The following is a 57,671-nucleotide window of genomic DNA, read 5'->3' as shown; positions in this document are numbered from 1 at the left end:
ATGAGAGCATTCTTGCCGATTACGATCTGCAGCGCCGGACGGTCACGATGCAGGCCATTCAGGGCGACACCATCCGCAACAAGAAGAACCTCGAAGCGAAAGACGAAGCCGATCGTGCGCGTTTCCGCGACGACATTCGCGCAGCAGCCGCCGATCCGGAAAAGGCACGAGCGCTATTGCGCCGGATCGCGATGCTCGACTCGCTTGAGCGGGCCGGTGCGTTGCATGTGGCTGAGCACCGCCCGGGGTGATCAGCAACTCTCTCTGAGACGATGTCGACGGCAACCGGTCACTCGGCTGGATAAGAACCGCGGCAGTGGAAGCGCCAGTAAGCCTGGAGGAGCCAACACCATGGTTCCCAAGATGTCATGCAGGAGTTTCAGAATGCCAAGCAAGGATTTACGGATGAAGTGGACGACGTTTCTTTTGGCGGCGCTGGTAGCGCCTGTCGCCTTGGGCGTGCCCGGCGCGGCAGCGGCCGGCTTTCCGGAAAAAATGATCACGATCGTGGTCCCTTATCCGGCTGGAAGCACGGCGGACGCGATTCCACGACTAGTGGCTCCGCTGATGTCGAAGTCGCTCGGCGTCACCGTGATCATCGAGAACCGCGGCGGCGCCAACGGCTCGATCGGGGCGGCTCGCGTCGCCGCTTCGCCGGCGGATGGCTATACGATTCTGCTCGCGACAACCGGCATGATGGCGATCAATCCGTGGATCTATGAAAAGCCCGCCTATAATTCCGAAAAGGATTTCGCGCCCATCACCAATGGCGCTTCGACGCCGAACATCCTGGTCGTCAATCCGTCGGTCAAGGCGAACTCGCTGAAGGAACTGGTGGCGCTGGCCAAGGCCGAGCCGGGCAAGCTGACATTTGCGTCAGCCGGTATCGGCAGCACGAGCCATCTGTGCGGCGAGACGCTGAAGGTGCTCGAAGGCATCGATGCCGTCCACATCCCGTATCAGGGCGCAGCTCCGGCACTTCAGGATGTCATCGGTGGTCAAGTGTCCATGATGTGCGATAATCTGTCGAACACGGTCCAGCAGGTACAAAGCGGAGCGCTGAGGCCCATCGTCGTGACCGCGCCTGAACCAAGCAAACAGCTGCCCAATGTGCCGACGTCACCGCAGGCAGGCTATCCCGATCTCCTCGCGGGCAACTGGTACGGCTTTGTCGCTCCATCGGCGACCCCCAAGGACGTGATTGAGAAGCTCAACACATCGATCGTGGAGGCGTTGCGAGATTCAACTGTTTCGGCTCGCCTGGAAGGCCTTGGTTTGACCGTGATCGCGGACAAGCCCGATCAGTTCGGAGCTGTTATCGCCAAGGATTCTGCGCGGATGGAAAATATCGTGAAGCGCTCGAAAGCGAAGATTTCCAACTAGGGATTTTTCGGCATCCCTCCGAGCTTAAACTGATCTTGACTTTAGTCCTACATTGAGTTATCTCGATTCCAGCCTGCTCGCTTGCTGCGTGCTCATGACACACAGCATCGATCAGACTGCAGCGGCGCCCGGGTCATCCGGGCAGCTGCTGGTGGAGCGCCGGGAGGCGCAGCGTTCGCTCGGCCGGCTTCGCACCCCCACCGATGTCGTAACGCGCGCGTCTTCCCTGCGGGACTCGCAATCCCGCCGGTGCTGACGTGCGGGCCGGCCCTCGCAAGGCCAGCCTCAAGGGGTCTCGCAAACCCCTGGCGCCTCCCGGCGCTCCATTCTCGCAATGGGAAACGGGATGAAGGGTCGTCCGCGCCCTCGCCGAAGCGGAGATCGGCGCGTGCCTTATGCGACCTGCGCGCGGACGGACAGTTCCGCATCCGGCGCAGCAATGGCCTGAGCGCGCAGCAGCTCGACAATCTCCTCATTCGGCCGCGCCCGGCTGAACAGGAAGCCCTGCCCTTCATGGCAGCCTTCGCTGCGCAGGCAGGCGAGTTCGGATTCTGTCTCGACGCCTTCCGCCGTGATGGTGACACCGAGGCCCATGCCGAGGCTGATGATCGAGCGCACGATGGCCTGCGCATCGCGATTGGAGCCGAGATCGCGCACGAAGGACTGGTCGATCTTGATCTTGTCGAACGGAAAGCTTCTGAGATAGCTCAGCGACGAATAGCCGGTTCCGAAATCGTCCATCGAGATGCGCACGCCGAGCGCGCGCAGCGCGTGCAGGGTCGCCAGCACCTGATTGCTCTTTTCCAGCAGCAGCGTCTCGGTGATCTCCAGTTCAAGCCGCCGCGGCGGCAGTCCCGAATGCTTCAGCGCATCCATCACCACCGAGAGCAGATTGCCAACGCGGAACTGCAGCGGCGACAGATTGACTGCGACGCGCACTTCATCGGGCCAGCGCGCAGCCTCGTTGCAGGCACGGCGCAGAATCTGCGTGCCGAGCGCATTGATCAGGCCGGTGTCTTCCGCAACGGGGATGAAATCCGCCGGCGAAATCATGCCGCGCTCCGCATGCGGCCAGCGCACCAGCGCCTCGCAGCCGGTGATGCGGCCGGTCTTGAGATCGATCAGCGGCTGGTAGAATGGCCGTAGCTGATCGTCCTGAATCGCGGAGCGCAGATCGATTTCGATCTTGCGACGGGCCTGCGCGCGAGCGTCCATGCCGGACTCGAAGAAGCTGAAGGTGCCGCGGGAGTCGTTCTTGGCGCGCGACAGCGCCATATCGGCGTTCTTCAACAGTCGCTCGGATTCGTCGCCGTCGCTCGGCGCCATCGCGATGCCGATGCTGGCGCCGATGACCACCGAATGACCGTCGAGCAGATAGGTCTCACCGACGGCGTCGAGCAGCCGGCGGGCCAGCAGCACGACATCCTCGGGACGGTTGATGCCGGTCTGGATGATGGCGAACTCGTCGGAGTTCAGCCGCGCCAACGCGTCTTCCTCGCGCAACGACGAGCGCAGCCGCCGCGCCACGCCGCGCAACAGCTTGTCGCCGATACCATGGCCGAGCGTGTCGTTGACGCCCTTGAAGTTGTCGAGGCCGAGAAACAGCACCGCGACCTTCTCGCCGGTGCGCCGCGTATGTGCGAGGACCTCGTCGAGACGCTGACGCAGCAGGTTGCGATTCGGCAGGCCGGTGAGGCCATCATGATGCGACATGAAAGCCAGCCGCATCTCGGCACGCTTGCGCTCCGTGATATCCATCAGCGCCAGCATCACGGCTGGCTCCTCGTTGTAGACGAGGTGCCGCGAATAGATCGCCAGATCGATCAGCGAGCCGTCGGCCTTGACGTGTTTCCAGGTTCGCGCGGCCTGCTCGTCATTGGCGTGATCGCCGACCCAGGGCGGGGCGGCCTCGAAGGCCTGCAACTGGCGGATGGTGAGCTTCTCGAATTCCGGACGCGTGTAACCGTAATGTTCGATCGCAGCGTCGTTGACGCTGAGGATGCGTTCGTCATCGAGTGCGCAGACGATCATCGGCACCGGATTGCTCTCGAACAGCAGGCGGAACGACGCCTCGCGCTGTTTCAGCTCGGTAATGTCGACGCGCAGACCGATGACACCGCCGTCTTCGGTGAGCCGCTCTTCGATCAGGATGACGCGACCATCAGCCAGAACCTGCTCGTGGCGCTCGCCGGGATGGAACAGTTTGGCGACGCGTTCTGCGATCCATTCGTCCTCGCGGCCGATGGCTTCAGGATAGTCGCCGCGCTCGACACCGACGCGGATCGTGTCCTGCAGACGCGCACCCGGCACGAACTGATCCGAGCTGCGGTTGTAGATTTCCGCGTACTTTTTGTTCCAGAGGATGTAGCGCCCGTCGGAATCGAGAAACACGATGCCTTGCGGCAGGATGTCGATCGCCTCGCGCAGACGCTCGTGGGATTTACGGGCTTCCGCGATCGCCGCCTCGGCCTGGGCACGCTGGCGCACGATCTCGCGAATGGGACCGCTGACAAGACCCTTTTTCGGCGCCAGTTTCGGCGCAGCCGCGATCGCCCGGCTCGGCCGGGTGATCCGAGACGCCAGTCCGGCTTTCGCTTTCTTTTTCGCTTCAGGCCGGAACTTCGGCATCAATGATCCACTCGCAACGCGCGTGTGACAATATGTGCAAGAAGTGTCTGAAAAAACGGTATCAATGCCGGTTCACAGCAACCGATTACCGTCTGAACTGCGCGCCTGTACACATCCCATGCCTTCACAACAGGCAAAAACCGTGGGCGTATGGTTACCCATGTCTGGACGTTACCGGGTCACGCGCGATCATCCCCGCCAAGTGAGAGACGCAAGCGGCTCGAAACGCTGATAAAACGACTGAGCCGGTGGCAGCAGGAGGACCGGCAAACCCAAACGCAAAAAAAAGCGCCAGCGTCAGACGTGGTTACCCACGCGTTAAAATCGTGCGTGCCGCAGGTCACTCACCTCATCGACAGCTTCAGCTATAGTCGCAGGATGAGCCTTCGCCTGATTCTCAGCCTCATAGTCCTGCCCGCCGTCATTGCTTCAACGCCGCTGGCGTTGGCGCAAACCAAAGGCAGCGTCGATCTGAAACCGCTGCCGCCGCTGGCCAATCCGAACGACCCGGCCATCGGCGCCAAAGAACTATTCGGCCGCAAGGTGCTGCCGACGAAATCGCCGGTGCGCGTGGTCGGCTTCTACGCCAAGGGCTGCATCGCAGGCGCCGAAGCGCTGCCGATCAACGGGCCGACCTGGCAGGTGATGCGGCTATCGCGCAATCGCAACTGGGCGCATCCGCAACTGGTCGAGCTGCTGGAGCGGCTATCGGTCAAGGCTAACAAGAACGCCGGCTGGCCGGGCATCCTGGTCGGCGACATGTCGCAGCCGCGCGGCGGCCCGATGATCACAGGCCATGCCAGCCATCAGGTCGGGCTTGATGCCGATATCTGGTTGACGCCGATGCCGAACCGCCAGCTCTCGCGCAACGAGCGCGAGGAGATGTCGGCGGTGATGATGGTGCGGCACGACCGGCTCGACATCGATCCGACCACCTGGACGCCGTCCCATCTGCCGGTGATCCGCGCCGCGGCGGTGGAGCCCAGTGTGGAGCGCATCTTCGTCAACGCCGCCATCAAGAAGGCGCTGTGCCGCGAGGCCAAAGGCGACCGCAGCTGGCTGTCGAAGGTGCGGCCGATGTACGGCCATGATTATCACTTCCATGTCCGCATCAAATGCCCGGTCGGCAGTGCCGAATGCGAATCCCAGCCACCGCCGACTGATTCCGAGGGCTGCAGCGCCGGCGATCTGGCTTACTGGTTCAGCGATGTCGTGCTGCATCCAAAACCGCCGCCGGTTCCGCCCAAGCCGAAGCCACCGATGACGCTCGCAGAAATGCCGGCTGCGTGCCGACAGGTTCTGACGGCACCGTGATCGGCCGATTGGCTATCGCATTGTCGTGAAACCGGGTTAGAACACGCCATCGTTGTGCCGTAAGCCGACGATCAACAACGGGCGCCCCTCCCGCACTCCTTCCATATCAGCCGCGGCTGTCAGCTGCCCGGCCCAATCGGCGAGATCCAACATGCGCATCAGTGCACGCAACCAGATCAAGGGTACTGTCCTCGAAGTCACCAAGGGCGCGACCACGTCGCATGTCCGCGTCGACATCGGCGGCGGCCAGGTAGTGACCTCGTCAATCACCAACGAAGCCGTTGACGATCTGGCGCTCAAGGCCGGCGGCAAATGCATCGTCGTGGTGAAAGCCTCCGACGTCATGATCGCGGTGGATTGATTATGTATGCGCGTCTGATTGTCGCGCTCACACTGCTCGGTTCGGCGCCTGCATGGGCTGCCGAGCCAAGCGGCTGTGACAAATTCAAGTGGCCGATCGACAAGGAGCGCGCTGCACTGACGGCGCAGGATCGCCTCAAGATTGCCTCTGGCGCCGACCTCGCAATTCCCGCCGCAGCGATCCTTGATTTGAAGACACCCGCTGAGGCGAAGCTGCCGACGTCCCCAGAGCGAAGGCCGAAAGACGGCACATTTGCAGGCTTTGCGCGCTTCCAGAAGGCGCCAAAGGCTGGCACATACACCATCAGCCTGTCGTCGGCGGCGTGGGTCGACGTGGTGCAGGATGGTGAGATCCTGAAGCCGATGGAGTTCAGCGGCGCGACCGACTGCACCGGCATCCGCAAGACCATAAAGTACGATCTTGCTGCAGGTCCGTTCGTGATCCAGGTCAGCGGCGTGACTGAAAACACCATCAGCTTGGCCGTGCTGCCGTCCGAGTGACGGCAGCCTTAGAGGCCTCCGCGCCCAAGGGCCTTTACCCCCTTGGCCAGCCTGATATTATTCCCCAGCGATATCCCCTGCGGACCGTAAGTCCTCGGGATTGCCGGAACGGCGCTTCCGCCTGTCGCATGTCCCACCCAACCAACGCCTGAGTTGCGCGCACTTTGCGCTGCGCTCACGCATGGAGCGCCACATGAACCGTTTTGCCGGACTTTTCGCTGCGTTCTCGATCCTGCTCGGATCGACCTTCACGCCTGCCCATGCGCAGGACAAAACCCTCACCGTGTTCGCCGCAGCGTCGATGAAGAACGCGCTCGACGAGCTCGATGCCGCCTACACTGCCAAGACCGGCGTGAAGATTACCGCCAGCTATGCTGCAAGCTCGGCGCTCGCCAAGCAGATCGAACAGGGCGCGCCGGCCGACGTCTTCGTCTCCGCCGACACCGACTGGATGGACTACGCCATCGGCAAAAAGAACATCAACGTCGCCACGCGCACCGACCTCCTCGGCAACAGCATCGTGCTGATCGCCGCAAAGGACGCCAAGCTCGACAACGTCACCATCGGTCAAGGCTTCGATCTCGCCAAGCTCGCCGGCGACGGCAAGATCGCCACCGGCGATGTGAAGTCGGTCCCGGTCGGCAAATACGCAAAGGCCGCGCTTGAGAAGCTCGGCAGCTGGACCGCCGCCGAGTCGAAATTCGCCATGGCCGAGAGCGTGCGCGCTGCGCTGACGCTGGTCTCACGCGGTGAAGCTCCGCTTGGCATCGTCTATGCGACCGATGCCAAGATCGATCCGGGCGTGAAGATCATTGGCACCTTCCCGTCGGACTCGCATCCTGCGATCATCTATCCGATAGCTGCGACCACCACCGCCAAGAGCGAAGCCGCCGACTACCTGACCTTCCTGAGGTCATCGACCGCAAAGACGGTTCTCGAGAAGTACGGCTTCACTTTCCTGGTCAAGCCGACGTCCTGACACGTGTCCGACATCTCTCCTGAAGAATGGACGGCGATCCTGCTTTCAGTCAGGGTCGCCGTGATCGCGACATTGATCTCGACGCCGATTGGAATCGGCGTCGCCTGGCTACTCGCGCGGCGTGACTTCTGGGGCAAGCCGATCATCGACGCCATAATCTATCTGCCGCTGGTGCTGCCGCCCGTCGTCACCGGCTATCTGCTGCTGCTGCTGCTCGGCAAACGCGGCCTTCTCGGCGCCTGGCTCGCCGAACATCTCGGCATCGTCTTCGCCTTTCGCTGGACGGGTGCCGCGCTTGCATGCGGCGTGATGTCGTTCCCTCTGCTGGTGCGGCCGATCCGGCTCTCGATTGAGGCGGTTGACCGGCGGCTCGAACAGGCATCGAGCACGCTCGGCGCATCGCCGTGGAAAGTATTTGCAACGGTGACCCTGCCGCTGGCGCTGCCCGGCGTCCTGGCCGGCATGGTCCTCGGCTTTGCCAAGGCCATCGGCGAATTCGGCGCCACCATTACTTTCGTCTCAAACATTCCCGGCGAGACCCAGACGATTTCCTCCGCGATCTACTCGTTGATCCAGACGCCCGACGGTGACGCGGCAGCTTCACGTCTGGTGATGATCTCCATCGGAATCGCCGTACTGGCGCTTATCGCTTCGGAATGGTTCGCGCGCCGCGCGACGCAACGGCTGCATGGAAACTGATCGTGCTGCGCGTTGACGTGTTCAAACAACTCGGCGAGTTTTCGGTCGACGTCGCCTTCACCAGCGAAGGCCGCGTGACGGGCCTGTTCGGCTCCTCAGGTGCGGGCAAGACCTCGCTGGTCAGCATGATCGCCGGCCTCGTGCAGCCGGATCGCGGCATCATCGCCGTGGATGGCGACGTGCTCTATGACGGCAGCGCGCGCGTCCACGTTCCGCCGCATCGGCGCCGAATCGGCTATGTGTTTCAGGATGCGCGACTGTTCCCGCATCTGAGCGTCGCGCAGAACCTCGACTACGGACGCCGGATGAACCGCCTGACACGCGATTCTGCTGAGGAAACGCGCATTACAGAGATGCTTGATATCGGACATCTGCTCGATCGTCGTCCCGGCGGCCTCTCGGGCGGTGAACGTCAACGCGTGGCGCTGGGACGTGCGCTGCTATCTCAACCGAGGCTGCTACTGCTCGACGAACCGATGGGGGCGCTCGACGAGGAGCGGAAGGCGGAGATCCTTCCCTACCTCAAGCGGCTGCGCGATGCAGGCGATGTGCCGATGGTCTTCGTCAGTCACGATGCCGACGAAATGCGGCAACTGGCGACGCAGGTAGTGATGCTGAAGCGCGGCCGTGTCGCGGCCTTCGGTGGCACCGAGATCCTGCCGCGTATCATCCCGGCAGCCTGAGCCAATCAGGCGCCGGACAGCGTGGTCCAGCCTCGCTTCAGTTTCGCCTTGAGGGCTTGCCTGCGTGTCAGCTTTGGCGGCGCGGGGTCTTCATCTTCGGGCAGACGCAGGCCAACCACATTGACGCGTCCGCCACCAAGACTGCGCGCGACAAGGTCGATGCTGTCGATCGGCAAGGCGGCGCCAACGGTCGGCGCATGATCGAGATGGATATCGAAATAATCCGCCAGCGTCAGCGATGCCTGGGCTGGATCGACGGCGATGCCGTAGATCGCCGCAAGATCGCCGAGAGTGATTTCGCCAGACACCATGAAATCACCAAGCAGATGCGGGTCCGGCGCCGTGCTCGGCGGCATGTCGACAAAGAAGCGATCCAGCGCCTCGGCCTTTTCCGGCGGCGCCAGCAGATAGATGTAATCGCCGGCCGTAACAGGCTCGGCCTCCGCCGGCGTCAGGATGCGCTCATCGCGAATGACCAGCGTCGGCTTCGACCACGACGGAATGAGATTGCGCTTCAGGTAGAGGCTCTTCGGGCGCACGGCATAGCCGACCAGTTGCTGTTCGAGCTGACCTGGCAAATCGAGTTCGATACGGCGCGGCCCCCTGTCGGTGCGCGGCAGAGCCACATGCAGCTTCCGGGCGGCAAAAGCCAGCGTCCATCCCTGAAACAACAGCGAGATGATCACGACCACGAAAGCGACGTCGAAATACAGCGACGCCTTGGGCAGACCAACCAGCATCGGGATCGAGGCAAGGAAGATTGCGACGGCACCGCGCAGGCCGACCCACGAAACGAACATCTTTTCACGCCAGTTGAAGCGGAAAGGCTGCAAACACAGGAAGACCGCGACCGGGCGCGCCACGAACATCAGAACCAGGGCAACGCCGACCGCCGGAATGATGCTGCCCACCAGCCGCTCCGGCGACACCAGAAGACCGAGCATGACGAACATCACGATCTGCGCCAGCCACGTCGCAGCGTCGAGGAACGTCACCACGGAATTATGCGCCCGCGTCGGACGATTGCCGATGATGATGCCGGCAAGATAGACCGCCAGAAAGCCTGAGGCGTGAGCGATCTGAGCCAGCCCGAAGATCACCAGAGCCGCGGTGCAGACGAAGGGCGCATGCAGCCCCTGCGGCAACGCCACGCGATTCATGGCCAGGACAACCAACCGGCCACCGACGACGCCGATCAGGGTGCCCAGCACGGCTTCCTGAACAAATTCCATTGCCACGTGACCGGCAGAGGCGTCGCCCAGCGACAGAAGCTTGACCAGCGTCAGGGTCAGAAAGACGGCGAACGGATCGTTCGTTCCGGACTCAACTTCGAGTGTCGCGCCAACCCGCGGTCTGAGGCGCAGGCCTTGCGCGTGGACCAGCAGAAAGACAGCCGCGGCGTCGGTGGAAGCCACTACCGCGCCGGTCAGCAGCGCCTGGGTCCAGTTCAGGTCGAGGGCATATTTGGCGACTGGCGCCGTGATCAACGCCGTCAACAACACGCCAATCGTGGCCAGCACCATCGACGGGGCCAGCACCGCGCGAATGGCCTGAAATCGTGTCTTCAACCCACCGTCGAACAGGATCAGCGCGAGTGCAACCGAGCCCACCACATAGGTTGTATGGACGTCGTCAAACCGCAGTCCGCCGGGGCCCGCTTCGCCGGCCACCATGCCGATAAACAGGAAGAACAGCAGCAATGGCGCGCCGAAGCGAAGCGCAAGCAGGCTGGACAGGATGCCGGCCATAACCAGAACTGCGCCGAGAAGGATGGCAATGCTGACGGAATCAAGTGACGCCATGAGGCTCCGAGGCCGGAAATACTTGTAAATCCATGCTTATCGTCGTCATCCCGAGACGCCAAACGTTTTCTGCGTGATACCTATTTGCAGGTATATTTCTCGGGAATTGCCCAAGGCAGAAGCTCCGCTCGATGGCGTCGACGTGGTGCTTGTGTGAATCTCTGCCCATCCGAATCAAATGCGCCGTCCAGCGATGATTCCACACCACACGATACATTCACGACAACGAGAGCTGCGCGATGCTTGACCTGACCGACACCCACGAATTCGTGCTGGCAACCGCACGATCGTTCGGCGCCGAGGTAACCTCGCCGTGGTTCTATTTGCAGCTCGGACTTATGATGGCCGGCGGCGGCATTGCCTTCGCCATCGGGGCCGCAATCCGCTCGCGGGTCGATATGACCTCGCTGGCGATGGGCTGGCCGGCGCCGCTGCGCATGTTCATGCGCATTCTCGTCGGCAGCGCGGCCACTGCGGCCTTTGCGATCCTGATGACCCTCGACCGCGTGATCATGCTGAGCGTGACATGGCCCAGCCGCAGCTATTTGCTGTCAGTGGCCGCGAAGCTTGCACTCGCGTGGCTAGTGATCCGGCTTGTCACCAGCGTGATCCGTAACGAATTCCTAGTCCGGCTGGTGTCGATCTCGGCCTGGTTCGTGGCGGCCCTCAGCATTGTCGGCCAGTTGCAGCCGACCATCACCATGCTGGATGCGAACGGGATCGACCTCGGCGGCCTCCGGTTGACCCCGCTACTCTTGATCAAGCTCGGCGTCTTGCTCGCGGTAGCGCTATGGCTCTCGAACATCGCCAGCAATTTTCTCGAAGGACGCATCAGGCAATCCCATGACCTCACGCCCTCGATCCAGGTCCTGCTGATCAAGCTAGTGCGTCTGCTCTTGATGGTGTTCGCCGTCGCTCTCGTCATGGGTGCGGTCGGCATCAACCTCTCGGCGCTCGCCGTGTTCTCCGGTGCAGTCGGTGTCGGTATCGGTTTCGGCCTGCAGAAAATCGTCGCCAATTTCATCAGCGGCGTGATCCTGCTGGCGGACAAATCGGTGAAACCCGGCGATCTCGTCACCATCGGGGACAGCTCCGGCCGCATCAGTGCGATGAATACGCGCTACATCTCGGTCGCCGCGGGCGACGGCCGCGAGTTCCTGATCCCCAACGAGGACCTCATTACCCAGAAGGTGGTGAACTGGACTTATACGGACAAGGACACGCTGGTGAAGGTCAATTTCAGCGCCAATTACGATGCGGATCCGCGCGTCGTCTGCAAGCTGGCTATCGACGTCGCAACGGCATCGCCACGGGCCAATACGGCCAAGACGCCGAACTGCATCCTCACTGAATTCGCCGAAGCCGGCATGAAATTCTCGCTGACCTTCTGGATCGACTCGCCCGACGGCATGGATGCCGTGAAGAGCGAGGTGATGCTGGGACTGTGGGATGCCTTCAAGCGTGAGGGCATCCGCGTGCCCTATCCGGTCCGCGAGCTGAAGATCCGTGGCGGTGCACTACCGGTCGAAACCATTGTCGAAGTCGCATCCGGTCCGGAGTAGTTCCGATGAAGCTACAGGCCGATCTGGTTCCGGCGACGCTGCTGCGGCGCTACAAGCGCTTCCTTGCCGATGTCGAGCTCGCCGATGGCAGCATGATCACCGCCCATGTCGCCAATCCCGGCGCGATGCTCGGCCTGCAGGCGCCGGGCGCGCGGGTCTGGCTGTCGAAGTCGCCGAGCAAGACCCGCAAGCTGCCTTTTTCATGGGAGCTGATCGAAGCCGATTTCGGCAATGGCCCGGAACTGGTCGGCGTCAATACAATGCACCCCAATGCCATTGTCGCGGAGGCCCTCGCCGCCAACGCGATCCCCGAACTCGCCGGCTACGACACCATCCGCCGTGAGGTGAAATACGGCGCTGCGTCGCGGGTGGATTTCCTGCTGGAACACCCGTCACGGTCGCCCTGCTATGTCGAGATCAAGAACGTCCACATGATGCGCCAGCCGGGATTGGCGGAATTCCCGGATTCCGTCACCGCGCGCGGCGCCCGCCATCTCGACGAACTGGCCGCCATGGTTGCCACAGGCGCCCGGGCCATGATGCTGTTCGTGGTCCAGATCGGCTCATCCACGGCTTTTGCGCTGGCGCGGGATATCGACCCGGCCTATGGCCGCGCCTTCGACAAAGCCTGCACCGCAGGCGTCGAAGCCATCGCCTATACATGCCAGATCGACCACGGCAGCATCGTTTTGGCCGGCCGAGTGCCGATTCAGCCATGAATATGGCTGGGGTGGGACCGAGCGATGAGGTCCTGGAGGGGCTGCTTTGGCTTGCGCTGACCGCCCCAGCCATTAAATTGGGGCCTCAAATCGCACATTCCCGTCGCATCCTGCCTGGCAAGATCACCTGATGAGCTACGTCGAAGCCTCCGAAACCTCCCAGCGCAAAACCGGTCAGATCAAGCTGCATGGTCCCGCCGCTTTTGCTGGCATGCGCAAGGCCGGCGCGCTGGTGTCGCAGTGTCTCGACGAGCTGACCGATCTGGTGAAGCCGGGCGTGCTGACCTCGGCGATCGACGACTTCGTCCGCGAATTCGCCTTCAGCCATGGCGCCTTTCCGGCCACGCTGATGTATCGCGGTTATCGCTATTCGACCTGCACGTCGATCAATCACGTGGTCTGCCACGGCATGCCCGGCGACCGCGCGCTGAAGGAAGGCGACATTGTCAATGTCGACGTCACCTTCATCGTCGAGGGCTGGTATGGCGATTCCAGCCGCATGTATGGCGTCGGCGAACTCGCCCGCAAGGCGGAGCGACTGGTCGAGGTCACCTATGAATCGCTGATGCGCGGCATCGCCGTGGTCAAGCCGGGCAATACCACCGGCGACATCGGCCATGCGATCCAGAGCTTCGTCGAACCGCAGCAGATGAGCGTGGTGCGCGATTTTTGCGGCCATGGCCTCGGCCGCATGTTCCATGACGAGCCGAATATCATCCATGTCGGCCGCCCCGGCGAAGGCGTGACCTTGCGCCCCGGCATGTTCTTCACCATCGAGCCGATGATTAATCTCGGCAAGCCACATGTGAAGGTTCTGTCCGACGGCTGGACCGCCGTGACCCGCGACCGGTCGCTGTCGGCGCAGTTCGAGCACACGGTCGGCGTGACGGCGACCGGCGTCGAGATTTTCACGCTGTCCAAGCGGCATATCGAACAGCCGCCGACGCCCGCCGCCTAAACTTCAAATCGCCACACGACATCGAACACTTTCTGGTTGCAAATGCAGCCGGGCACGGCATGCTCGCGGATAATGTCCATGCGAGCGTTTGCGCCACATGCCCGTCAGCCCCATCGATCCGACTGCGCCGCCGGGTCTTGCCGAAGCGCCGCATTATCATGGCCATCGGGAGCGACTGCGTGAGCGCTTTCGCAGCGTCGGCGCCGATGCGCTGAGCGACTACGAGCTGCTGGAAATGGTGCTGTTCCGTGCGCTGCCGCGCAGGGATGTGAAGCCGCTGGCGAAATCGCTGATCACCAAGTTCGGCTCCTTTGCCGAAACCGTGCATGCCCCGGACACGCGGCTGCGCGAAATCGGCGGCCTCGGCGAAGCCGCCATCACCGAGATCAAACTGATCGCTGCTGCCACCAGCCGCGTTGCCAAGGGGCAATTGAAACAGCGCACCGCATTGTCGTCATGGGCCACGGTGATCGACTATTGCCGCACGGCCATGGCCTTCGCCGACAAGGAGCAGTTCCGCATTCTGTTCCTGGACAAGCGCAACCAGTTGATCTCGGACGAGGTCCAGCAGGTCGGCACCGTCGATCACACACCGGTCTATCCGCGTGAGGTCGTGAAGCGCGCGCTCGAACTGTCAGCGACGGCCATCATCATGGTGCACAATCATCCTTCCGGCGACCCGACACCGTCGCAGGCCGATGTGCAGATGACCAAGGCGGTGATCGATGTCGCCGCGCCGCTCGGCATCGCGGTACATGATCACATCATCGTCGGCAAGCACGGCCATGCCAGCCTTAAGGGGCTGAAGCTGATCTAAGGCCAATCAGAACACTTAGTTTTTGATGGTTTTGACGTATTCTTCTGCTGCTCGAATGCCGCTCTTTGCCTTGAGTGTTAAAGCAGTTGTCCGCGGCTTCCATTCGGACACCAGTTTTTCTGCGTTCTTGAGTTCTTGTTCGGACAACAGTGCAGCCATCTCATTCACATTTTTCGCGGGCGCCAGCTTCGAAAGTTTGAAATACGCATATGACAAAGACAGATCCTTTGGCGCTCCTTTTCCGGCGGAATACAAACGGGACAAACCAAAGAGGGCACCGGGATATCCCTGATCACCCGCCCTCTTCCACCACTTGAGCGCTTCTTCCGAATTTCCTCGCTTGTCATACAGATTCGCGACATCGTGCTGGGCAAGCGCGTAGCCGGCTTCGGCAGAAACAAGCTTGTATTTTAAAGCTTGATCCGTGTCAGACTCCACGATGCCTGCGCCTTGCCCGTCATGGTAACAACCAAGCTTGTAGGCTCCCAACGGGTCGTTCGACGCAGCTGATTTTTGAAACCACTCAAAGGCCTGCCTACGATCCTGTTGCGTGCCAATGCCATTATTGTACATCATGCCCACATGGTATTGCGCCTCTGCATCTCCCTTTTTCGCCAATGCTACCATTACATTAAAGGTGTCTGCGTCATTTGCGTTGGCGGGCATTGAGAAGAATAAAAGGCACGAAAAAGCCAAGGCGAAAAATTTCATCTCACCCTCCAATCGGGTTTGAACCAATTCATCTTGGTAACGCGCAGCGGAAATAGGTTCGAAGAGGCTGATTTAGACCGGACGGATTGTTGCGCAGAGCGCTGTCCGGGCAGCCACCTCTCCTCGTCGTCCCCGCAAAAGCGGGGACCCATACACGCCTCGGCGTCATTTGGAGTGCTGTCGTCGTGGCTCGCCGTTACAATTGCGTATGCCGTGGTTATGGGTCCCCTGAGTTCTCAAACGAAGTGCAACACCAGATTAGGGTGTTGCGATGGACGGAACCTACGCCCAGCTATCGCTGGATGACCGCTACAGGATTGCCCAGCTTTACGCCGAAGGGCGCTCGATCCGGCAAATCGCGGCAGCTCTGGATCGCGCGCCATCGACTGTCTCCCGGGAGCTGAAGCGCAATGCCGGCGTGCAGGTCGGCTACAAACCCGCTTACGCGCAGGGCCAGACAACGGCGCGGCGCTGGAAGGGCGCTCGGTTGGACCGCGATGTTGGGCTCCGCACTCAGGTTCTGGACGGACTTCAGCGTGGCTGGTCCCCAGAACAGGTCTGCGGGGTGCTCGCCTTACAGCATGGCCGCAAGGTGATCTCGCCGGAGAGTATCTACCGCTTCATCCACGCTCAGATCGCGCGCACCAAGGATTACAGCTGGCGACGATATCTGCCGCGCGGCAAGAGCAAGCGAGGCTTCCGTGGTCGCAAGGGCGGGTCGTCAGCGCTGCATATAGAGGGCCGGGTGCCGATCGCCGACCGACCAAAGGAGGTCCTGGACCGCGCCACCGCCGGCCATTGGGAGGGTGATCTGATGATGTTCGCGCGCTACGGGCAGGCCATCCTCACCTTGCATGAGCGATTATCCCGTCTGATGATCGCCGTGCGTCTATCCGGCAAGGCCGCCCGTCCGGTCGTGCAAACGATTACCCGACTGCTGGCGCCGCTGCCGCCCGAACTGCGACAGAGCATTACCTTCGACAACGGCACCGAGTTCGCCTGCCACACAGACCTGCATGCACTCGGTATCCAGACGTTTTTCTGCGATCCCTACGCCCCTTGGCAGAAAGGTGGCGTCGAGAATGCCATCGGTCGCATGCGCCGCCGGATTCCGCGCAAGACAGATCTAGCTACGCTCACCTCCCAGGATCTTGCCGATGCCGTGCTGGCTTACAACAGCACACCCCGAAAGTGCCTTGACTGGCATACCCCCGCCGAGCTCTTTGCTCGACAGCTGTTGCACTTCGAGTGTGAATCCACCTCCCCGCCTTCGCGGGGACGACAAAAGCGGGCGCGGAGCGACCTCCTACTGCCGCAGCAGGATGAGCGGGTCGGCACTATCCGGCACGCGGCGCCACTGAGCGTTGTCGTCGGCTTCGAAATGCCAAGTCTCGCCCGATGCCGACATCATCAGCAATTCGCCCCGTTCGAGGCGCCACTGTTTGGGATTGAAATTCGCCACCAGGGGTTCACAGCGCGGCTTCAGGAAGACGGCGAAATTATCCTGGGTCGTCTCGGTATTGGTCAGCGTCAAACCGCAGACCACGCGGCCGCTGCCGCGCACCATGGACCAGTCGCCGATCATCTGGTCCATCGACTTGGTCAGCGAGCGGGCTGCAGCGAGATTCTGCAGGATATAGACGCCCTCGCCGGTACGAATGCCTTCGAAGATGCCGCTCTCGACTTCGGTGAAGTCGATCACCGTTTCGCCCGTCGGATTCTGCAGCCGGACGATATCGAGCCCCTTGATGTTCCAGGCTGCGATATCCTTGGTGAAAGGCAACGCCTTCGCGCAATCCGGTTCAAGTTCGAGCTTCAGCCCCTGTGGCGACGTGTCGTTCTTCAGCGTCACCACGCAGGTCTTGCTGCGTTCGGTGGTGGAGAGCTCCCACTGCCCGATCATGTTTTTTCGAAGGGTGGCAGCATCCTGCGCTCGCGCCGGTGCGCCGACAAGCATCACGCCGGCAACTGCCAGCGCAAAATATCGACAGCGCACCGACGCGAGTCTCACGATCAGCGTCCCTTTATCGGTGTTTCCGCAATCGGTGTCGTCGGCGCCTTGCCCGCGAACCAGAGCTTGAGGTTGTCGACCACAAGCTGATCCATCGCGTTGCGCGTCACCACCGACGCCGAGCCGACATGCGGCAGCAGCACGACGTTCTGCATCGACTTCAGCTCGTCCGGCACTTTCGGTTCCTGCGCGAACACGTCGAGGCCCGCGGCCAGAATGGTGCCCGATTTGAGCGCCGCAATCAGTGCAGGTTCATCGATGACCGAACCGCGCGCGATATTGATGATGATGCCGCGCGGACCGAGCGCCTGCATGACTTCCGCATTGACGAGATTAGCCGTCGACGGCCCGCCCGGCGTAATGACGATCAGCGTATCCACCGCCTTCGCCATCTCGATCAGGTTCGGATAGTGCTTGTGCGAGACGCCAGCCGCGGGGTTCCGCGAGTGATAGACCACCGGTACCAGCGAGGCGTCGAGACGGCGCGCGATGGCCTGACCGATGCGGCCCATGCCGACCATGCCGACCTTGCGGTCGCGCAGCGAGCCGACCGTGAGCGGATAAGGCTGTGTCAGCCACAGGCCCGAACGGACATATTTATCCGCTTTGATGAATTCGCGGGCAGTGGCGATGAACAGGCCGAGCGCCGTATCGGCGACTTCCTCGGTCAGCACATCCGGCGTGTTGGTAACGAGGATGTTGTTCTCGGCGGCATATTTCGCATCAATGTGATCGTAACCAACGCCGAACGAGGAGACGATCTCGACCTTGGGATATTTCGCCAGCACGGCGCTGTTGGTTGGCACCAGGCCAGTCACGGCGATACCGCGGATTTTCTCGGCGACACCCGCCGGCAGCCGTTCGAGATCGTGCTGGGTTTCATATTTATGCAATACGAACTGATCCGAGAAACCGTTATTGATCAGCGGCTTCGTCGGTCCGTAGATCAGCAGGTCGATCTTGTCCGAAGAGATTCCCGTCCCCATTATTTTTCCTTTCGCAGTGCACTCTCATGCCAGCGCCGCAACAATCCGTGGGATACCAGCGCGAGCAGCATATAAATCACAATCCCCGCAACGGACAGCAACAATAACGCAGCGAACATTCGGGGAATATTGAGGCGATAGCTGGATTCCGAAATGCGATAGGCGAGGCCTGAACCAGCACCCGCCGCACCTGCAGCGATTTCCGCCGCCACCGCGCCGATCAGCGACAATCCGCCCGCAATGCGCAATCCGCCAAGAATGAATGGCAGCGCTGCCGGAAGCTTCAGATAGCGCAGCACCTGCCAGCGCGATGCGCGATAGAGCTGAAACAGACCGGCCAGATTGCGATCCACCGAATTGAGGCCCAGCGTCGTATTGGCCAGCACCGGGAAGAACGCCACGATCCAGGCGCAGACAACAACGGCCGTCTGCTGCGGCAGATAGATCAGCATCAGCGGCGCGATGGCGATGACGGGCGTCACCTGCAGCACGATGGCATAGGGCAGCAGCGAATATTCCAGCCATTTGGACTGGTTGAACAACAGCGCCAGCGCGATGCCACCGATGGCCGCGGCGATGAAGCCCTCCAGCGCTGTCAGCAATGTCACGCCGAGCGATTCAGACAGGACCGACCAGTCGGCGATCAGTGTCTGAAAGACGAGCACGGGACCTGGCAACAGGTAGGGCGGGATTTCGCCGATCCGGACGACGAGATCCCACAAAACGATTCCAGCGACAAACACGACCACCGGCCAGACGATGCGCTGCCATTGCATATCGCTGCCCGGCACGACCGAACCGCGATCGACTGTGGGCAGTGGCTCCAGCCCTTTCATGCCCGCGCCTTTGTCTCGTTGAATGCCGCGTCACTGGCCGCCATCAGTGCTTGCGAAACATCGCGGCAATAGCCGGCATAAGCCATCGAGGTGCGAAACGCGTCGTCGCGCGGTTCGGCGGATTCGATACGGCATTCGGCGCTGACGCGACCAGGTCGCGAGGTCATCACCACAACGCGCTGAGACAGATAGACCGACTCGAACACCGAATGGGTGACGAAGATGACGGTCTTGCCGAGTTCGCGCCATAGCGCCAGCAGGTCGTTGTTGAGCCGGAAGCGCGTGATCTCGTCGAGCGCCGCAAACGGCTCGTCCATCAGCAGGATATCCGGCTCGGTCACCAGCGCGCGGGCCAGCGACGCCCGCATCTTCATGCCACCCGACAATTCGCGCGGATAGGCTTCGGCAAAGTCCGCGAGACCGACCTGTGCGAGCACCTCATCCACCCGCACCGTCGACTGCGCATCCGGCATATGTGCCAGCTTCAGCGGCAGTCGCACATTCTCCCGGATCGTGCTCCATGGCATCAGCGTCGGCTCCTGGAACACGAAGCCAATGGCGTGACCGCTGCTCTGCGCAGCGACATCTAAAGTGCCCGCTGACGGCGCGATCAGGCCGGCTATCAGACGTAATGCAGTAGATTTTCCGCAGCCGGACGAGCCCAACAGCGAGACGAATTCGCCCTTGCGGATATCGAGATCAAGCGGCCCCAGCGCCACGGTGCCGTTGTCATAGACCTTCGCGACGCCGCGCAGGCGGACGGCGGTGGGGGCATCGCTCGACGACAAGGCAGGTTCGACCATCTGCCGGGCTACTTCTTCGGCCGGAGATCGAGACCGACACCCTTGTTGATGAACTGTAGCGTATAGGCCTTGCGATAGTCGATGTCGCGCTTGACCACGCCTGCGCGTGACATCTTGTCGAAGAAGCTGGCAACACGCGCTTCGCTCATGGCGCCGATACCGTCTTTCAGCGTGTCACCTGAGTCGACGATGCCGTATTCCTTCATCTTGGCGATGGAATAGGCCAGCAGGTCATCGGTCATTTCCGGGTTGAGCTTCTTGATGACCTCATTAGCGGCTTTGTTGTCGCCATAGAGATAGTTGTACCAGCCAATCATCGAGGCATCGACGAAACGCTGGACAAGGTCCGGCTTCCTGTCGACCCATTCGCGGCGCGTTTCGATCAATGTCGAATAGCCATCGAAACCGTAATCCGCGAGCAGCATCACGGTCGGCTTGAAATTGGCCTGCTTCTCGACCACGAACGGCTCGGACGTGACATAGCCCTGCATCGCGCTGTTCTTGTCGACGATGAAGGGCTGCGCATTGTAGGTGTAAGGCTTGACCTTGGACGCGCTGAAGCCAAGCTCGGATCGCATCCATTGGAAATAGCCGGCGACGCCCTCTTTCGAGATCAGCAGCGTCATCGGCTTGAGGTCTTCGAGCTTGGTCACCTTGGGATTGGGATGCGCCAGAAAGACCTGCGGGTCCTTCTGGAAGATCGCGGCGACAGCGACCACCGGCACATTATTGGCGACGGCATCGAAGGATTGCAGCGTGTTCGCGCTCATGAAGAAGTCGAGCTTGCCCGAGATCAACAGGATGCGGTTGTTCACGTTCGGGCCGCCCGGCACGATGGTGACGTCGAGGCCGTAATTCTTGTAGGTGCCGTCCGCGACCGCCTGGAAGAAGCCGCCATGTTCAGCCTCGGCCACCCAGTTGGTGCCGAAACTGACCTTGTCGAGCCTGGTTTCCGCTGTGGCGGGCGACTGCGCGGCCATTACGGCCAGTGCGCCAATGGTTAACGCGCGCAGCAGGGATATCGGGCTCATATTGGACTCCGTCGACCGTTATGGCCCATGATAGGAAGCAATCTGCTGCCAGACTACCCTGCAAAATTGACCAAAGAAACGCACCTCGATGACTGCCAACATGCCGCCCCGCGACTGGACTGCCATTCACTGGCCCGACATCGCCCAGAGCGATCCGGCCTCCTGGATTGCAGTGCTGCCGCTCGCCGCGACCGAGCAGCACGGACCGCATCTGCCTCTCGGCACGGACATCATGATTGCGGAGGCTTATCTTGCAGAGGTCCAGCGCCTGCTGCCTGCCGATATTCCGGCGACGTTCCTGCCGCTTCAACCTGTGGGCATTTCAACCGAGCACCTCGCCTTTCCCGGTACGCTGACTCTGCCGACAGAGATCGCATTGCAGACCTGGACTGCGATCGGCGAAAGCGTCGCGCGCGCCGGCGTTCAGAAACTCGTGATCGTCACTAGCCACGGCGGCAACAGTGCAGCAATGACGCTCGCGGCGCAGGACCTGCGCGCCGAATACGGCATGCTGGTCGCCACTACCGGATGGAACCGCTTCGGCACACCGGATGGATTGTTCTCGGACGACGAATTGCGTCACGGGATTCATGGCGGCGCCGTGGAAACATCGATCATGCTGGCGCGCTATCCGCAGCATGTGCGGAACGACAAGATCGCAAATTACGCATCGTCGGCGATTGCGATGGAAAAGAACTATCGCTGGCTGTCCGCAAACCGGCCCGCGCCATTCGCGTGGCAGGCCGAAGACCTCCATCCCAGCGGCGCCATCGGCGATGCCACGCAGGCATCAGCCGACAAGGGCGAGAAGCTGCTGGCGCACGGCGCAAAAGCATTCTGCGAATTGCTCGCGGACATGCATCGCTTCGACGTGACAGCGTTTGATCGCGAACCGGATGCCGGCGCGTGAGATGTGGTTAACCGCGGATTGCGCGATTCACGCGACGACATATTCCGCGCGGATGACGACACAATCCTGAAACCAAAAGAATTTGCCTGAAACCAAATAGTTCGACCGGGTCTCGAACCCGATCCGTTTGGGCTCCGACTGATTGGCATGCAGGCCACGATGGCTGCACTTCAACAGGATGGAGTTATCCCATGTCGATCAAGTCCAAGATTGCCGCTTTCGCTCTCGTTGCTCTCACTGCTGCCGGCACCATGGCATCGTCCCAGCAGGCTCAGGCCAAGGGCCCGGGCATCGGCTTCGGCATCGCTGCCGGTGTTGTCGGCGCCGCAGTCGTCGGTAGCGCCATTGCCGCCAATAACGGCTACTACGGTTACGGATATCGCTGCGGTTGGGTCCGCCAGTATGACGGCTACGGCAACTATGTCGGCCGCGTCCGGACCTGCAACTACTAATCTCTTGATCGACTGACGTGGATTTGCGTCCGACACGGGCGCCTCATCCACCCCGTGTCGCACCAGACCCGCTCGGTTGTCCCCCCGAGCGGGTCATTTTTTTGCGCTCGCCAAATGCCTTTCGAGCCGTGCCGGCCAGCTGCTGTTATCCAACCGTCATGATCGGCTGCCACTGAAACATGCTTCTCCAGTTGCTTCTTGCTATTGCGAATTAGTTGCAATTATAGTCGTGGAGTCGACGGGTTGCTCATTCTGTTTCGTTTTGTCTCACGACGACCCTCGATACCCCCAACGTTATGGGCGAATCGACTATTTTTGTGGAATATCAAACGGTTCGTCGCATGATCGGCGGCGACCTAAAGCGAGAAACGACGGCCGCATGAAGTACCCCGACCGATCACGAGCATTGTCGTGAAGCGCGTTTTGGCCGGTTTTGCGCTGGGCGCATTGGCGTTCGATGGCTCTGCGATCGCGGCCGATATTTCGCCCGGCATGGCGCTGAAAGCGCCCCGCCTGGTTTACGACTGGACCGGGTTTTATCTCGGCGGTCACATCGGCTATGGCGGCGGCAGCTTTGGTCCCGGCAGCAATCCGCTGCCCGCGCAGGGCGTTTTCCTGCCGCCTTCGCCGACTGGCCTGATCGGCGGCTACCAGATCGGCTACAACAGGCAGCTCAGCAACAACGTCGTGCTGGGCTTCGAGGCCGACGCCACGTTCAGCAGTCCGCAGGACGCAGCGCGGTTGATGCCGGCGCCTTTCCATACGACCTTCGACTATTTTGCAACCGCACGCGGCCGCATCGGCTACGCCTTCGGCGCGCTGATGCCTTACGTCACCGGCGGCGTAGCGTGGGGACGCACCAAACTCAATCTCAACAATGCCGACGGCGATCTCATCGCCTCCGCGAGTCGCGATCATTTCGGCTGGACCGCGGGCGCAGGCGTCGAATTTGCCGTTGGTGGCAACTGGACCGCGAAGGCCGAATACGCCTATCTCGATTTGATGCGGCAGACCTATGACCTCGGCAATGCCGGACTGCCGAATGTGAGCGTTGATCCGAATATTCACACCGTCAAAGTCGGCTTGAATTATCGGCTGTGGGACACGCCGCCATGGTTGCCGTCAGCTCCCATCACCGGCAAGACTGTGCTGCCGGAATCGACAGACTGGAACGTTCACGCCCAGACCACTTTCATCGCATCCGCCTATCCGCGGATTCGCTCGCCCTATGAAGGCACCAACAGCCTTCCTGGCGGCGGCCAAGGGCGCGAGACCTTTACGACGACGGCGTTCCTCGGCTGGCGACTGTGGCAGGGCGGTGAGCTCTATCTCAATCCCGAGCTGGCGCAGGGCTTCGGCCTCAACTCCACGCTCGGCCTCGCCGGCTTCCCCAATGGCGAGGCGCAAAAGGGCGGCGCGCCGTTTCCGCGCTTTCGGATGCAGCGCTATTACTTCCGCCAGACGCTTGGCCTGGGCGGCGAGCAGGAAGACGTCCCCGACGCCGCCAATCAATTGGCAGGCAAGCGCGACATCGACCGCATCACGCTCACGGTCGGACGCTTCGCGGTGGGTGATTTCTTCGATGGCAATTCCTACGCCAAGGATCCGCGCGCCGACTTCATGAACTGGGCAATGTGGTCATCGGCCGCTTACGACTTTCCAGCCGACCTGCCGGGCTTCACCCGCGGCGCCATCGTTGAACTGAACCGCAAGGACTGGGCGATCCGAGCCGGCCTGTTTCAGGTGCCGGCACAGCCTAACAACGACGTCCTGACGTTCAAGACTGGCGGCGCGGTCGTCGAATTCGAGGAGCGTCACCAGATCTTCGACCAGCCCGGCAAGTTGCGCGTCGGTGCCTTCATCAATCGCGGCAATACCGGCAGCTATCGCGGCGCACTGGCGATCGAGACCAATGATCCCACGCTGGATATCAACGACGTGATGTCCTCGATCCGCCGCGCCAGCGACAAATACGGTTTCTACGTCAACGGTGAGCAGCAGGTTGCCACCGACGTCGGCATCTTCGGGCGCGTCAGCTGGAACGATGGCCAGAACGAGATCCTGTCCTTCACCGATATCGACCGCAGCGTCTCTGCCGGCGTGTCGATTAAGGGCAGCCATTGGGGTCGCGCCAATGACACGATCGGCCTTGGAGGCGCGATCAACGGCCTGTCCGCTGCGCATCGCGACTTCCTCGCCGCTGGCGGCAACGGATTGCTGATCGGCGACGGACGGCTAAATTACGGCACCGAGCGCATCCTCGAAACCTATTATGCCTATGCCATCGACAAGAACTTCACCCTCACGGCCGACTACCAGCTGATTGCGAACCCTGCCTATAACAAGGATCGCGGGCCGGTCTCGATCTTCTCAGGCCGATTGCACGGCGAGTTCTGATCTCGGACCTGCTGCGCCGTCATTGCGAGCGCAGCGAAGCAATCCAGTCTTCCTTGGTAGTAGGTAAAGACTGGATTGCCGCGTCGCTCGCTTTTCGCAATGACGGAGGAGAGATCTAGGCCGAACGTTCCAGAGCTGCTGGCAGGAACGAGCCCGCTTGCGCCATTTCCCATGCATCGCGAAAGCGCTTGTCGCCGGTGCCATCGACCAGCTCGTTGTGGCGCAGCGCCGGATACATCCGCGTGAAAGACAGGACGTCGGTGCTGGAGGCGCGATGCGAGAAATGGATCGGGCGAATATCCTGCGGATGAGCGAGCCCGGCCGCCGCAATCAGCTCAGCCAGCGCATGCAACGTCGCCTCGTGATAGTTGTAAACGCGATCGGTCTTCTGTGGCACGGCCAGCGCGCGGTTGCGCGTGGGGTCCTGCGTCGTGACGCCGGTTGGGCAACGATCGGTGTGGCAGCTCAGTGACTGGATGCAGCCCAGTGCGAACATGAAGCCGCGCGCCGAATTGCACCAGTCCGCGCCGAGCGCCATCGCGCGGGCGATATCGAAGGCCGTCGCGATCTTGCCGGAGGCGCCAATCTTGATGCGGTCACGCGCGCCGATGCCGATCAGCGCATTGTGCACGAAGTTGACGCCCTCGCGCATCGGCATGCCCAGATGATCCATGAACTCCAGCGGCGCCGCGCCCGTGCCGCCTTCATTGCCATCGATCACGATGAAATCCGGATAGATGCCGGTCTGCAGCATCGCCTTGCAGATCGCGAGGAATTCCCAGGGATGACCGATGCACAGCTTGAAGCCGGCGGGCTTACCGCCGGATAGACGGCGCATCTTGTCGATGAACTCCATCATCTCGATCGGTGTTGAAAACGCCTTATGATAGGCCGGCGAGATACAGTCCTCACCCATGGCGACGCCGCGGATGCGCGAGATTTCTTCCGACACTTTTGCCGCCGGCAACACGCCACCGTGGCCCGGCTTTGCGCCCTGGCTGATCTTGAGCTCGACCATCTTGATCTGATCGTTGACGGCAAGCTTCGCGAAGGCGTCGGGATCGAAGTTGCCATCACGCGTGCGGCAACCAAAATAGCCGGAGCCGACCTCCCAGATCAGGTCGCCGCCGTTCTCCTGATGATACGGACTGACGCCGCCTTCTCCAGTGTCATGCGCGAATTCACCACGCTTGGCGCCAGCATTCAGCGCGCGGATCGCATTGGGGCTGAGTGCACCAAAGCTCATAGCCGAGATGTTCAGTACCGAAGCCGAATAAGGCTTGAGGCAATCCGGGCCGCCGATGGTGATGCGGAACTGCTCAGTCGCATGCGGCCGCGGCGCGACCGAATGGTGCATCCACTCATAGCCCTCTTCGTAGACATTCTTCTGGGTGCCGAAGGGACGTTTGTCGAGCACCATCTTGGCACGCTGATAGACCACCGCGCGGGTGTCGCGGCTGAACGGCATGCCATCCTTTTCGCTCTCGAAGAAATACTGCCGCATCTCCGGACGGATTTCTTCGAGCAGGAAGCGGATATGCGCCGAGATCGGATAGTTGCGCAGAACCGCGTGGTCCTTCTGGAGCACGTCGTGAATGCCAAGCACGGTCAGGCCGCCGAAGACGATGACCGGGATGACAACGAGAGGGATGACCTTGGGATCGTGAATGCCTATGCCGACCAGCAGCAAGGTGGCGGCGCCGCAGATCGTCAAAACGATGAAGCGCGGCGAGAGGGGAAGCATCAACGTTTCCATAAAAATCCTGCCTGACATGAATGGCGCTAGCGTTACACAGACCCGATGATGCAAACATCACAAGCGCGTTGCCGCAGAGCATCGCGCCAGAATGCCCAATCTATCGGGCCACGCTCAATGAATCGTTGCAAAAAGCGAGGGACCCAGACGACAAAACCCGCGCCGGAGCGCGGGTTTTGCAGTGCAGTGAATTTTGATGGTCTCGGGCTGCCTTAGCGCTCGACGAACGCCTTCTCGATCACGAAGTGGCCCGGCTTCGAGCCGCTGCCTTCGATGAAATCGCGCTCTTCGAACATGATCTTGAGATCTTCGAGCATGCTCGGGCTGCCGCACAGCATGATGCGGTCGGTCTCGATCGAAAGCGGGCCCTGGCCGATGTCGTTGAACAGCTGCGACGACGCGATCAGGTCCGTGATCCGGCCGCGGTTGCGGAACGGCTCGCGAGTGACCGTCGGGTAATAGGTGAACTTGTCCTTCATCAGTTCGCCGAACAGCTCGTCCTCGGCCAGCTTGGCGACCAGGCGCTCGCCGTAAGCGAGTTCGGAAACCTGACGGCAGCCATGCACGAGCACCACATGCTCGTAGCGCTCATAGACGTCCGGGTCCTTGATCAGGCTGGCGAACGGCGCGAGGCCGGTGCCGGTGGAGAGCATCAGCAGGCGTTTACCGGGCAAAAGATTGTCGGTGATCAGCGTGCCGACGGCCTTACGGCCGACCAGGATGGTGTCGCCTTCCTTGATCTTCTGCAGGCGCGAGGTCAGCGGACCATCCGGCACCTTGATGCTGAAGAATTCCAGCTCTTCTTCGTGGTTCGCGCTGGCCATCGAATAGGCGCGCAGCAGCGGCTTGCCATCGACCTCGAGGCCGATCATGGCGAACTGGCCGTTCTGAAAGCGGAAGGAGGTGTCGCGGGTGGCTTTGAAGCTGAAAAGTGTATCGGTCCAATGCTGGACAGAAAGAACTTTCTCTCTGTGAAAGGCGCTCATGAGATTTGATTTTCCAGTGCGGGCTTTTTTAGAACAAGTCCATTGTTTGCCGCGTCACGATGCCGAGAAACCATTGCGGCTATTGGCTAATTTTGGTTCTCGCAGCTGCGAATGACAATTAGTCAAAGTAGCCATGAAGTGCAATTGCGGACTGAGGGAGGCGGTCGATTAATTTCCAAAGCAGGTTACCCATGCAGCAGCAGCCCATCTGGCCGCAACATTAAATTACCCGATATGGGAGGTTTCGTTCAGTTTCTTGCCGGACACCGTTAATGGTATCCGGCTGGATCGCGTGATCCCGATCCGGTAGTTTCCGGCCACCTCGTTAAAGTCGTCGCAGGCGGCTTTTCGTTCAATCGTCGGCCTGGTCCTTGATGACATCCCTTCGCGACATCCGGGCCGGAAAGCCCCCATCCTATCCCGACCAGTCGATCTATGCCGAATACGCTTGCCGCCAGTTCGGGCTGGAATTCGCCGAGGTGGATGGCGGAACGGGCCTGATCTTCACCGTCGGCCGCAATGGCCGGAGCGCATCCTTCGGCGCCGGACGCGGCTCGTTCTTTCCGCAGAACAACGCCACGGCTGCGACGCTGGCGAATGACAAGTATTTCGCCAATGTGCTGATGGAGCGCGCCGGCGTCCCGACTTTGGGCGGGAAATACTTCTTCCTGCATGAGCGTTATCGCGCCCATCGCCCGCCCGGCCACGAACATGCCGACGCCGTCTGGCATTTCGCCGAACTCGGCGACCGGGCCTTCATCAAGCCGCTGATGGGATCGCGCGGCGACTTTGCGGAGATTGTCGTGGGCGGCGACGCGCTCATGGCCTATCTCAAGCAGGTCGCGCAGTATTATGACGCGATCCTGATGCAGCGCATCTATACCGGCCAAGAGTATCGCGTCTTCATCCTCGACGACGAGGTCGTGTATTGCGCGCAGAAGACGTCGCCCTTTGTGACCGGCGACGGCAAGGCGACGCTCAGGCAATTGATCGCCGCGGAGACGTCCGCGCTGGACCGCCACGGGATTTCGTCGGCCGCCACAGGTCCCGACGACACCTCCCTCGATCGCGTGCTGCCATACGGCGAGCGGCGCGCGATTCCCGGCCGGATGAATCGCAGTGCAGGCGGCAGCATGAGCTTTGCGGCGCCGGGCAACGAAACTGTTGCCTTTGCGATGGCGCTGCAGGCCGCCAAGGCGCTCGGCCTGCGCGCTGGCGCGGTCGACCTGTTTACGGATATCGACGGAGATGCTGCCGCCTTGCGCGTGATCGAGGTCAATGCCAATCCGTCGATCCGCTTTCTCGAAGACAGCGGCCGCGAGGATCTGATCCTGCGCATCTGGCGGCATACATTCACGGCGATCGGCCTGCTCGATGTTTAACCTGCCCAAATATGGCGACGGCCTATGCCTCGCCCGGCTGGCGATGCTGCTCGACGCGCTGTCCATCGACCGTATCAGGCTGCGCAAACATTCCGTCGTCGTCGCCGGCTCGAACGGCAAAGGCAGCACGGCGGCATTCTGCGCCAGCATCGGCCGCGCCTTCGGCCTGCGGACCGGGCTGTTCACCTCGCCGCATCTCTATCGCTTCAACGAGCGCTTCCAGGTCGACGGCGTACCCGTCGATGACGAGTTGCTGGAAGCCCTCGTCCTGCGTGTCGCCACCGCCATCGCCGATCTCAAGCAGCACACACTGGATGAGGTCTTTGGCGCATTCGAGGCGCAGTTCGCACTGGCCTGCCTGTATTTCCAGGAGACCGAATGCGAATTCGCCGTGTTCGAGGCGGGCATCGGCGGACGCTACGATCCGGTTCGGCTGGTCGGCGCCGACATCACCTGCGTCACCTCGGTCGATCTCGAACACGTCAACCTGCTCGGCAACTCGCTGGAGCTGATCGCCTGCGACAAGAGCGATGCCTGTATCTCGGGCGGCACCGTCGTCTACGGTGAGAACTGCCTGCCCATGCGCGGCAATCTCGCCGAGTACAATCGCAACCGCAACGTCACCGGCCTGCATATCGGCGACGAGATCACGATCAGCAACGTCTTTGCATCGGCCAAGGCCCAGGCCTTCAACTGCCGGCTGGGCGCATTCGATCTGCGCGCGCTCGAACTCATGCTGGCCGGCGAGTTCCAGCTCAACAATGCTGCCATTGCGGCTGCGCTGTTCATTCTCTGGATGCAGCGCATGCATCCGGATGCGACCACCAGCGCCATCGATCTCGCGGTCCGGACCGGGCTGCGCGATACCAGATGGCCAGGACGGCTCGAAATCGTTCAGCGCGATCCCCTGACCGTCATCGATGTCGGCCATACGCCCGATGGCGTCGCACAGGCCCTGAAGAGCCTTCGCGCCATCCATGGCGACGACAACTGGTTGCTGGTGCTCGGCGTCTCCGGCGACAAGAACGTCGATGATATCGCCAAGCATCTCGCGCCCGTCTTCGATACGATCGTGTGCACCCGCGCTTATCACAAGGGCGCCGACGCGCGCGTGGTCGGCGCTGCGGCGCGCAAGGCTCATCCGGCGGCGCGCATTCATGTGGCCAATGCCATGGAAGACGCTGTGCGCCTCAGCCAGCAACTGGCGCGCGCCGTGCCGCGCAAGATCTATGTGGCGGGCGGACTGTTCGCGGCGATCGAATATGCCACGGTGCTGCGCGGCGACAAGGCGCAGGATCTACAGTTTTTTTAAAGTTCCACACTCGTCATTCCGGGGCGTGGCCGGCACTTGCCGGACGCGAACCCGGAATCTCGACATGGGAGTCTCCGGAGAGCCAAACACACCGGGATTCCGGGTTCGCGTGCAGCTGGCGCTGCCCGCGCCCCGGAATGACAGTGTGTGGCTAATTCGTCCCGCCCGCTGAATCGTCCAGCACCTTGAAGCTCTCTTCCAGCTGCGGCGAGATCGAGACACCCATGCGCTCGCCGGTCGGCAGGCGCGCGACGAACCATTTGTTGTAGAGCGGGATCAGGTCGCGGTTTGAACCTAGCCGTCGAAACGCACGCTCAACGACAGCCGCAAGCTGCGGCTCACCCTTGCGGAACATGATGCCGTAGGGATCATAGGACAGGTAATCGCCGACGACGCGAAATCTGTCCTGCGACTTGTGCCGCGCGATCAGGCCCGACAGCAGGATATCGTCGGTCGCGAAGGCATCGGCCTTGCCGTCGACCAGCATCTGGTAGCTCTGCTCGTGATCGGGCGAGACCACGATGTTGAGGCCGAGATTGAACTTCTTGTCGACCGCATGCATCGCCTGTTCGTTGGTGGTGCCTTTGGTGACGACGATGGTCTTGCCCTTGAAGTCGGTCGGCGCGGTACCCGTGGTGGTTTTCGGCACCATCAGCTTGGTGCCGGCGACGAACATCAGCGGCGAGAACGCGACCTGCTTGCGCCGTTCGGCATTGGCCGTGGTCGAGCCGCATTCGAGATCGATCTTGCCGTCGACCACGGCGGGAATGCGATCGTCCGACGTTACTTTTACATATTCGATCTTGAGCTGGGGATCGTCGACCTCGATGCCGATATCCTCGACGATGGCCTCGCAGAGTTCGAGACTGTAGCCGATCGGCCGGCCGGCCTGGTCGAGAAACGAGAATGGCGGCGAGCTCTCGCGGTAGCCGAGCTTGACCACATGCGCCTTCTTGATCGCCGCCAGCGTCGGGCTAAGCCCTTCCGCGGGCGCTTGCGCCTGCGCACTCGTCGCCAGCAGCAAAGCTGCCAGAAGCCCGGTGATCGAACCGGTCAGATAGTAGCGCATCACGCACCTCAACCATGTCCGAGGGCGGGGATTTCTCCGGGAATCATGTCGCCAGGCACCACATCGTCGGGACCGAGCTCATGTTCGGGCGCGAGTTCGCCTTCCCATTTAGCAACCACCGCCGTGGCCAGCGAATTGCCGATCACATTGGTGGCGCTGCGGCCCATATCGAGGAACGTATCGATACCCATGATCATCAACAGGCCCGCTTCGGGAATATTAAACTGGCTGAGCGTCGACGCGATCACCACCAGCGAGGCGCGCGGCACGCCGGCCACGCCCTTCGAGGTGATCATCAGCGTCGCCAGCATCGCGAGCTGCGTTCCGAGCGACATCTCGATGTGATAGGTCTGCGCGATGAAGATGCTGGCGAAGGTGCAGTACATCATCGTGCCGTCGAGATTGAACGAATAGCCCAGCGGCAACACGAAACTGGAGATGCGCGACGAGGCGCCGAAGCGGTTGAGGCCTTCCAGCGTCTTCGGATACGCGGCTTCCGAACTTGCCGTGGAAAACGCAATCATCAAGGGTTCGCGGATCAGCCGCAGCAGATGGCTGTAGCGCGGGCCGATAACGATGAAGCCGACCACCACGAGGATACCCCACAGAATCGCCAGCGACAGGTAGAAGCCGCCCATGAAGACGATCAACTTCCACAACACGCCCAAGCCATTCTTGGACACCGTCGCCATGATCGCCGCCCACACCGCGAGCGGCGCGAACAGCATCACATAGCCGGTGACCTTCAGCATGATGTGACCGAGGTCATCGATCAGTTGCAGCATCGGCTTGGAGCGTTCCGGCATGGCGCCCATCGCAACTGCGAAGAACACGGCAAAGATCACGATCTGCAGGATCTCGTTCTGCGCCATCGCGTCCGCGATGGAGGTCGGGATCAGATGGGTGAGGAATTTTTCAATGGAGAAAGCCGACACCGGCAGGCCCGTCGATTGCCCCGCAGCCGGCAGCGTTCCCGGGAAATTCGCGCCGGGCTGCAACAGGTTGACCATCACGAGGCCGAGCAGCAGCGAGATGAAGGAGGCGCTGACGAACCAGCCCATGGTCTTGGCGAAGATGCGGCCGAGCTTGGAGCCCGAGCCCATATGGGCGATGCCGCCGACCAAAGTGGCGAAGACCAGGGGCGCGATGATCATCTTGATCAGGCGCAAAAACAACATGGCGATCAGATTGACGTCGGCCGCGATCTCGCCACGGCTATCGGGCAAATAGTTGAAAACCAGCGAGCCCATCACGATGCCAAGCGCCATCGCGATCAGAATGTATTGCGTAAACCTGTTCGACATACCGACCCCCGTTACACATTCCCAACTGCGACAGTCTGTCATATTGATCAGAGCGCGCAACAAGCTTCGTCAGCCGCGTACCGTTTCGGTATCATCAGGCGGCAAATAGCCGTTGTGGAATGCCGCGCTGCCGCATAGCGTCATCGCCAACTACAAAAACTGTGCAGCCTGATTGTTTTGTACGCGGCGACTGCAACAAGTTTCGACAAAGGAAGAAACAGGGAGACAACGGCCATGACCGACACCGTCAATCATCAGGTGCTGCTCGTCGAAAAGCCCACAGGAAAATTGGGGCCCGAGCATTTCAAACTATCAAAGGGCCCGATTCCCGAGCCGAAGGACGGCGAGGCGCTGCTGCGCGTGCGTTACATCTCGCTCGATGCCGCCAATCGCGCATGGATGCATGGCGCGACCTATCGCGCTGCCGTCGAGGTCAACACGGTGATGGCGGGCGGCGGCATTGCCGAAGTCGTGTCCTCGAAGTCGCCTGCGCTGAAGCCCGGTGACATCGTGTTCGGCGACACCGGCTGGCAGAATTACGCGGCGGTGCCGGCCAAGCATCTCAACAAGATGCCATCAATGGAGCCGATGACGCATCTGCTCAGCGTCTATGGCATCGCCGGACTTACAGCTTATTTCGGCCTGCTGGACGTCGGCAAGCCCAAGGCAGGCGAGACCGTCGTCGTCTCGGCGGCGGCCGGTTCGGTCGGCTCCATCGTCGGCCAGATCGCCAAGATCAAGGGCTGCCGTGTGATCGGCATCGCCGGCGGCAAGGACAAATGCGACTGGCTGACCAAAGAACTCGGCTTCGATGCCGCGGTGGACTACAAGGACGGCGCGGTGTTCAAGGCGCTGAAGGCGGCGGCGCCGGGTGGCATCGACGTGTATTTCGACAATGTCGGCGGCGACATTCTCGAGGCCTGTCTCGCACAAATGAATCTCAACGGCCGCATCGCCTGCTGCGGCGCCATCTCGCAATATGACGGCGCGCCCTCGGCGACCGGCCCGCGCGGCGTGCCCGGTCTCATCGTGGTGAAGCGGCTGATCATGCAGGGCTTCATCGTGATGGACTATATGAACCAGCGCGAAAAGGCTTTGGCCGATCTGCAGTCCTGGGTCGCCGCAGGCAAGCTCAAGGTCCAGGAAGACGTCATCGACGGGCTGGAGAACACGCCGCAGGCCCTGATCGGTCTGCTGGCCGGTGAGAACCGGGGCAAGCGGATGGTGAAGGTGTAGGGCTTCCTTTCCCCTCCCCCGAGCGTAGCGAGCGGGGAGGGGTGGCGCGTTTGAGAGCGAAGCGAACAAACGTGACGGGTGGGGTGCCCCACGTGAGGGCGTCGCTTGTGGCACCCCCACCCCGGCCTATCGGCCGACCCTCCCCACCTAGCGAAGCTTCGCTTCGCGCGGGGGAGGGATATTTCTGGCGCCGTCGCGCCATCGCAAACCCAGAATTTCAAACAGCCACTGCTCTTCAGACATGCGTCATCACCCCCATTGTTTGCGGCGCGGGGGCGCCGTCGTCTCCTGCATTCCCGCCCCCTTGTGAGAGGGCGTGCGGAACGCCGGGTGCCCGTTGCACCCGTGGGCCTGATGCGAATGCGGTCTTCCGCAATTGAGAGTGCATCAGGACTTTCGGAGGCGCCGAGCAAGTGCCCGGCGTTCCGCCTGCGGTGTTTTTTCGGTTGCTTGCGCGTTGCCTCGACGAACGCTCCGATCGCGAATTAATGTCCCAAGGCGATGGGAAGGGTGCCTCAAGCGAATAGGCCGAACGCGTTTTGACTTGGTCGTCCGTCACACTGTCCAGGAGTCTTTCCATCCCAAGGTCGGCCGTCTCCTTGCCAGTGGCAGTGCTGGCGCAGATCCGTCCTGCCCGAAGACAGACGTCACCCCCAAACCGCGTGACGCCGCATCTCCGGCGTCCACCGCACCCTGCCCCGCGAACGTGACGATCGCGATCGCCCCTCTCGGTGGGGCAGGACGAAGGGGAATATAGTCCATACAGGGATGTTGTCAACGGGAGATAGGAAAAAATGTTTGGGCGCTGTCTTGCCGCCCCAAGCTCGTCATTCCGGGGCGGGACCGACGCCGGAGGCGACGGGACCGAACCCGGAATCCCAGCATGGGAATCTCCAGACAGCGCAAAACACTCTGGGATTCCGGGTTCGCGTCCGGCAAGTGCCGGCCGCGCCCCGGAATGACAATGGGGGAGGACAGCGCCCCAGAACAACGAGCGACGAGCCATGCAGATTGCGACGCGCCCCCACGCCGCGACGTCCTATCCACCCGCCCCCCGCTTTTGTATGACCTAGCACTCACTCCCTCCAGCCCATCGATATCTCGCAAGAAGGAAAATCCATGACTGATGCGGCGACTGACGCGGCCTATGCTGAACTCGAAGCCGCCGGCTGGAGCATCATGGACGATGACGGGTTCATCCATTTCGTCGGCCCGATGTGGCACCGGGTCGTCGATGGCATCAATGAATTCGCCATTCTTGGCCAGGACAAGCACCGCAACCGCCGCGGCGTGGTTCAGGGCGGGGCAGTGATGACGCTCGCCGACCGGAGCTGCGGCATGGCGGCGCGCGAGGCTGCGGGGGTCGAGGCGCTCGCCACGGTCCAGATGGATACTTATTTCGTCGATGCCGCGCGGATCGGCGACCTGATGATCTCCCGGCCGAAGGTCGTACGTGCCACCAAGAGCCTGATCTTCATGAGCACCGAGGTCAGTGTGAACGATCACGTGGTCGCCACGGCACATGGTGTGTTCAAGACGGTCCGCGACCGCACCGATGCCGGGCGCAAGAACGACTGACCTGACGGCGCCGCGGATTTTCGTCATCTTCACGGATTTTTTTTCGCACACGGCGGAACGAAAGCGCGATCAGCTCGCTTAGCAAAGACATGCGAACCAAAACAGTTTTTACGCGACCTATATTCGTATTCGATTGATCACGTTTAGACTGACTGATGCTTTCGACCCGAACCATCCCGGCCCTGTGGCCCATGGAACCGGCGATCAAGGTTCAAATCCCATGGCCCAAGACGCTGCCGTAAACGACGCCGCCCTCCCCGCCACCGTCCTGGTCGTCGAGGACGATGTACTGCTGCGCATGTTTGCGGTCGAGATGATCGAGGAAGCCGGTTTCCGGGTGATCGAGGCGCCGGATGCAGACGCTGCGATCCGCGTGCTCGAAGCGCGCAACGATATCCGCATCATCTTTACCGATATCGACATGCCCGGCTCGATGAACGGGCTCAAGCTCGCCCATGCGGTCGCCAATCGCTGGCCGCCCATTCGCATCATCGCAACATCAGGCCACTTCAGGATAGGCGAACGCGACCTGCCCGATGGCGGCCGCTTCATTGCCAAACCCTATCGGCAGCACCAGATCATCGGCGCCCTCACCGAATTTGCCAATTCTCGCAGCGCATTCGGCGTCTGATAAGCCCCGTTCGCAATTGCGCTCACGCTTGACGCCTCCACACCGCCCGGTCACCCTCGGTTGCTAGATACCAGCTATCGGCGGGGGCACGCGATGTGGGCATCACTCCAGAACTTTCTCGATAGTTCCATGTTTGCGCCGCACGGCATTTGTCTGCTGTGGGACCCCGGCCTGATCTGGCTTCATGTCGGCTCGGATGCGCTGATCGCCGCGGCCTATTTCTCGATCCCCGTCGTACTCACAATCTTCGTCTGGAAGCGCCGCGATGTGGAGTTCGGCTGGATCTTCTGGGCCTTCGCGCTCTTCATCATGGCCTGCGGCCTGACCCATGTGATGTCGATCTACACGCTGTGGGTTCCGGCCTATGGCGCCGAAGGAATCCTCAAGGCGATCACCGCCATCGCCTCGGTCGTCACCGCTGCGATTCTCTGGCCGCTGCTGCCGCGGCTACTGGCGATCCCCTCGCCCGCACAGTTGCGCGAAACCGAACTGGCGCTGATCGAGGAAGGCCGGCACCGGCGCGAGGCCGAGGACATGCTGCGCCATACGCAGAAGATGGAAGCGATCGGCCATCTCACCGGCGGTGTTGCCCATGACTTCAACAATCTGCTGACCATCATCATCGGCAATCTCGAAATCGCCGAGCACAGCATCTCGACCTGGACGGAATCGTCACGTGATCGCCTCAAGCGCGTCATTGCCAGCGCGGCCGGCGGCGCGCAACGCGCCGTGGTGCTGACCCAGCGCCTGCTTGCCTTCGCACGCAAGCAGCCGCTCGACCCGAAGACCATCAATGTCAACGGATTGCTCCACGGCATGTCGGACTTCTTCCAGCGCACGTTGAGCGAGAATATCGATCTCGAAATCGTCGGCGGCGCCGGGCTGTGGCAGGTCGAGGTCGATCCGAGCCAGATGGAAGCCGCCATCCTCAATCTCGTGGTCAATGCACGCGACGCCATGGCCGGCCAAGACCATCTGAAGATCGGCAAACTGACGATCGAAACCAGCAACGCCTTCATCGACGAGATCTACGCCCTGCAGCATTCCGATGTGGTCATCGGGCAGTATGTCCTGATCTCGGTGACGGATACCGGCCCGGGCATGCCCAAGGACGTGCAGGAGCGCGCCTTCGACCCGTTCTTCACCACCAAGGAGCCCGGACAGGGCACCGGTCTCGGCCTGAGCCAGGTCTACGGCTTCGTCAAGCAATCCGGCGGCCATGTGAAGATCTATAGCGAGGTCGGCGAAGGTACGACCATCAAGGTCTATCTGCCGCGCAGCAGACAGCATGCGGAGCAAGCAAGCGAGATCGAGAGGCACATCGTCGGCAGCAAGGGCAACGAGACTGTGATGATCGTGGAAGACGATCCGGATGTGCGGTCCTACCTGGTCGAGACGCTGGAAGGTCTCAACTATCAGGTCCGCGAGGCCGGCAATGCCGACGCAGCGCTGGCCGACTTCACCGAAGATCCCGAACCGTTCGACCTGCTGCTGACCGATATCGTGATGCCCGGCATGAACGGGCGACTGCTGGCCGACGAGATGCAGAAGCGGCAGCCGAAGCTGAAAGTGCTGTTCATGACCGGCTATTCGCGCAACGCCATCGTGCATCAGGGCCGGCTCGATCCCGGCGTCTCCTTGCTGCAGAAGCCGATTACACAAGCGGCCCTCGGCAACAAGGTGCGCGAGATGCTCGACAAGAGATAGCGACTACGGGATCCGTCTGACGGACGGGACGACGCCCAGCGTCCGCTCCGGATGCGCCTGACGCCGCATCTCACTCAGGGCAATGGCGGCACGCGACGTTTCGTGACCAGCGAGCCAGAGTTCGAAATCCGGCACCGGCAGCGCAGGCGAATAGACGAAGCCCTGGATAACGTCGCAGCCGAGTTCGGTGAGAATCCGGCGCTGCCCGTCGGTCTCGACGCCTTCGGCGACCACGATCATGTCGAGGCTCTGGCCAACGCGTATGATGGCGCGCGTAATCGCCAGCGCGCTCGCCTCGCTTTCAAGGCCGCGCATGAAGCTGCGATCGATCTTCAATTCACGAATCGGCAGATGCGCGAGACGGCTGAGGCTGGAATAGCCGGTACCGAAATCATCCATCGACAGCTGCACGCCGGATTTGCGAATTTTCTCCATGGTCTCGACGGCGGTCGAATGCTCGCTCATCACCACGCCTTCGGTGACCTCCAGCATCAGCATGTCCGGCGACAGACCGTTTTCGGCGATCACTTCGCCGACCAGCGTGGCGAGATCGCCATTCTGGAAATTGATCGGCGACAGATTGACCGAGACGCTGGGCACGTCGACGCCATTTCTGCGCCAAGCCGCGACCTGCCGGCAGGCTTCGCGCAGCGACCATGTGCCGATCAGCTCGATCAGTCCGTATTCTTCCGCGAGCGGAATGAATTTCGATGGCGGCACTTCGCCGAGCACCGGATCTGACCAGCGAGCCAGCGCCTCGACACCGTAAAGGCGACCGTCAGCGCGAACCTGCGGCTGATAGTGAAGCCGCAGCGCATCCTGCACGATGGCATTGCGCAGCGCCGTACTGAAGGCGAGTCGCTCCTCGCTGACGCGGTTCATCTCCGCACTGAAGAAGCGATAGGTCGAGCGGCCGGCCTGCTTGGCCTGATACATCGCCGCATCGGCATGTTTGAGCAGACCATCGATATCGCCGGCATTGTCGGGATAGATGCTGACGCCGATGCTGGCCGATACCGGCACCAGCTTGGCGCCAAGCTGCATGGGCGGCAGCAGTGTCTCGAGCAGGCGGCTGGCGATCAAGGCGGCGCCTTCAACATCGCAATTCGGCAGCACAATGACGAATTCGTCGCCGCCCTGCCGGCTCAGCGTATCGGCCGGCCGGATTTGCCTGCACAGTCGTTGCGTGACCTTGACCAGCAACTCGTCGCCAATGGAATGACCGAGCGTGTCGTTGACGTCCTTGAAGTGATCGATATCGAGGAACATCACCGCAATGCGGTCCCTCGGCTTGCTCTTGTCGATCAGCCCCGTCAGGATCTGGCGCAGTTGCGCGCGGTTCGGCAGGCCGGTCAGCGCATCGAAATAGGCCAGACGCGCGATTTCGCTGCGGGCCTCGTGCCGTTCAATGGCCAGTGCGCACAGATGCACACAGGCATCGACGATGGTCTGGTGCCAGCGCGTCGGGCCCCGTGTCTCGCGGAAATAGAAGGCAAAGGCGCCGATGACGCGGCCGTCCCGCGCCTTGATCGGCGTCGACCAGCAGGCGCGCAGGCCGGCCTCCAACGGCAGGCTGCTATAAAGCTGCCACCGCGGATCGGTGGCGATATCGGTGGCCAGCACCGCGTGGCCGAGAAAGGCTGCCGCGCCGCAGGACCCGACATCGGGACCGATGGCAATACCGTCAATAATGGGCGCGAAGGCCGGCGGGAGACTGGGGCCGCCGAGTGGATGGAGCCGGCCGTCCGCGTCCACATGCAGCACCGACGGGACGATATCGGGCGCGATGGCTTCGACGCGGTGGCAGAGATCGCCGATCACATCCATGACTGGCATGTCATTGGCGAGATTTTCCAGCACATGATGCTGCAGCGAATGGATCTGCTTGCTCTCGGTGATGTCGTCGAGCACCGCGACCAGATGCTCGACCTCGCCGGCTTTGTTGCGGCCTGCGTTGACCGTGCTTGAGATCCAGATCTCGTGACCGTCCTTGTCATAGACAAGGATATCCTCTTGCCCGTGTCCTTCGGCATCGATCTGCGCGTGAAACCGCTCCAGCGTTTCGTTGTCGGTATATTCTCCGGTCAGCAAATCCCGCGGGTGTTTGCCCATCGCTTCCGCAAGCGTGTATCCGAACAGCTCCGTGAAAGCGTCGTTGACATAGACGATGGTCATGTCGCGTTTGGAGACCATCACGACGCGGTCGGTCTTTTCGGCAACCAGTGCCATCAGCGCATTTTGTTCGCGGTCACGGACATCGTCCGTCACGTCGCGGATGAAGTTGATGTAGAGCGTCTTGCCGGCGTAATCGACGCGTGAGATCGAGAACGCGCCCCAGGCCTCGCTCCCGTCCTTGCGGCTGATCCTGAACTCGCGGCGGCCCTTGACCGCTACTTGCGGATCCATGGCAGACTTTGCCGCAATCACTCCATCGAGATGTTCGCGCACGTCGAGGGGAACGAGGAAGCTGACCTGCCGGCCGACAACTTCGTCGCGGTGATATCCCCACATCCGCTCGGCAGCAGCATTGAAATGCCTGATCTCGTTGTCGATCCCGGTGATCACGACAGCATCGACCGCCTGTTCGAATGCAGAGAACAGCGCCTTCGCCTCTTCGCTGGGCTGGCCGACAGGACTTGCAGACATGAAACGACCTTCGATCACAGGAGCCGCGTGAGCACGACGACAACTGTCTTCGTTACAGCGGCAATGTCATTCGCTGGTACGAGTGTATTCGAACTCCAGTAGCTAAGAAGTTCGTTCGATCTCATCTTGAGGGGCCGGAATACCGGATGTCGTTAACAACGCGTTAACGACGGTCGTCAATTTCTCGAGATTACATGGCCGCGAGCGCACCCGGCCACATTTCCTCTTGCGCAGCTTCGGCGCGGCGCTCGTCAACCAGCGCCGCCCAGCGTTCGGCATGGCGGGCCACCAGCCAGGCTTCGAGATCGAATGCGGACAGTGCAGGCGAATACAGGAACCCCTGAATGACGTCGCAGCCCAGCCCGGCGAGAATCCTGCGCTGTTCTTCGGTTTCGACGCCTTCGGCCACGACCGTCATGTTGAGGCTCTGCCCGACGCACACGATGGCGGTGGTGATTGCCAGAGCACAGACCTCAGTCTCGATACCGCGCATGAAGCTGCGATCGATCTTCAGCTCGCGCACCGGCAAATGCGCCAGGCGGCTCAAGCTCGAATAGCCCGTGCCGAAATCATCCATCGACAATCCGATGCCAGCCGCGCGGATCTGCATCATGATCTCGATCGCGGTCGTGTGTTCGCTCATCACCGCGCCCTCGGTGACTTCGAGCATCAGCCTGTTCGGCGCCAGCCCGTTTTCCGCGATGATGTCGGAGATCAACGCCGGCAATCCCGGATTCAGAAAATTGATCGGCGACAGGTTGACCGAGACGCAAGGCACATCGAGCCCTGCCTTTTGCCACGCCGCAATCTGCCTGCACGCCTCGCGCAGCGACCAGACACCGATCTGCTCGATGAGGCCGCATTCCTCCGCGAGCGGAATGAACTTGGCCGGTGACACATCGCCCAATACGGGATCATGCCAGCGCGCCAATGCCTCGACACCGTACAGATCGCCGCTCCCTGCGCGGATCTGCGGCTGGTAGTGCAACCGCAGGCCGCCTTGTGCAAGCGCGTGGCGCAAAGCGGCGCTGAGACGAAGGCGCTCCTCATTCACGCGGTCCATGTCGTTGCTGAAAAACCGATGCGTGGAGCGGCCGGCCTGCTTGGCCTTGTACATCGCCGCATCGGCATATTTCAGCAGACTATCGAGATCGCGGGCATTGTCCGGAAACATGCTGATGCCGGCGCTGGCAGAAATCGGCACCTGATGGCCGCCGAGCTGCAACGGAACCGACAGTGCCTCGGTGAGACGGCCCGCGATGCGCGAGGCATCGGCCGTGACACAGTTCGGCATCAGGATGATGAATTCATCGCCGCCCTGACGACTGAGGATATCGCCCGGTCGGATGTGCTGATGAAGCCGCTGTGTGACGGCGACCAGCAAGTCATCGCCGACAGCATGCCCCAGCGTATCGTTGACGTCCTTGAAGTGATCCAGGTCAAGAAATATCAGCGCCATCTGCGCATCTGCGGAGCATTCCGCGACGGCGCGCTCCATCAACTGGCGCATATGGGTCCGGTTCGGCAGACCGGTGAGCGCATCGAAATAGGCAAGCCGCGAGATTTCGTTGCGCGCTTCCTCCCGCTCGATGGCGACCGCGGCGAGATGAACACAGGCATCGACGATGCCGTGATGCAAGCGGCTGGGTCTGCGACATTCCCTGAAATAGAATGCGAACGTGCCGATGACGCGCCCATCCCTGGTCTTGATCGGCATCGACCAGCAGGCCTTCAGACCGGAAGCCAGCGGCGCGCTGTTGTATGGCAGCCAGAGAGGATCGTTTTCGATATCGGTGACCAGAACAGGCTCGCCGCGAAAGGCAGCGGTCCCGCAAGACCCGACATCCGGTCCGATGGCAATGCCGTCCAGCGCCTGCGCATAACCTGCCGGGAGGCTTGGCCCTCCCAAAGGATGCAGCAATCCCGCGGAATCGACATGTAGCACCGAACAGACGACATCGGGCGCGATCTGCTCCACCTTCCGGCAAAGATTGTCCATCACGTCGAGCAGCGGCTGCTCATCGGCCAGCGCTTCGAGGATGTGATGCTGCAGCGACTGAAGCTGCTTGCTCTCGGTGATATCGGTCATCAATGCGACGAGGTGCTGGATTTTTCCATCCGCGCCATGAATCGCATTCAAGGCAACCGAGACCCAGACCTCGTTGCCGGCTTTGTCGTAAAGGAGAATTTCGTCTTCAGCAGAACCTTCCGTTCTGATCTGCCGGTCCAGATATGCGAGCGTCGCCTGGCTGGTATATGCGCCGACGAGGAATTCTTCGGGGATCAGTCCCGTCGCCTCATCCAGTGAGTAGCCGAACATGCCGGTGAAAGCGCCATTCACATAGCAGATCCGTGCGTCGCGACCCGCAATGTAGATAGCGCGTTTCGTCTTGTCGACCACGAGAGCCAGCGGGATAATTTCGTCCCTGCGCTTCGCCTCCTCCGTCACATCGCGGACGAAGCCCATATAGGTGATCTCGCCATTCACCTCGACCCGCGACATCGACAACGATCCCCAGATCTCGCTGCCGTCCTTGCGTTCGATTTTCACCTCGCGGCTGTGACCGACAATGCGATTGACGCCGGTCGCGCGGTTCGCGGCGATGTATCCGTCGTGCTGCGACCTGATGGCCATCGGCACCAGAAAGCTGATATTTCGCCCGAGCACTTCATCGCGCTCATAGCCCCACAACCGTTCGGCGGCGGCGTTGAAATGGGTCACGCTATTCTTGCTGTCGATCATCACGACAGCATCGATGGCCTGCTCCAGCCCGGCGAGGAGCGTCCTGGCCGCATCACTCTGGTCGACATGCACCAACGTCATAAACGCAACTCGCAATTACTTTGCTCAAACCATCGGACCGTCGTTGAAATGACCCGATCACCGGCTTTCAGCCGCGGTGGTGCAATCGTATGTGCGAGACGTCGCCAAATTGTTTTGCGCGGCGCCCGAGTTCCCGGCGGCCGCGAACGTACTTAAGGTTCGGATAAAACCACGCAGCCAGAGCAGGGCACGCAAGCAACGATGCAACCTTCGATAGATCGCGCGCTACTTAAGCGGTATCCTGACGCCGCTGATGCGGCCTGAGAATCTCAGTGGGCCTCAGCCGCGAGCACTGCCTCGACACGGATTTCTTCCGTGAGCCGCGCTTTGAGATCGGAAAAGGCCGGGCTGGTCTTGATGGTGTAGTGCCGCGGATGCGGTAAATCGACCGCGATATCGGCCTTGATGCGACCGGGACGCGCCGACATCACCACGGTGCGCGACGCGAGGAACACCGCTTCCTCGATATCGTGGGTGACGAAGATCACTGTCTTGCGCTCGCGCTCCCAGATGCCGAGCAGCAATTCCTGCATCAGGGCGCGGGTCTGGTTGTCGAGCGCGCCGAACGGCTCGTCGAGCAGCAGGATTTTCGGATCGTTGGCGAGCGCGCGTGCAATGGCCGTGCGCTGCTGCATGCCGCCTGAGAGTTGCTTCGGGAAATGATTGGCGAAACTGGTGAGTCCGACTTTCTCCAGCCACTGTTTGGCGATGTCGTTGCGCTCACGTTGGGACACACCGCGCTCGCGCAGGCCGAAGGAAATATTCTCCGACACCGTGAGCCAGGGAAACAGCGTGTAGGACTGGAACACCATGCCGCGATCGGCTCCAGGACCGGTGATCGCCTTGCCGTCGAGCAGGATGCGGCCGGTGGTCGGCGTATCCAGCCCGGCGACCATGCGCAGCAAAGTGGACTTGCCGCAGCCTGACGGGCCGAGGATCGTGACGAAGTCATTATCCGCGACGGAAAGATTGGTCGGCTCCAGCGCACGCGTCGGCGTGCCGCCGCGGACGGCGGGGAAAATCCGCGAGACGTTGTCGATGACGAGCTTGCTCAAATGATGCTCCACGGAAACAAGCGCCGGTTCGCAGCCTTGAACGCATAGTCCGAAATCAAACCGATGATGCCGATGACAATGATGCCGAAGATGATCTGGCCGGTGGCCAGCAGCGCCTGGCTGTCGATGATCATGTGGCCGATGCCCGAGGACGAGCCGATCAGTTCGGCGACGATGACATAGGTCCAGGCCCAGCCGAGGACGAGGCGCAGGATTTCCGCGATCTCAGGCGCGGCGGACGGGATGAGAACGCGCTTGAGCACCCCGGCATCGCGCGCGCCGAGCGTCAGCGACGCCTCGACGAGATCCCGGCGCACACTGCCAACACTGACAGCGACCATGAGAATGAGCTGGAACACCGAGCCGATAAAAATCACCAGCAGCTTCTGCAATTCGCCGATACCAGCCCACAGGATCAGCAAGGGGATGAAGGCCGAGGCCGGCAGATAGCGCGCAAAGGACACGAAGGGTTCGAGAAAGGCTTCGATCGGCTTGTAGGCGCCCATCAGGATGCCGATCGGCACCGCGAACAGCGCCGCCAGCACGAAGCCGCCGATCACGCGCCAGATGGTCATGCCGATGTCATGCAGGAAGCCGTGCTTGGTCAGCAGCAGCCAGCCATCCTGCAGCATGGTCCATGGATTGGCGAGGAAGGTCTTGGAGACGAAGCCGCCAAAGGTCGCATAGGACCACGCAGCCACGAACAGCACAAAGAACGATATGCCGAGCACCACGCGCGCGGTGGATGAAATGGGGGCGAGTGGTTTCATGCTGCGTATTCGATGCTCATGATCGTCATTGCGAGGAGCTCTTGCGACGAAGCAATCCAGTCTTCCTTAAGTAAGAGCTGGATTGCCGCGTCGCTTCGCTCCTCGCAATGACCGAAGCGACGGCGGAGATTTACTGAATGAAGCGCGGATCAGCGAGTTTCGTCAGATCCGGAATTTCCTTGATAACGCCGATTTCGAGCAGCAGCTCGGCAGCTTCCTTCGAGAACGCCTGGTGCTCGCCGGCGAAGAACTTCTTGTTCGCCTCCTGATCCTGCCAGCGCAGATACTGCGCGGAGGCGCCGAACTTCTCGCCGGTCTGCTTCACGTCGGCGCCCATGATCTCGTAGGACTTGTCCTTCTCGGCGCCGATCATCGCAACGGCCTCGAAATAGCTCTTGGCCAGCGCCTTCACGGCACCTTCGTTATCGGCGATGAATTTCGGCGTGCAGCCGAAGGTGTCCATGATCATCGGATAGTCGAGCGTGGTGGCGATGATCTTGCCGGCTTCCGGCTTCTCACGCACGGCCGACAGATACGGCTCATAGGTCATGGCCGCATCGTTCTGGCCGGCGATGAACGCCTGCGCTGCCGGACCCGGCTCCATATTGACCACGGAGACATCCTTCACGCTGAGGCCGTTCTTCTTCAGGAACCAGGCGAGCGTGAAATAGGGCGCGGTGCCTGGTGCTGATGCGGCAACGGTCTTGCCCTTCAGGTCCTTGATCGATGCGGTGCCGGCGCGCACGGCCATGCCGTCGGCGCCATAGGACTTATCGAGCTGGAACAGCTGCGTGGTGGCGACGCCATTGGCATTCCACACCACCCAGGTCTCGACCGTGGTGGCGGCGCATTGCACATCGCCCGATGCGATGGCGAGATGGCGGCTGGCCTGCGGCACCTTCTTGATGGTGACGTCGAGACCGTTCTTGGCGAAGATGCCAGCTTCCTTCGCCAGCGTCAGCGGCGCAAAACCCGTCCAGCCGGAAATGGCGATGGTGACCTTGGTCTGCGCCGCAGCCGGGGTCGCAACGAGAGCCGCGAGCATGGCGGCGACGGAAACTCCAATCAACTTCATAACGCACTCTCCTCAGCCAGATTTAGAATGATACTGCATGGCAACATGGCGGATTGCCAGAGTCAATTTCCGCAGACGGCCTGCGGCAGATGATTCATATCGTCCTCATGATCGCAGCCCCGTCGGCGTGAAGCGCGCGGTGAGCTGATACAGATCGTTCGGATAGGTGACGCGCACCGATGTGATGATCTTGTTCTTGCGCCACGTGCGGCGCTCGACAACGAGACAGGCGGCCGGCTTCTTCAGCGTCAATGCTTTCAGCGCTATATCGTCTGCCAGTGATGCCGTAATCCGGTGCTCAGCCTCATTCCACGGCACGTGACCGAGCAGCCAGGTACCGGGCGGCACGCGCGTGAAATCGATTTCAGACGCGGGCGGCACCACGTCGAGATTGATCAGGCGCTCTTCCAGCGCGAAAGGCCTGCCCTTGGCGATGTGCCGACAGCTCAACACCAATACATCGCAACTCTTGTCGATGCCCAGACGTTCGAGATCGTCCTTGGTCGCCTTGCGCCGTTTGCGCGTGAGCAACTCATAAGCATAGGCCTCGCCGCGCTTGGCGATTTCGGCCTGGATATCCGGAATATGCAGCACCGCGGACTGCACCAGCGGCTTGGCGACAAAACTGCCGACGCGGCGCTTGCGCTCGATGACACCAGCAGCTGCGAGACCTGACAGCACCTTGTTCACAGTCATCCGCGAACAGTTATAGCTCTCGACCAGTTCATGCTCGAACGGAATGCGATAGCCGGGCGGCCAGCGGCCGGAGAGGATCTTCTCTTCGAGATCGGCGCGGATGCGCTGATACAGCGCCTGCGGCGCGGCCTGCGCTTTTCCATTTGCCGACTTTGACACGCGCGCTGTCGCCATCAGAGTGTCGCCAGCCGCTGCACGACACGCCGATAGCGTTCGGTGATGGATGCGCGCTTGATGTGGCGACCGCCGTTGACGACCTGCCTGCCTCCGACAAAGACGTCGGAGATCGCCGACTTGCCGGCAACAAAGGTCATGGCATCGAGCCAGCGGTCACCGGTGACGGCACAGAGATCGGGATGCGCGGTGTCCAGCACGACGATGTCCGCACGCTTGCCGACCGCAAGTGCACCGATATTGCGGCCCGAGGCCTGCGTGCCGCCGACCAGCGCATGTTCATAGAGCGCACGGCCGGTGGACTCGCCTTCATGGCGCGCGACGGCGTTGCGGACGCGATAGGCGAGACGCTGGCTGTACTCGAGCTGCTTCAACTCGCCCGGCGCCGTAATCTCGATATTGGAATCGCTGCCAACGCCGAACACACCGCCGGCATCGATGAAGCGCGGGCCTTCGAAAATGCCGTCGCCGAGGCTCGCTTCGGTGAGCGGGCACAGGCCGATGACGGCACCTGCTTTCGCGACACCGGCGGTTTCTGCATCGGCCATATGGGTCGCGTGGATCAGCACCCAACGCCTGTCGACCGGCATATGATCCAGCAACCACGCCACCGGGCGCTGACCGGACCAGGCGATACAGTCGTCGACTTCCTTCGTTTGCTCCGCCACGTGGATATGGATCGGTCCATCGGGCACCGCCTTGAGAACGTCATTCAACGTCTCCGGCGTGATCGCACGCAATGAATGCGGCGCGATGCCGATGGCGGCATCATCGAGAGGCGCGATGGCGGCGCGGGATTTCTCCAGCAGCGCCAGAAAGCGCGCGGGATCATTGACGAAACGGCGCTGACCGTGAATTGACGGCGCGCCGCCGAAGCCACTGAAGTTATAAAAAGACGGCAGCAGCGTCAGACCGATGCCGGTCTCGCCGGATGCCGCAGCGATGCGCGTACCCATCTCCGCGAGATTCGCATAGGGCGCGCCGGTCTCGTCGTGATGCAGATAGTGGAATTCCGCGACTGAGGTAAAACCGGCTTCCAGCATCTCGGCATAGGCGAAAGCCGCGATGACTTCGACGTCATCCGGCGTCAGCGTATCGATGAAGCGATACATCAATTGCCGCCAGGTCCAGAAACTGTCCTGCGTGGCGCCGCGGATTTCGGTGAGGCCAGCCATGCCGCGCTGGAACGCATGGCTGTGCAGATTGGGCAGTCCCGGCAGCGCCACACCGCTGATGATTTCCGCGTCAAGGCTGCTCGAATTCGCGGCAACGGCCGTGATGGTGCCATTCTCGATTGAGACAACGACGTCGCGCGCCCAGCCTGACGGCAGCAGCGCATGTGCGAAGAACAGCCTTTTTGCAGCACGTTGCGTGCCCATAGCGATTGCCTGTTGCATTCAAAAGACGCTCGACAATAAGCGAGGCCGCTGATTATGTATAGACATACGACGTCCCGAATTTACGGCAGTCCGTCATGACCTTCGATACCATCTGGACCAATGCACGCCTTGCCACCATGGCGCCCGGCCAGCCCGGCCTCGGGATCCTGGAGGATGGCTGCATCGCAACAAAGGATGGCCGGATTGCTTACGCTGGTCCTGCGTCAGACCTGCCGCCGGATGCCGACGCCAAGACACGGATCGATTGCGAGGGCCGCTGGATCACGCCCGGCCTCGTCGATTGCCATACCCATCTGATCTATGGCGGCAACCGCGCCAGTGAATTCGCGATGCGGCTCAAGGGCGCGAGCTATGAGGACATCGCGCGCGCCGGCGGCGGCATCGCCTCGAGCATGAAGGCGACGCGTGCGGCCAGCGAGGCGCAGCTCGTCGCCAGCGGATTGAAGCGGCTCGATCATCTGCTCGCCGAAGGCGTCACGACCATCGAGATCAAGTCGGGTTATGGGCTCGACAAGGAGACCGAGATCCGCTGCCTCACAGCGGCGCGGCAGCTCGGCCGTGCGCGCGACGTCTCCGTCGTAACATCGTTTCTCGGCGCGCATGCGATGCCGCCGGAAGCGGGTGGCGACAAGGACGCCTATATCGACACGGTCATCGCCGAAATGCTGCCGGCGATTGCCGAGCTGAAACTCGCCGACGCCGTCGACGCGTTCTGCGAAGGCATCGCGTTTTCGCCAGAGCAGACGGCGCGGGTGTTCGACGCCGCCAAGAAACTCGGCCTGCCCGTGAAACTGCATGCCGACCAACTGTCCAACCTTCACGGTGCTAAACTCGCCGCCGAGCATAACGCGCTGTCGGCCGACCATCTCGAACATACGGACGAAGACGGCGTCGTCGCGCTGACCAAGGCCGGCACCGTCGCCGTGGTATTGCCGGGTGCTTACTACACCCTGCGCGAAACCCAGGCTCCGCCGATCGCGCTGTTTCGCAGGCATGGCACGCATCTCGCGCTGGCCACCGACAGCAATCCCGGCACCTCGCCGCTGACCTCGCTGCTGCTGACCATGAATATGGGCGCGACACTGTTTCGTATGACCGTTGATGAATGCCTCCTCGGCGTGACACGCGAAGGCGCACGGGCACTCGGCAAGCTGAGCGAAGTCGGCACGCTGGAAGCCGGCAAGGCCTGCGACCTCGCCATCTGGGACATCGAACAACCCGCCGAGCTGGTCTACCGCGTCGGCTTCAATCCGCTTCACGCCCGCGTCTGGCACGGCCGGACCTCCGCGACATCCAAATAAGGATCGACATCATGGATCGCAGCAAGAACAGCCGTATCGTGCGCAGCCCGCGCGGCACCGAGCTTTCCGCGAAGGATTGGCTCACCGAAGCGCCGCTGCGCATGCTGATGAACAATCTCGATCCGGAAGTGGCCGAGAATCCCAACGAGCTCGTCGTCTATGGCGGCATCGGCCGCGCCGCGCGCAATTGGGAAGCTTTCGATCAGATCGCGAAGTCGCTGCGCGAGCTCAACACTGACGAGACGCTTCTGGTGCAATCCGGCAAGCCGGTCGGCGTATTCAAGACGCATGCGGATGCGCCGCGCGTGCTGATCGCCAATTCCAATCTCGTGCCGCGCTGGGCCACCTGGGAGCACTTCAACGAGCTCGATCGCAAGGGCTTGATGATGTACGGCCAGATGACGGCCGGCTCGTGGATCTATATCGGCTCGCAGGGCATCGTACAGGGCACCTATGAGACCTTCGTGGAGGCCGGACGGCAGCATTACAATGGCGACCTCTCCGGCCGCTGGATCCTCACCGCCGGCCTCGGCGGCATGGGCGGCGCGCAGACGCTGGCGGCGACCATGGCCGGCGCGTCGTGCCTGGCGGTCGAGTGTCAGCCAAGCCGCATCGAGATGCGGCTGAAGAGTCGCTATCTCGACGTGCAGGCGAAGGATCTCGACGACGCATTGGCGATCATCGAGAAGGCCAACAAGGAGAAGAAGCCGATCTCTGTCGGCGTGCTCGGCAATGCGGCTGACATCTTCCCTGAACTGGTCCGCCGCGGCGTCAGACCGGACATCGTCACCGACCAGACCTCGGCGCATGATCCGGTCAACGGCTATCTCCCGAAAGGCTGGACGCTTTCCGAATGGGAAGCCAAGCGCGCCAGCGATCCGCAGGCCGTCGAGAAGGCCTCGCGCAAATCCATGAGCGAGCACGTCCGCGCGATGCTCGACTTCCACAAGATGGGCGTGCCGACGGTCGATTACGGCAACAACATCCGCCAGATGGCCAAGGAAGAAGGCGTCGACAACGCATTCGACTTCCCCGGCTTCGTCCCCGCTTACATCCGTCCCCTGTTCTGCCGCGGCATCGGCCCGTTCCGCTGGGCGGCTTTGTCCGGCGATCCCGAGGACATCTACAAGACCGACGCCAAGGTGAAGGAGATCCTCGGACACAACAAGGCGCTGGTGAACTGGCTCGACATGGCGCGCGAGCGCATCCAGTTCCAGGGCCTGCCGGCGCGGATCTGCTGGGTCGGCCTCGGCGATCGCCATCGCCTCGGCCTCGCCTTCAACGAGATGGTGGCTTCGGGTGAGCTGAAGGCGCCGATCGTGATCGGCCGCGATCATCTCGACTCCGGTTCGGTCGCAAGCCCGAACCGCGAGACCGAAGCGATGAAGGACGGCTCTGATGCCGTCTCCGACTGGCCGCTGCTCAATGCGCTGCTCAACTGCGCATCTGGCGCAACATGGGTGTCGCTACATCACGGCGGCGGCGTCGGCATGGGCTTCTCGCAGCATTCGGGCATGGTTATCGTCGCCGACGGCACGCCGGAAGCCGCAAAGCGCCTCGAACGCGTGTTGTGGAACGATCCGGCCACCGGCGTGATGCGTCACGCCGATGCAGGCTATGAGGAAGCCATCGATTGCGCAGAGGAACATCACCTCAATCTGCCATCGCTGCACGCCAAGGGCTGAGTGCGGCGCATGCAGATCCTGCGCGCCGCGAACTACAAGATGATGCCCTGGAAGAACGGGCTGGGATCAACCACGGAGATCGCGATCTTCCCGGCGAATGCAAAGCTGGACGATTTCGACTGGCGCGTCAGTATGGCGCAGGTGACGAGCGACGGACCGTTCTCGTCATTTCCCGGGATTGATCGTACACTTCTGGTCATCGATGGCGCCGGCATCGACCTCAATGTCCACGGCAGCGCATCTGTGCGCATTGATCGCAGTACGATCCATTCCTTCCCGGGCGATCAGCAAACGTCAGCGTTACTGATCGACGGCCCCATTACAGATTTGAATGTGATGAGCAGGCGCGGGATCGTCTCACAGCATGTGAGACGCATCAACGTCATGAAACGTCAGGATTTTATAGTTTCTGCACAAGCGTTTCTGTTCGTTGAGCATGGCACTGCGACCGTACAGTCGGCATCGACCGTCGACAGCCTGTCGGCGCATGATGGGCTGCTTGTGGAACAAGGATCAGCACCTGTCGCGATTGAGTCCGATGCGGCGGCGCGTGTGGTCATCATCGAATTCGGTAGATAGCCGCCACACACCGATTTTGATGACGCCATAAATTCCGGAAATGCCATCCAAATCAAATATATAACCAAGAGTGATTACGCCTATATGATTGGTAGAGAATCGCGACACCACTTGGTCCGACTCATGGCGCAATTGCGAGGCTGGATATTCAAATGCACAAGCGGCATCTCAATATTCCGATTGAAATTGTTCGGACCGTCGTTGCCATTTCAGAAACAGGTAGCTTGACCAAGGCTGCGGAGCAATTGGGGTTGAGTCAGCCCGCGGTGAGTTCGCAGATCAAGCGCCTCGAACAACTTGTTGGCGGTTCGCTGTTCAGCAAGACGCCAAACGGAAGTTGTCCGACCGATCTCGGCAAGCTGGTGCTTGCGCAGGCGCGCAAGATCATCGAGGCCAACGATCAGGTGCTTGCGCTCGGCGGAGCCGATAATCATGTCGACCGGCTTCGTTTGGGCCTGAGCGTTGTCCTCGCGCAGCGCTTCGTCGCCGAGCAGAGCCTGAGCAACCTCAATGACATCCATATCCATGCCGGAATGTCCACCGAGATTGCGACAGCATTGATCGACGGCCATATCGACGTCGGGTGTTTTTTCCAGCGGGGAGAAATCAGTCCCGATCTGGCTCCGCTCATTGTCGATGAATCCGAGGATCGGCTGGCATGGGTTCGCTCGAAATCATTCGTGCTCAGCCCCGGCGCACCGATCCCAATCGTCACCTGGACCAATGACGACTGGATGATTCATACGCTCACGCGGCATGGCCTTTCCTATCGGATTGCCTTCAGCAGTCAGGACTACAGCGCGAAGAAAGCCGCCGTCGAAGCCGGCATCGGACTGACGGCTGTTCCCAGCCGGATCATTCCGCCGGGACTGGTCTGGGCCAGGGACTATTACTTGCCGGAGCTTCCGACCATCAAAGCGCTGCTCTGCATTCGCCCGGGTATGACATCGCCGCGTGTCCTGGAAATCAAGGATCAGCTCTCGGCGATGTTCCTGCGCCCCGCACTGCCCATGGAAAACGACAAAGTTGCCTAGCGAAGCCGCATATTTCAGAGAGCAGGCCGAGCGCTGCGAAAAGCTGGCGCGGGAGATTGATGACCCCGTGGTTCGCGAACGACTGCTGAACCTGGCCACGGAATATGCTCGCCGCGCGGAAAGGAAACCTGTGCAGCCCAGAGCCCGGCAATCGCCGCGGCCGGATCGGCGCTGAGCGACAACGCGCTACTGCCGGATGCCGTGTTTTTCCAGGTCCGCCTGCACCGCCTCGTCGGAGAGGTCGAGCTTGCGCGAATGTTTCCAGTCGTGATGCGAGGTCTCGACGAGACGCTTCACAACATGGTGCGCATCGGTCTCAATGGCCAGTTCGCGGCGATCGTCAAAACTGCCCGGCGTGAGATTGATCGAACCGACGATAGCACGTTCCTCGTCGGCCAACAGCATCTTGCCGTGCAGCTTCATATCATTGAGCCGGTGCACCTTGGCGCCGACGTCATGCATGATGCGCAAGCCGCCGATCCCCTCGATCAGCTTGTTCTTCTTCAGCTTGTGCGGCTGCCGCGCCATGATGTGGACCTGAACGCCGCGCAGCACCGCGCGAACCAGCCGCTCGATGATGTCCGTGTCCTGATAACGCTCGTTCTGGATCCAGAGCGTGTCCCGCGCGGAATCGATGAAAGCGCCGATCCGCTCGCGGCCATTGTTCGGGCACCAGATCAGTTGCGAGTCCGGGTTCGGTACGAAATCCTGCTTCGCCCAGTCGGCCTCGAAGCAATCCACCATCTCGGAAATTTCGAGCTTCTTGGTCGTGGTCACCGCGTAGTCGCGCGTTTCGGTGAGATCGCGGGTCTCCCAGTTCAGCGACTCGACGAAGCCCCACTCATGATCGATCACCATCGACTTCTGATGGGTCAGCGCGAAGGCCGGATTGCTGTCACGAACCTCGACCCCGGCAGCAGCCAGCGCCGCGGCGGTTTCGTTATTCTCGCTCTCGCCATTGCGCCGTGCCGGATTGAGCATGACGCGCACTTTGACGCCGCGCCGCTTCGCCGCGATCACCTCATGCAGCAGCGTCGGATCGGTGAACAGGAACATCCGGATATTCAGGCTGCGCTTTGCAGCCCTGATCGGATCAATGATGCACTGCGCGGTGTCATCCGGAAACACGAGCAGGTTATGCGTCATGACTGACCTCTCGCGAGAAATAAGGGTGCCCGCAAACGGCTGGTGGTGCTGCAAAACTTCATGGCCTGGAACTATGTCTCCGACTCTATACTTGAATGCGGCGCCGCAGAAAATGGGGCGCGCGCCAGCGCCGAACGGCGATGATGGATGAGATTGTCGAGACGCTGCGCCGAAGAGACCAGCGTCGCCATTTCAAGTGCATCTTCATCATTGCGCATGGTCTTCGCCAGCTGCGCGCTGAGAAGGTCGTCGACCTCCTGCTCGATCGCGCACAGTTCCGCATCGTCCGCCGCCGCCCGGATCCGGCGGGGCAATGCATAAAGTGCGTTGAGCGTCGCCTCCCGGTGGTCGGGCGGCCGGATGCCGAGGAATTTCCAGGCGGCAGCCAGCACAGAGGCAAGGGCGCCAAGGATCATGGGGGCGAGATAGATGTCGTCGCCGTATTTATCCATGAAGCTCTGCTCGGTACCGTTGTAGTAGGCAGCAGCGCCCGGATGAATGGGGATAAAGGCATCGGGATCGGTGTCGGCAGCCGCGATACCGGCCAATTGCGGTTGCCCGGCGATCAGATCGCGGCGCGCCGCGATCACCATTTCGGTCAGACGCGCGATCAGGCTGGAATGGAGCTTCTTGTTCGCGACCAGATAGTAACTGACCCGAAGCGTGGTCACGTCATCATCCGGGACGGGCGGCGCACCGCGCAGCGACCCTTTCGGAATGTCGAAGCTTTCATAGGCGCCATTGGCATCGGCAATGGCGCCGGCGGCATCGATCGGGATCAGCACCGGCGCACCGGTTTTGAACAGACCGCGCACCAGGGACAGATACTTCTCGGTCAGCGGAATCACCACCAGCAGGGCGCCGACTTCTTTGGCTTCCACCGCGCGCCGGGTATCGCTGACCTCAAGATTCTTGAATGTGACCCTCGCGCTCGTCAGGTCGTATTGCTTGGTGAGCGCATCGACCAGTCTACGATTGACCTCGCCGCCCACCACACCGACGGTGCGGCCGCGCAGGCCTTCGACGCTGGTGATTTTCGAACCGGGAGGCGCGATCAGCATGACGACCGCCTTGGCCATGACGGCAACGGCGCGCGCCTCGGAGAGATCGCCGACATCGGCCCGGACGACAGCGAGATCGACCTTGCCGGAGGAGAATGCCTTACCCGCATCGACGGCGTTGCCGAAGGTCTCGAAATCCAACCGGATCGGCGACTTCCTGGTGGCGAAATGGCTGGCGATGATCGATGCCGTCTTGCCGGCTTCGCCATCGATCGACCCGACCGCCAGCTTGAGCACGGTCGGACGCTCGATGTAGCGCCAGGTCAGAAGGCCGCCGCCCAGCACCAGACCGAGGATGCCGGCCAGCAGAAGCACCCTGCCCCAGAACGGGAAAGCAACGGATCGCACGTTCATGTTCGGTCCTGCGCAGCCCTGCCAAATTAACTGACGCTCCTGCCCGCATGCCACCATGCGCGGGCTGTCAGCAAAAATGCATCTGTACCCGACTACAGTTAAGACCCGCTAACCGACGGCGGCTATATACTGCGGCCGCCCGGACTGCTCATGATTCCCGGCCTGGCCGTGTTGCTGGAGACAATGTTCGATGACTCGTCTGGTACTCGAGATGCTCCGGCCCTATCGCGGCTGGCTGATCATCGTCTTCCTCGCCATGCTGGTCGAGATCGCCATGAGCCTGGCCGCGCCCTGGCCGCTCAAACTGGTGCTCGATGACGCGCTGGGCAGTCATCACCTGCCCGCCTGGCTGGACTGGGCCCATGACTACGGCATCGGCCGCCACACGCTCGGCGTCGCATTGTTCGCGGGCATCGCCACCCTGGTCATCGCCGTGATCGGCGCGATCGCCACCTACATCGACAACTACTATTCGACATCGGTCGGCCAGTGGGTGGCCAACGACCTGCGCATCCGCATCTATGCGCATCTGCATCGGCTATCGCTGCGCTATTATGACAAGGCCAAGACCGGCGCGCTGATGTCCACGATCACCACAGACGTCACAACGCTGCAAAACTTCGCTTCATCGTCGACGCTGGATATCCTGCTCGATCTCATCACCATCGTCTTCATGATCGGGCTGATGTTCTGGCTCGACTGGGATTTTACGCTGATCGCGCTCGGCATCACGCCGTTCCTGATCGTCTTCGTGTTCCATTTCAAGCGCGCCGTGAAGGACGTGACGCGCACGGTGCGGCAACGGCAGAGCGAGATCGTTGCCGTGGTCCAGCAGGGCCTCGGCCAGGTGCGCGCAGTCACGGCCTTCGGCAGGCAGGATCTCGAACTGGCGCGGCTGGAAGCCGCCAGCCATGCCACCGTCGAGGCCGCCATGAAGGCGCGTCAGGTGAAATCGCTGCTCTCGCCCGTGGTCAGCATCGTGGTGGCGTTCTGCACCGCCATCGTGCTGTGGAAGGGGACCTCGCTGATTGTCGCTGGCACCATGACGGCTGGCGCGCTCACCGTGTACCTCGCTTATCTCGCGCAGTTCTTCAAACCGGTGAAGGACCTCGCCAGCATGACCAGCGCGATCGCGCAGACCACCGTGGCGCTGGAGCGGATCCAGAACATCCTGGCCGCCGACGATGTCATCGTGGAAAAACCGGGTGCGGTCGATCCCGGTCGCGCCAAGGGCGCCATCACCTTTGAGAACGTCGCCTTCTCTTATAGTGAAGAGGCCAGCGTGCTCCGCGACGTTTCGCTCCATATCGAACCTGGCCAGATCGTCGGCGTGGTCGGGCCGACCGGCTCCGGCAAATCCACGGTGCTGAGCCTGATCCCGCGCTTCTACGACGCAACATCGGGCCGCGTGCTGATCGATGGCGTCGATGTCACCGACTACAAACTCTCCGCCCTGCGCGCCCAGGTCGGCTTCGTGCTGCAGGAGACGGTGCTGTTCCGCGGCACGATCCGCGAGAACATCGCTTATGGCCGCCCTGGTGCAACTGACGAGGAGATCGTTGCAGCCGCCAAGATCGCCAATGCCGACGAGTTCATCACGCGCATGCCGCATGGTTACGACTCCATGGTCGGCGAGCGCGGCGACACGCTGTCTGGCGGCCAGCGTCAGCGCATCGGCATCGCGCGTGCGGTGGTGCGCAACAGCCCGATCATGATCCTCGACGAGCCGACCGCTGCGCTCGATCCGGAATCCGAGGCGCTTGTGATCGAGGCGCTGCGCCGGCTGATGCAGGGCCGCACCGTCATCATGATCGCGCATCGGCTCTCGACCATTCGCGACGCCGACAAGATCATCGTGCTGAAAGAAGGCGTCGTCGCCGAGCAGGGCTCCAACGACGAACTGATCGCCCAAGGCGGCATCTATGCAGAACTGGTGAAGATTCAGCAGCGGGTGGTGAACGAGCAGTCCGCGGGCGCATCGTAAGCGGTGTCGGAGCGCCTCTTTATAATCATTCTAATAACATACGTGCGTTTGTCTTGACCTTGTCAGGACGCTGCTCGACAAGGTCCGGCATGACCGTCCACCAGACTGCATCCGAAACATCCATACACGAATTGCGCCTCGGCAATGCGCCGCGCGGATTCATCGGAACCATCGTGGCGTTGCAGCCCGATATTGCAGGCGCCGCCGAGAGCGGCCACGAGCTCGAACGGCATCTGCTGGAAATGGGCTTCACCGAAGGTGCGCGCGTCGAGATCCTGCATCAGGGCGCCATCCAGCGCGATCCGATCGCGGTGCGCGTCGACAATATTACGATCGCCGTTCGCCGGCGCGAGGCCATGGCAGTTGTTGTGAAATGACCCATAC

The 57,671-nt window shown here is 61.5% G+C and carries 49 protein-coding genes and 1 pseudogene (2 of these 50 only partly in view); 29 read left to right on the top strand and 21 right to left on the bottom strand.

What is annotated here, in order from left to right; genetic code table 11:
- Nucleotides 1–251, top strand: the 3' portion of a protein-coding gene (locus AB7813_RS23125; RefSeq protein WP_441228482.1) for an FAD-dependent oxidoreductase. 973 nt of this gene lie to the left of the window's left edge; 251 of the gene's 1,224 nt are visible here — the last part of the coding sequence; its start codon lies beyond the left edge, outside the window; it ends in the stop codon at nucleotides 249–251.
- A gap of 154 nt (nucleotides 252–405) precedes the next feature.
- Entirely contained in the window at nucleotides 406–1,383 is a 978-nt protein-coding gene (locus tag AB7813_RS23120; RefSeq protein WP_176454493.1) for a Bug family tripartite tricarboxylate transporter substrate binding protein, read from the top strand.
- Between the two features lie 393 nt (nucleotides 1,384–1,776).
- Here the strand turns inward: AB7813_RS23120 and AB7813_RS23115 are convergent, their stop codons facing one another.
- Nucleotides 1,777–4,011 (bottom strand): putative bifunctional diguanylate cyclase/phosphodiesterase, encoded by a 2,235-nt coding sequence (locus AB7813_RS23115; protein ID WP_441228481.1) that lies wholly within the window; start codon nucleotides 4,009–4,011, stop codon nucleotides 1,777–1,779.
- Nucleotides 4,012–4,389: 378 nt separating this feature from the next.
- On the opposite strand from AB7813_RS23115, the gene mepA reads away from it, so the two are divergent.
- The 6 genes from mepA (at nucleotide 4,390) to modC (ending at nucleotide 8,547) form a co-directional block, all read left to right on the top strand.
- The gene (mepA, locus tag AB7813_RS23110) at nucleotides 4,390–5,325 is read left to right on the top strand and encodes a penicillin-insensitive murein endopeptidase (protein WP_441228480.1); all 936 of its coding nucleotides are present in this window, start codon (nucleotides 4,390–4,392) and stop codon (nucleotides 5,323–5,325) included.
- 151 nt (nucleotides 5,326–5,476) lie between these two features.
- Nucleotides 5,477–5,686, top strand: coding sequence for a TOBE domain-containing protein (locus AB7813_RS23105; protein ID WP_089262895.1), 210 nt, complete (start codon nucleotides 5,477–5,479; stop codon nucleotides 5,684–5,686).
- A gap of 2 nt (nucleotides 5,687–5,688) precedes the next feature.
- Nucleotides 5,689–6,186 carry a hypothetical protein gene (locus AB7813_RS23100; protein WP_089262897.1) on the top strand — a complete coding sequence of 166 codons (498 nt, stop codon included), beginning with the start codon at nucleotides 5,689–5,691 and terminating at the stop codon, nucleotides 6,184–6,186.
- Between the two features lie 193 nt (nucleotides 6,187–6,379).
- A complete protein-coding gene (gene modA, locus AB7813_RS23095) occupies nucleotides 6,380–7,165 on the top strand; it encodes a molybdate ABC transporter substrate-binding protein (protein WP_441228479.1) in 786 nt (261 codons plus the stop codon).
- A gap of 3 nt (nucleotides 7,166–7,168) precedes the next feature.
- A complete protein-coding gene (modB, locus tag AB7813_RS23090; protein WP_068733848.1) occupies nucleotides 7,169–7,864 on the top strand; it encodes a molybdate ABC transporter permease subunit in 696 nt (231 codons plus the stop codon).
- A 2-nt stretch (nucleotides 7,865–7,866) separates the two neighbouring features.
- Nucleotides 7,867–8,547: a molybdenum ABC transporter ATP-binding protein gene (gene modC / locus AB7813_RS23085; RefSeq protein ID WP_089263657.1), complete on the top strand. Its 681-nt coding sequence runs from the start codon at nucleotides 7,867–7,869 to the stop codon at nucleotides 8,545–8,547.
- 5 nt (nucleotides 8,548–8,552) lie between these two features.
- On the opposite strand, the gene AB7813_RS23080 is transcribed toward modC, so the two are convergent.
- Nucleotides 8,553–10,349, bottom strand: a complete 1,797-nt coding sequence (locus AB7813_RS23080; RefSeq protein WP_093759886.1) for a potassium/proton antiporter — start codon at nucleotides 10,347–10,349, stop codon at nucleotides 8,553–8,555.
- Nucleotides 10,350–10,588: 239 nt separating this feature from the next.
- Here AB7813_RS23080 and AB7813_RS23075 point away from each other — a divergent pair, with 239 nt between their 5' ends.
- The 4 genes from AB7813_RS23075 (at nucleotide 10,589) to radC (ending at nucleotide 14,405) form a co-directional block, all read left to right on the top strand.
- Nucleotides 10,589–11,911 carry a mechanosensitive ion channel family protein gene (locus AB7813_RS23075; RefSeq protein ID WP_175368541.1) on the top strand — a complete coding sequence of 441 codons (1,323 nt, stop codon included), beginning with the start codon at nucleotides 10,589–10,591 and terminating at the stop codon, nucleotides 11,909–11,911.
- A gap of 5 nt (nucleotides 11,912–11,916) precedes the next feature.
- The gene (gene sfsA / locus AB7813_RS23070; RefSeq protein WP_441228478.1) at nucleotides 11,917–12,630 is read left to right on the top strand and encodes a DNA/RNA nuclease SfsA; all 714 of its coding nucleotides are present in this window, start codon (nucleotides 11,917–11,919) and stop codon (nucleotides 12,628–12,630) included.
- 130 nt (nucleotides 12,631–12,760) lie between these two features.
- Nucleotides 12,761–13,588 (top strand): type I methionyl aminopeptidase, encoded by an 828-nt coding sequence (gene map, locus AB7813_RS23065; RefSeq protein ID WP_441228477.1) that lies wholly within the window; start codon nucleotides 12,761–12,763, stop codon nucleotides 13,586–13,588.
- Between the two features lie 97 nt (nucleotides 13,589–13,685).
- Complete coding sequence (gene radC, locus AB7813_RS23060; RefSeq protein WP_441228476.1) at nucleotides 13,686–14,405, top strand: RadC family protein; 720 nt, start codon at nucleotides 13,686–13,688, stop codon at nucleotides 14,403–14,405.
- Between the two features lie 15 nt (nucleotides 14,406–14,420).
- Here radC and AB7813_RS23055 read toward each other — a convergent pair whose 3' ends face one another.
- Nucleotides 14,421–15,116 carry a tetratricopeptide repeat protein gene (locus AB7813_RS23055; protein ID WP_441228475.1) on the bottom strand — a complete coding sequence of 232 codons (696 nt, stop codon included), beginning with the start codon at nucleotides 15,114–15,116 and terminating at the stop codon, nucleotides 14,421–14,423.
- A 271-nt stretch (nucleotides 15,117–15,387) separates the two neighbouring features.
- Here AB7813_RS23055 and AB7813_RS23050 point away from each other — a divergent pair.
- A pseudogene (locus AB7813_RS23050) lies at nucleotides 15,388–16,377 on the top strand (IS30 family transposase); the annotation flags it as partial.
- 45 nt (nucleotides 16,378–16,422) lie between these two features.
- On the opposite strand, the gene AB7813_RS23045 reads toward AB7813_RS23050, so the two are convergent.
- From AB7813_RS23045 to AB7813_RS23025, 5 genes are read right to left on the bottom strand one after another with little or no spacing between them, the layout of a single operon-like run.
- Entirely contained in the window at nucleotides 16,423–17,073 is a 651-nt protein-coding gene (locus AB7813_RS23045) for an AprI/Inh family metalloprotease inhibitor (RefSeq protein ID WP_441228987.1), read from the bottom strand.
- A gap of 56 nt (nucleotides 17,074–17,129) precedes the next feature.
- Nucleotides 17,130–18,113 carry a 2-hydroxyacid dehydrogenase gene (locus tag AB7813_RS23040; protein ID WP_441228474.1) on the bottom strand — a complete coding sequence of 328 codons (984 nt, stop codon included), beginning with the start codon at nucleotides 18,111–18,113 and terminating at the stop codon, nucleotides 17,130–17,132.
- A complete protein-coding gene (locus AB7813_RS23035) occupies nucleotides 18,113–18,889 on the bottom strand; it encodes an ABC transporter permease (RefSeq protein WP_244628699.1) in 777 nt (258 codons plus the stop codon). Before AB7813_RS23035 ends, AB7813_RS23040 begins: the two co-directional genes overlap by 1 nt.
- 56 nt (nucleotides 18,890–18,945) lie before the next feature.
- Nucleotides 18,946–19,752, bottom strand: coding sequence for an ABC transporter ATP-binding protein (locus AB7813_RS23030; protein WP_184513111.1), 807 nt, complete (start codon nucleotides 19,750–19,752; stop codon nucleotides 18,946–18,948).
- Between the two features lie 8 nt (nucleotides 19,753–19,760).
- The gene (locus AB7813_RS23025; RefSeq protein WP_309947968.1) at nucleotides 19,761–20,783 is read right to left on the bottom strand and encodes an ABC transporter substrate-binding protein; all 1,023 of its coding nucleotides are present in this window, start codon (nucleotides 20,781–20,783) and stop codon (nucleotides 19,761–19,763) included.
- An 88-nt stretch (nucleotides 20,784–20,871) separates the two neighbouring features.
- On the opposite strand from AB7813_RS23025, the gene AB7813_RS23020 reads away from it, so the two are divergent.
- The 3 genes from AB7813_RS23020 to AB7813_RS23010 all read left to right on the top strand — a co-directional run bounded on the left by AB7813_RS23020 (nucleotide 20,872) and on the right by AB7813_RS23010 (nucleotide 24,542).
- Entirely contained in the window at nucleotides 20,872–21,693 is an 822-nt protein-coding gene (locus AB7813_RS23020; RefSeq protein WP_184513109.1) for a creatininase family protein, read from the top strand.
- A gap of 191 nt (nucleotides 21,694–21,884) precedes the next feature.
- A complete protein-coding gene (locus AB7813_RS23015; RefSeq protein WP_068733822.1) occupies nucleotides 21,885–22,145 on the top strand; it encodes a hypothetical protein in 261 nt (86 codons plus the stop codon).
- 411 nt (nucleotides 22,146–22,556) lie between these two features.
- Nucleotides 22,557–24,542, top strand: a complete 1,986-nt coding sequence (locus AB7813_RS23010) for a carbohydrate porin (protein ID WP_441228473.1) — start codon at nucleotides 22,557–22,559, stop codon at nucleotides 24,540–24,542.
- A 115-nt stretch (nucleotides 24,543–24,657) separates the two neighbouring features.
- On the opposite strand, the gene AB7813_RS23005 is transcribed toward AB7813_RS23010, so the two are convergent.
- Together AB7813_RS23005 and AB7813_RS23000 are read right to left on the bottom strand one after the other, a co-directional pair.
- Complete coding sequence (locus AB7813_RS23005; RefSeq protein ID WP_184513108.1) at nucleotides 24,658–26,298, bottom strand: FMN-binding glutamate synthase family protein; 1,641 nt, start codon at nucleotides 26,296–26,298, stop codon at nucleotides 24,658–24,660.
- A gap of 212 nt (nucleotides 26,299–26,510) precedes the next feature.
- The gene (locus AB7813_RS23000) at nucleotides 26,511–27,284 is read right to left on the bottom strand and encodes a ferredoxin--NADP reductase (RefSeq protein ID WP_089266309.1); all 774 of its coding nucleotides are present in this window, start codon (nucleotides 27,282–27,284) and stop codon (nucleotides 26,511–26,513) included.
- 374 nt (nucleotides 27,285–27,658) lie between these two features.
- Between AB7813_RS23000 and AB7813_RS22995 the strand changes: the two genes are divergently transcribed.
- Nucleotides 27,659–28,666 carry an ATP-grasp domain-containing protein gene (locus AB7813_RS22995; RefSeq protein ID WP_441228472.1) on the top strand — a complete coding sequence of 336 codons (1,008 nt, stop codon included), beginning with the start codon at nucleotides 27,659–27,661 and terminating at the stop codon, nucleotides 28,664–28,666.
- Complete coding sequence (locus AB7813_RS22990) at nucleotides 28,659–29,978, top strand: bifunctional folylpolyglutamate synthase/dihydrofolate synthase (protein ID WP_441228471.1); 1,320 nt, start codon at nucleotides 28,659–28,661, stop codon at nucleotides 29,976–29,978. Before AB7813_RS22995 ends, AB7813_RS22990 begins: the two co-directional genes overlap by 8 nt.
- Nucleotides 29,979–30,129: 151 nt before the next feature.
- Here AB7813_RS22990 and AB7813_RS22985 read toward each other — a convergent pair whose 3' ends face one another.
- Both AB7813_RS22985 and AB7813_RS22980 read right to left on the bottom strand, forming a co-directional pair.
- Nucleotides 30,130–31,047, bottom strand: a complete 918-nt coding sequence (locus AB7813_RS22985; RefSeq protein ID WP_441228470.1) for an amino acid ABC transporter substrate-binding protein — start codon at nucleotides 31,045–31,047, stop codon at nucleotides 30,130–30,132.
- Nucleotides 31,048–31,055: 8 nt separating this feature from the next.
- Nucleotides 31,056–32,351 (bottom strand): dicarboxylate/amino acid:cation symporter, encoded by a 1,296-nt coding sequence (locus AB7813_RS22980; RefSeq protein WP_089266305.1) that lies wholly within the window; start codon nucleotides 32,349–32,351, stop codon nucleotides 31,056–31,058.
- A 234-nt stretch (nucleotides 32,352–32,585) separates the two neighbouring features.
- Here AB7813_RS22980 and AB7813_RS22975 point away from each other — a divergent pair, with 234 nt between their 5' ends.
- The 4 genes from AB7813_RS22975 to AB7813_RS22960 all read left to right on the top strand — a co-directional run bounded on the left by AB7813_RS22975 (nucleotide 32,586) and on the right by AB7813_RS22960 (nucleotide 37,503).
- The gene (locus AB7813_RS22975) at nucleotides 32,586–33,587 is read left to right on the top strand and encodes an NADP-dependent oxidoreductase (protein ID WP_441228469.1); all 1,002 of its coding nucleotides are present in this window, start codon (nucleotides 32,586–32,588) and stop codon (nucleotides 33,585–33,587) included.
- 1,119 nt (nucleotides 33,588–34,706) lie between these two features.
- Nucleotides 34,707–35,165, top strand: coding sequence for a PaaI family thioesterase (locus AB7813_RS22970; protein WP_089266877.1), 459 nt, complete (start codon nucleotides 34,707–34,709; stop codon nucleotides 35,163–35,165).
- A gap of 220 nt (nucleotides 35,166–35,385) precedes the next feature.
- A complete protein-coding gene (locus tag AB7813_RS22965) occupies nucleotides 35,386–35,796 on the top strand; it encodes a response regulator (RefSeq protein ID WP_441228468.1) in 411 nt (136 codons plus the stop codon).
- 129 nt (nucleotides 35,797–35,925) lie between these two features.
- Nucleotides 35,926–37,503: an ATP-binding protein gene (locus AB7813_RS22960; protein ID WP_441228467.1), complete on the top strand. Its 1,578-nt coding sequence runs from the start codon at nucleotides 35,926–35,928 to the stop codon at nucleotides 37,501–37,503.
- Between the two features lie 3 nt (nucleotides 37,504–37,506).
- On the opposite strand, the gene AB7813_RS22955 is transcribed toward AB7813_RS22960, so the two are convergent.
- The 7 genes from AB7813_RS22955 to AB7813_RS22925 form a co-directional block, all read right to left on the bottom strand.
- Nucleotides 37,507–40,149 (bottom strand): EAL domain-containing protein, encoded by a 2,643-nt coding sequence (locus tag AB7813_RS22955; RefSeq protein WP_441228466.1) that lies wholly within the window; start codon nucleotides 40,147–40,149, stop codon nucleotides 37,507–37,509.
- A gap of 190 nt (nucleotides 40,150–40,339) precedes the next feature.
- Nucleotides 40,340–42,973: an EAL domain-containing protein gene (locus tag AB7813_RS22950; protein WP_441228465.1), complete on the bottom strand. Its 2,634-nt coding sequence runs from the start codon at nucleotides 42,971–42,973 to the stop codon at nucleotides 40,340–40,342.
- 269 nt (nucleotides 42,974–43,242) lie between these two features.
- Nucleotides 43,243–44,028, bottom strand: a complete 786-nt coding sequence (locus tag AB7813_RS22945) for an ABC transporter ATP-binding protein (protein ID WP_441228464.1) — start codon at nucleotides 44,026–44,028, stop codon at nucleotides 43,243–43,245.
- Nucleotides 44,025–44,798 carry an ABC transporter permease gene (locus tag AB7813_RS22940; RefSeq protein WP_116661544.1) on the bottom strand — a complete coding sequence of 258 codons (774 nt, stop codon included), beginning with the start codon at nucleotides 44,796–44,798 and terminating at the stop codon, nucleotides 44,025–44,027. The genes AB7813_RS22945 and AB7813_RS22940 overlap by 4 nt, the downstream gene beginning before the upstream one ends.
- Nucleotides 44,799–44,928: 130 nt before the next feature.
- A complete protein-coding gene (locus AB7813_RS22935; protein WP_089266870.1) occupies nucleotides 44,929–45,873 on the bottom strand; it encodes an ABC transporter substrate-binding protein in 945 nt (314 codons plus the stop codon).
- 105 nt (nucleotides 45,874–45,978) lie between these two features.
- Nucleotides 45,979–46,743: a histidine utilization repressor gene (gene hutC, locus AB7813_RS22930; protein ID WP_441228463.1), complete on the bottom strand. Its 765-nt coding sequence runs from the start codon at nucleotides 46,741–46,743 to the stop codon at nucleotides 45,979–45,981.
- The gene (locus tag AB7813_RS22925; protein ID WP_439079142.1) at nucleotides 46,743–48,122 is read right to left on the bottom strand and encodes a formimidoylglutamate deiminase; all 1,380 of its coding nucleotides are present in this window, start codon (nucleotides 48,120–48,122) and stop codon (nucleotides 46,743–46,745) included. Before AB7813_RS22925 ends, hutC begins: the two co-directional genes overlap by 1 nt.
- A gap of 95 nt (nucleotides 48,123–48,217) precedes the next feature.
- Here AB7813_RS22925 and hutI point away from each other — a divergent pair, with 95 nt between their 5' ends.
- The 4 genes from hutI to AB7813_RS22905 all read left to right on the top strand — a co-directional run bounded on the left by hutI (nucleotide 48,218) and on the right by AB7813_RS22905 (nucleotide 52,742).
- Nucleotides 48,218–49,444, top strand: coding sequence for an imidazolonepropionase (gene hutI / locus AB7813_RS22920; protein WP_441228462.1), 1,227 nt, complete (start codon nucleotides 48,218–48,220; stop codon nucleotides 49,442–49,444).
- A gap of 11 nt (nucleotides 49,445–49,455) precedes the next feature.
- Complete coding sequence (gene hutU, locus AB7813_RS22915; protein ID WP_441228461.1) at nucleotides 49,456–51,129, top strand: urocanate hydratase; 1,674 nt, start codon at nucleotides 49,456–49,458, stop codon at nucleotides 51,127–51,129.
- A 9-nt stretch (nucleotides 51,130–51,138) separates the two neighbouring features.
- Nucleotides 51,139–51,708 (top strand): HutD/Ves family protein, encoded by a 570-nt coding sequence (locus AB7813_RS22910; protein ID WP_441228460.1) that lies wholly within the window; start codon nucleotides 51,139–51,141, stop codon nucleotides 51,706–51,708.
- Between the two features lie 152 nt (nucleotides 51,709–51,860).
- Complete coding sequence (locus AB7813_RS22905; protein ID WP_441228459.1) at nucleotides 51,861–52,742, top strand: LysR family transcriptional regulator; 882 nt, start codon at nucleotides 51,861–51,863, stop codon at nucleotides 52,740–52,742.
- 186 nt (nucleotides 52,743–52,928) lie between these two features.
- On the opposite strand, the gene AB7813_RS22900 is transcribed toward AB7813_RS22905, so the two are convergent.
- Both AB7813_RS22900 and AB7813_RS22895 read right to left on the bottom strand, forming a co-directional pair.
- Complete coding sequence (locus AB7813_RS22900) at nucleotides 52,929–53,888, bottom strand: phospholipase D-like domain-containing protein (protein ID WP_093761610.1); 960 nt, start codon at nucleotides 53,886–53,888, stop codon at nucleotides 52,929–52,931.
- A 71-nt stretch (nucleotides 53,889–53,959) separates the two neighbouring features.
- On the bottom strand, nucleotides 53,960–55,303 hold the full coding sequence (locus AB7813_RS22895; RefSeq protein WP_441228458.1) for a TAXI family TRAP transporter solute-binding subunit: 1,344 nt from the start codon (nucleotides 55,301–55,303) through the stop codon (nucleotides 53,960–53,962).
- 190 nt (nucleotides 55,304–55,493) lie between these two features.
- Here AB7813_RS22895 and AB7813_RS22890 point away from each other — a divergent pair, with 190 nt between their 5' ends.
- The 3 genes from AB7813_RS22890 to feoB all read left to right on the top strand — a co-directional run.
- Nucleotides 55,494–57,287 (top strand): ABC transporter ATP-binding protein, encoded by a 1,794-nt coding sequence (locus AB7813_RS22890; RefSeq protein WP_441228457.1) that lies wholly within the window; start codon nucleotides 55,494–55,496, stop codon nucleotides 57,285–57,287.
- Between the two features lie 89 nt (nucleotides 57,288–57,376).
- Entirely contained in the window at nucleotides 57,377–57,664 is a 288-nt protein-coding gene (locus tag AB7813_RS22885; RefSeq protein WP_175365953.1) for a FeoA family protein, read from the top strand.
- Nucleotides 57,661–57,671, top strand: the beginning of a protein-coding gene (gene feoB, locus AB7813_RS22880; protein ID WP_441228456.1) for a ferrous iron transporter B. The gene runs 1,876 nt beyond the window's last position; the window shows 11 of its 1,887 coding nt (coding positions 1–11); the start codon lies at nucleotides 57,661–57,663; its stop codon lies beyond the right edge, outside the window. Before AB7813_RS22885 ends, feoB begins: the two co-directional genes overlap by 4 nt.

Origin of the sequence: Tardiphaga sp. 20_F10_N6_6 (assembly GCF_052076045.1) — a bacterium.
GTDB classification, from domain to species: domain Bacteria; phylum Pseudomonadota; class Alphaproteobacteria; order Rhizobiales; family Xanthobacteraceae; genus Tardiphaga; species Tardiphaga robiniae.
This window is presented reverse-complemented; position numbering and strand designations above follow the sequence as displayed.

Bases quoted from the DNA above. Each gene is read 5' to 3' on its own strand.
- sfsA (WP_441228478.1), top strand. From the start codon at position 11,917: ATGAAGCTACAGGCCGATCTGGTTCCGGCGACGCTGCTGCGGCGCTAC.
- AB7813_RS22905 (WP_441228459.1), top strand. From the start codon at position 51,861: ATGCACAAGCGGCATCTCAATATTCCGATTGAAATTGTTCGGACCGTC.
- AB7813_RS22960 (WP_441228467.1), top strand. From the start codon at position 35,926: ATGTTTGCGCCGCACGGCATTTGTCTGCTGTGGGACCCCGGCCTGATC.
- AB7813_RS23120 (WP_176454493.1), top strand. From the start codon at position 406: ATGAAGTGGACGACGTTTCTTTTGGCGGCGCTGGTAGCGCCTGTCGCC.
- AB7813_RS23105 (WP_089262895.1), top strand. From the start codon at position 5,477: ATGCGCATCAGTGCACGCAACCAGATCAAGGGTACTGTCCTCGAAGTC.
- modA (WP_441228479.1), top strand. From the start codon at position 6,380: ATGAACCGTTTTGCCGGACTTTTCGCTGCGTTCTCGATCCTGCTCGGA.
- AB7813_RS23000 (WP_089266309.1), bottom strand. From the start codon at position 27,284: ATGAGCGCCTTTCACAGAGAGAAAGTTCTTTCTGTCCAGCATTGGACC.
- AB7813_RS22925 (WP_439079142.1), bottom strand. From the start codon at position 48,122: ATGGGCACGCAACGTGCTGCAAAAAGGCTGTTCTTCGCACATGCGCTG.
- map (WP_441228477.1), top strand. From the start codon at position 12,761: ATGAGCTACGTCGAAGCCTCCGAAACCTCCCAGCGCAAAACCGGTCAG.
- AB7813_RS23005 (WP_184513108.1), bottom strand. From the start codon at position 26,298: ATGGAAACGTTGATGCTTCCCCTCTCGCCGCGCTTCATCGTTTTGACG.
- AB7813_RS23100 (WP_089262897.1), top strand. From the start codon at position 5,689: ATGTATGCGCGTCTGATTGTCGCGCTCACACTGCTCGGTTCGGCGCCT.
- AB7813_RS22970 (WP_089266877.1), top strand. From the start codon at position 34,707: ATGACTGATGCGGCGACTGACGCGGCCTATGCTGAACTCGAAGCCGCC.
- AB7813_RS23040 (WP_441228474.1), bottom strand. From the start codon at position 18,113: ATGGGGACGGGAATCTCTTCGGACAAGATCGACCTGCTGATCTACGGA.
- hutU (WP_441228461.1), top strand. From the start codon at position 49,456: ATGGATCGCAGCAAGAACAGCCGTATCGTGCGCAGCCCGCGCGGCACC.
- hutC (WP_441228463.1), bottom strand. From the start codon at position 46,743: ATGGCGACAGCGCGCGTGTCAAAGTCGGCAAATGGAAAAGCGCAGGCC.
- AB7813_RS22935 (WP_089266870.1), bottom strand. From the start codon at position 45,873: ATGAAGTTGATTGGAGTTTCCGTCGCCGCCATGCTCGCGGCTCTCGTT.
- AB7813_RS22995 (WP_441228472.1), top strand. From the start codon at position 27,659: ATGACATCCCTTCGCGACATCCGGGCCGGAAAGCCCCCATCCTATCCC.
- hutI (WP_441228462.1), top strand. From the start codon at position 48,218: ATGACCTTCGATACCATCTGGACCAATGCACGCCTTGCCACCATGGCG.
- AB7813_RS22990 (WP_441228471.1), top strand. From the start codon at position 28,659: ATGTTTAACCTGCCCAAATATGGCGACGGCCTATGCCTCGCCCGGCTG.
- AB7813_RS23035 (WP_244628699.1), bottom strand. From the start codon at position 18,889: ATGCAATGGCAGCGCATCGTCTGGCCGGTGGTCGTGTTTGTCGCTGGA.
- AB7813_RS22955 (WP_441228466.1), bottom strand. From the start codon at position 40,149: ATGTCTGCAAGTCCTGTCGGCCAGCCCAGCGAAGAGGCGAAGGCGCTG.
- AB7813_RS22900 (WP_093761610.1), bottom strand. From the start codon at position 53,888: ATGACGCATAACCTGCTCGTGTTTCCGGATGACACCGCGCAGTGCATC.
- AB7813_RS23055 (WP_441228475.1), bottom strand. From the start codon at position 15,116: ATGAAATTTTTCGCCTTGGCTTTTTCGTGCCTTTTATTCTTCTCAATG.
- AB7813_RS22985 (WP_441228470.1), bottom strand. From the start codon at position 31,047: ATGCGCTACTATCTGACCGGTTCGATCACCGGGCTTCTGGCAGCTTTG.
- mepA (WP_441228480.1), top strand. From the start codon at position 4,390: ATGAGCCTTCGCCTGATTCTCAGCCTCATAGTCCTGCCCGCCGTCATT.
- AB7813_RS23115 (WP_441228481.1), bottom strand. From the start codon at position 4,011: ATGCCGAAGTTCCGGCCTGAAGCGAAAAAGAAAGCGAAAGCCGGACTG.
- AB7813_RS22975 (WP_441228469.1), top strand. From the start codon at position 32,586: ATGACCGACACCGTCAATCATCAGGTGCTGCTCGTCGAAAAGCCCACA.
- AB7813_RS22950 (WP_441228465.1), bottom strand. From the start codon at position 42,973: ATGACGTTGGTGCATGTCGACCAGAGTGATGCGGCCAGGACGCTCCTC.
- AB7813_RS22890 (WP_441228457.1), top strand. From the start codon at position 55,494: ATGACTCGTCTGGTACTCGAGATGCTCCGGCCCTATCGCGGCTGGCTG.
- AB7813_RS22885 (WP_175365953.1), top strand. From the start codon at position 57,377: ATGACCGTCCACCAGACTGCATCCGAAACATCCATACACGAATTGCGC.
- AB7813_RS22965 (WP_441228468.1), top strand. From the start codon at position 35,386: ATGGCCCAAGACGCTGCCGTAAACGACGCCGCCCTCCCCGCCACCGTC.
- AB7813_RS23075 (WP_175368541.1), top strand. From the start codon at position 10,589: ATGCTTGACCTGACCGACACCCACGAATTCGTGCTGGCAACCGCACGA.
- AB7813_RS23045 (WP_441228987.1), bottom strand. From the start codon at position 17,073: ATGCTTGTCGGCGCACCGGCGCGAGCGCAGGATGCTGCCACCCTTCGA.
- AB7813_RS22980 (WP_089266305.1), bottom strand. From the start codon at position 32,351: ATGTCGAACAGGTTTACGCAATACATTCTGATCGCGATGGCGCTTGGC.
- AB7813_RS22910 (WP_441228460.1), top strand. From the start codon at position 51,139: ATGCAGATCCTGCGCGCCGCGAACTACAAGATGATGCCCTGGAAGAAC.
- radC (WP_441228476.1), top strand. From the start codon at position 13,686: ATGCCCGTCAGCCCCATCGATCCGACTGCGCCGCCGGGTCTTGCCGAA.
- AB7813_RS23020 (WP_184513109.1), top strand. From the start codon at position 20,872: ATGACTGCCAACATGCCGCCCCGCGACTGGACTGCCATTCACTGGCCC.
- AB7813_RS23015 (WP_068733822.1), top strand. From the start codon at position 21,885: ATGTCGATCAAGTCCAAGATTGCCGCTTTCGCTCTCGTTGCTCTCACT.
- AB7813_RS22895 (WP_441228458.1), bottom strand. From the start codon at position 55,303: ATGAACGTGCGATCCGTTGCTTTCCCGTTCTGGGGCAGGGTGCTTCTG.
- AB7813_RS23080 (WP_093759886.1), bottom strand. From the start codon at position 10,349: ATGGCGTCACTTGATTCCGTCAGCATTGCCATCCTTCTCGGCGCAGTT.
- AB7813_RS22940 (WP_116661544.1), bottom strand. From the start codon at position 44,798: ATGAAACCACTCGCCCCCATTTCATCCACCGCGCGCGTGGTGCTCGGC.
- AB7813_RS23025 (WP_309947968.1), bottom strand. From the start codon at position 20,783: ATGAGCCCGATATCCCTGCTGCGCGCGTTAACCATTGGCGCACTGGCC.
- AB7813_RS23030 (WP_184513111.1), bottom strand. From the start codon at position 19,752: ATGGTCGAACCTGCCTTGTCGTCGAGCGATGCCCCCACCGCCGTCCGC.